Below are 45,448 nucleotides of genomic sequence, written 5' to 3'. Positions count from 1 at the left end.
CAAGCTCAAGAAGGGCCAGCGAGAGCTGAGCCAGGAGCTGGGCCGCACCCCCACCCTGAGCGAACTGGCGGTGGCGGTGGAGCTGCCCGAAGAGGAGGTCAAAGACCTGCTCTGCCGCGCCCGCCAGCCGGTGAGCCTGGAGACGAAGGTGGGCGATGGCGAGGACACCGAGCTGCTGGATCTGTTGTCGGGAGACGACCTGCTGCCGTCTGAGCTGGTGGACGGAGAGTGCCTCAAAGGCGACCTGCGGGCCCTGCTCGATCAACTGCCGGACCTGCAGGGTCGCGTGCTGAAGATGCGCTTCGGCATCGATGGCGAGGAGCCGATGAGCCTCACCGGCATCGGCCGCATCCTCGGCATCAGCCGCGACCGGGTGCGCAACCTGGAGCGCGACGGCCTGGCCGGTCTGCGCCGCCTCAGCGACGCCGTCGAGGCCTACGTGGCTATCTGATCCCGCCGTTTGCGAGGCTTGAGTTCAGCTCGCACACTCACCGCTTCCATGGCCGGCACACCCCCGGAAGAGCCCACGATGGAGGTGGTCAGTCTCTTCCCCCGCTATCTGCTGCAGGGCCAGTTGCCCCCGGCCCAGTTGGTCGATCTGCAGGCCATGGCCCGCGCGGTTCTCGCCCAGCCCGAACGCAGTCCGGATGCGTCGGTGAAGCTGGCGGGGCAGCTGTCCCAGCAGCGGGAGCTGGGGCCCGACCATCCCGCCGCCGCCGAGCTCTGCCGCTCGGTGATCCTGCCGGCCTGTGAGCGCTGGATCCGCCACGTGATCGACCAGCAGCCGCCCCAGGGCCGGGGTCCCTGGACGCCGGGCCGGTATGGCCTGCAGATGATCGATCTGTGGCTCAACGCCCAGCGCGCCGGCGACTACAACCCCACCCACACCCACGGCGGCAGTTTCTCGGGTGTGCTGTTCCTGCAGGTGCCTCCCCAGATCAATGCCGACCGCTTCGACGGCCAGCTCTGTTTCCACGGCCCGGAGGAATGGCACATCCAGAGCTTCCGCACCGGCATGGCCCATTACGTGTTGCCGGTGCCCGGTGATTTCTATGTCTTTCCGGCCTGGCAACCTCACTCGGTGCCCCCCTTCCGCGGTGAAGGGGAGCGCTGGTCGATCGCTTTCAACGTGGTCGCCGTGCCCCAGCCGCCGCCACGGCCTGCCCCTTTGCCTGCCGTTTCCCAGGGTGCCGCCCAGGGCAACGTGTCCCTGTCCAGCACCCGGCCCCGGCCGGGGGGGTTCGTGTAGGTCGAGGTGTGATGGATCCGGGCCCGATTGAGCCCCTTCGGTCTTCCCTGCTGGATTGGTGGGAGGACCACGGCCGCCACGACATCCCCTGGAAGCTCCGCCCCGACGGATCACGCCCTGGGCCCGGTGAGCCCCTCGACCCCTTCGGCGTGTGGGTCGCCGAGGTGATGCTGCAGCAGACTCAGCTGGCCGTGGTGCTGCCCTACTGGCACCGCTTGATGGCGGCGTTCCCCGATGTCGGGGCCCTCGCCGCTGCCAGCGAGCATGACGTGCTGATGCTGTGGCAGGGCCTGGGCTACTACGCCCGGGCCCGCCGCCTGCACGGCGGGGCGCAGCGACTGGTCGCGGCGGGTGGCGATCCCTGGCCGCGCACGCTGGAGGGCTGGATGGCCCTGCCGGGCATCGGCCGCAGCACCGCCGCCAGCATCCTTTCGTCCGCCTTTGATCTCCCCCATCCGATCCTTGATGGCAACGTCCAGCGGGTGGTGGCCAGGCTGGTCGCCCACCCGGGGCCACCGAAGCGGGACATGGCCCACTTCTGGCGGCTGAGCGAAACCGTTCTCGACCCCCACCGGCCCCGCGCCTTCAACCAGGCCCTGATGGACCTGGGCGCCGGGGTCTGCACCCCCCGCCAGCCCTGCTGTGGTGCCTGCCCCTGGCGCGGGCGCTGCGCTGCCTACGCTGCCGGCGATCCCGGCCGTTTACCCGTGAAGGACACTTCCCCGCCCGTGCCGTTCCAGGTGATCGGGGTGGGCGTGGTGCGGGACAAGGACGGGCGGGTGCTGATCGACCAGCGGCTCCAGGAGGGCCTGCTGGGCGGCCTGTGGGAGTTTCCTGGGGGCAAGCAGGAGCCTGGCGAAGCGATCGAAGCGACGATCCAGCGGGAGCTGCGGGAGGAGCTGGCCATCGAGGTGGCGGTGGGGGAGGAGCTGATCACCCTGGAGCACGCCTACAGCCACAAGCGGCTGCGCTTCGTGGTGCATCTCTGCCGCTGGCGCTCGGGAGAGCCGCAGCCGCTGGCCTCCCAGCAGGTGCGCTGGGTGGCGCCCGAGGAGCTCTCCAGCTACCCCTTTCCGGCCGCCAACGCCCGCATCATCAGTGCCCTGCTCCTGCGGTTGCGGGCTTCACAGCGGCCTGCCGAGTGACGGTGACCCCTGGCTACCACGACCGGATCAACCCCGATCTCCTGGGCCGGATTCCGCTGCAGGCCCGAGCCGTGCTGGAGATCGGCTGCGGCGCCGGCGCCCTTGGGGCGGCGTTCAAGGCCCGCAATCCCGAGGCGATCTATGTGGGGGTGGAGCAGCTGGCCGGACCTGCCGAGCTGGCCGCCGAGCGCCTCGACCATGTCATTCGAGGCGATGCAGAAGACCCGGGGCTGCTTTTGCCACCTCTGCCGCCCATCGACTGCCTGATCTACGGCGATGTGATCGAGCATTTCCGCGATCCCTGGGCCACGATCGCCCGCCATCTGGCCTGGCTGGATCGGGATGGGGTGCTGCTGGCCTGCATCCCCAATGTGCAGCACTGGTCGGTGTTGGCGGAGCTGCTCCATGGTCGCTGGCCCGTGGCGGAGGAAGGACTGTTTGATCGCACCCACCTGCGCTGGTTCACCCGTCAGGGCATTCAGGCCCTGGTGGAGGGCAGCGGTCTTCACCTGCATGAATTGACGCCCAGGATCTTCCGTCCGGAAGCGGCCGAAGCCTTCGTGCGCCAGCTCGAGCCGGCCCTGAAGGGCCTGGGAATCGATCGCGGCGAACTGTTGGCCGGCGTGGCTCCCCTGCAGTACCTCGTGCGGGCCAGCCGCCGGCCGCGGATACCCCTGCACCTCGATGCCCTCACCCTGCCCCCCCAGGCCGGCATGGTCGACGTGCGCATGGCGCAGCCGCTGCGGGCCCTGTTCAGCCAGCCGGCCATCAGCTTCCGCTGCGGCTCGGGCTCTCTCAACCTGCTGCCGGCCGCAGCCACGCTGCCAAGGCTGCTGCTCTGGCAGCGACCGATGCTCACCCTTGAGGACTCCCTCGAGAAGTTGCGGCTGTTGCTGCGTAACGGTTATGTGGTCGTGAGCGACTACGACGATGATCCCGACCGCTGGCCGGCGATCGCTGCGAATCGGCATCTCTGCTTCACCGGCGTTCACGCGGTGCAGGTGTCGACCCAGCCCCTGGCCGAGCGGATCGGTCCGCTCAATCCGGAGGTGGCCGTGTTCGCCAATGCCATCGAGGCGCTTCCGGAGTCGCGGCCTGCGGAATCGGAGTCGGAGCTGCAGCGGCGCCCCCTGCGACTGTTTTTCGGCGCCCTCAACCGCCAGGCCGACTGGAGCCCCTGGATGGGGTCGCTCAACGAGGTTCTCACCGCCGACCCCGATCGCTGGGAGGTGGAGGTGGTGCATGACCGGGACTTCTTCGAGGCGCTGGCGATCCCAGGCCGGACCTTCACCCCCACCTGCGACTACCCCACCTATCGCCGGTTGATGGGCCGCTGCGACATCGCCTGGCTGCCCCTCGCCGACACGCCCTTCAACTGCTGCAAATCAGACCTCAAAGCCCTGGAGGCCGCGGCCCACGGCCTGGCGATCCTGGCCAGCCCCACCGTTTACGCCGCCACCTTTGAGGCTGGGCTGGGCGGCTGCCTGTTCGACTCCGCGGCTGAACTCAAGGCAGCCCTGGCGGGTTGGCGGGCTGACCCCCTGGCGATGCAGGAGCTGGGCCAGAGGGCCAGAGGCTGGGTGGCAGCGAACCGGATGCATCGCCACCAGGTGGCCGACCGGGAGGCCTGGTACCGAAGCCTCTGGGATCGGCGCCATGACCTCACCAGCCGCCTCCTGGATCGGGTGCCGGAACTTCATCCCTGAAGCCGCTGTCCGGTTCTCCCTCTGGGGCTACCCCTTTGCGGCCGCCAACGCCCGCATCATCGCGGCGCTCCAGACGCGGATGGCGGCGTGATCCGGGCCAGCCTGCCCTCGCCATCTTCCGTGTGGCTCAAGTCCACCTCCCAGGCCCCCTCCGGCCGGAAGCTGAGCCGCTCGGGCCACTCCACCGCCATCACGGCACCGATGCGGCGGGCCTCCTCCTCCTCCTGGGCAAACAGTTCATCGGCCGCGGCGCCCTGCTCCAGCCGGTAGAGATCGAGGTGCACGAGGGCAGAGGCGCCCGCGTCGGGCCCGGCGTCGGTGTCGTAGTGCTGAGCCAGGGCGAAGGTGGGGCTGCTGATCGGTTCGGCGATGCCCAGGGCGGCGGCCAGTCCCTGCACCAGCGACGTCTTGCCCGTGCCCAGCTCCCCCCGCAGCAGCAGCAGGGCACCGTCACCAGCACCAGCGGCGATCAGCTGCGACGCCAGCCGCCGCCCCAGGGCGTCGGTGGCGGAGGGGTCCGCCAGATGGCACACGTCGATCGCGTCATTTGGTTCCACCCTTGTAGATTGCCTCTCAGCGAGCCCGAAGCCTCGGCGTCTCTGCAGATATTTCCATTGTTTCGTCCTCCCGTCCGGGAGCTTTTCTTTCATGGTGGCAACACCTTCCAGCCCTGAGGCTGCGTTTGCTGGCGTTCAGGCCACAAGTTCCTATGTGATCGCCGACCTCGGCCTGGCCGACTGGGGCCGCAAGGAACTGGCGATCGCCGAAACCGAAATGCCCGGCCTGATGGCCCTGCGCGAGACCTATGGCGCAGAGCAGCCCCTCAAGGGGGCCCGGATCGCCGGCAGTCTCCACATGACGATCCAGACCGCCGTTCTGATCGAGACCCTGGTGGACCTCGGCGCCGAGGTGCGCTGGGCGTCCTGCAACATCTTCTCCACCCAGGATCACGCCGCTGCTGCCATCGCCGCCGCCGGCATCCCGGTGTTTGCCTACAAGGGCGAGACCCTCGATGAGTACTGGGCCTTCACCCACCGCATCCTCGAGTGGGGCGATGGTGGCACCCCCAACATGATCCTCGATGACGGCGGCGATGCCACCGGCCTCGTGGTGCTCGGCACCAAGGCCGAGAAGGATCTGTCGGTGCTCGACAACCCCTCCAGCGAGGAGGAAGTGGCGCTGTTCAACTCCATCCGCCAGCGACTGGCGGTCCAGCCCGGCTTCTACTCCCGCATCTACGCCAACATCCAGGGCGTCACCGAGGAGACCACCACCGGCGTGGCCCGTCTGTACCAGATGCAGAAGAGTGGCGAACTGCCGTTCCCGGCCATCAACGTCAACGATTCGGTCACCAAGAGCAAGTTCGACAACCTCTACGGCTGCCGCGAATCGCTTGTTGACAGCATCAAGCGCGCCACCGACGTGATGGTGGCCGGCAAGGTGGCCCTGGTGTTGGGCTACGGCGATGTGGGCAAGGGTTCGGCCCAGTCCCTGCGGGGCCTCGGCGCCACGGTGATGATCGCCGAGATCGATCCGATCTGCGCCCTGCAGGCCGCCATGGAGGGCTACCGGGTCGTGCGTCTCGAGGACGTGGTGGCGGATGTGGACATCTTCGTGACCGCCACGGGGAACTACCAGGTGATCCGCCACGAGCACCTGCTCGCCATGAAGAATCAGGCGATCGTCTGCAACATCGGCCACTTCGACAATGAGATCGATGTGGCGTCCCTCAAGCAGTACGCCTGGGACAACATCAAGCCCCAGGTGGATCATGTGATCCTGCCCAGCGGCAACCGGATCATCCTGTTGGCTGAGGGCCGGCTGGTGAACCTGGGCTGTGGCACCGGCCACCCCAGCTTCGTGATGAGCAACTCCTTCACCAACCAGGTGCTGGCCCAGATCGAGCTGTTCACCAAGGGCGACGCCTACGGCAAGGAGGTCTACGTGCTGCCCAAGCACCTCGATGAGATGGTGGCCCGTCTGCACCTCGAGCGGATCGGCGCCCGGCTCACCGAGCTCACCGCCGAGCAGGCGGCTTACATCGCCGTCCCCGTCGAAGGCCCCTACAAGCTCGACCACTACCGCTACTGAGCGGCTGCGGCCCGGCGCTGCTGGCAGCGCTCGGGCCGTCGTGGAAGACTGGCGCCTCTGATTCGGCTGGCCCGATGGCGATGGAACTGGTCCAGAAGCTGCCCGAGATGATCGGGGCGGCCGTGGAGGCCAACCCGGCAGCGGGGTATGGCGCCATCTTCGCGGCCATGTTTCTGGAGAACCTGTTCCCTCCCATCCCCTCGGAGCTGATCATGCCCCTCGGGGGCTTTTATGTGCAGCAGGGCAAGCTCTCCCTGATTCCGGTGGTGCTGGCCGGTCTGCTGGGCACCGTTCTAGGTGCCCTCCCCTGGTATGGCATCGGCAGGTTGGTGAACGAGGAGCGCATCGAGCACTGGCTCGAGCGCCATGGACGCTGGATCGGCATCAGTCCCCAGGAGCTTCACCGCAGTCGCCGCTGGTTCAGCCGCCACGGCACGGCTCTGGTGTTCTGGGGCCGGCTGGTGCCTGGCATCCGCACCCTCATCTCGGTGCCCGCCGGCATCGAAATGATGCCGATGACGCCCTTTCTGCTCTGGACCACCGCCGGCAGCCTGATCTGGACCCTGCTGCTGACGCTGGCGGGCCTGGCCCTGGGCGAGAGCTACACCAATGTCGAGCTCTGGATCGCGCCCGCCGCCAGGGTGGTGAAGGTGCTGCTGGTGCTGGCGGTGCTGGCGGGGGCCGTGTGGCTGGGGCTGCGCATCTGGAAGCAGAGCCGCCACCGTCCTTGACCCGGATAGTAAAAAAGGCGCCCCGGGGGGCGCCTTCTCTGGCTTCGGACGCTTGATAACCCGGCTGGGTCACTGGCACAAGCCCCGGAGTGATTGTTAGGTGGAAATCCTCAGAACGGCACTTCCTCCTCGCTGGGTTCGCCGCCACCAAAGCCGCCACCACCGCTGAAGCCGCCACCGCCTTCGGTGTCCCGCTTGCTGCCGAGCAGCTCCAGGCGGTCGACCCGGATCACGGGCTTGCTGCGCTCCTCACCACTGGCCCTGTCCGTCCAGCGGTCGAGCTTGAAGGAACCGATGATGCCGATCAGGGCCCCCTTGCGGACGTAGTCGGCGGCCACCTGGGCCTGCTTGCCCCAGATCTCCAGGTTGAACCAGTCCGGTTCGTCGTCCCGGCTGCGGCGGTTGACCGCCAGGGTGAGGTTGGCAACCATGCTGCCGGATTCGAAGTAACGGACCTCCGGGTCGCGGCCGGCCCTGCCGACGAGAGTGATGGAATTGACGCCCATGGCGTGCTCCTGAAACGAGTGGATCAATGATGGGGCACCCCGATCGGGGGCCTCTCCCTTTCCGTTCCACCCTTCGTCCCGGTTGTCACACCCATGGGGGGTTGGCGGGTCGACAGGGATCGCCCCACCTATGATTGACCGCTGCCAGAGGCCTTGCCCGTGTTTTTCCGCCGTTTCCAGTTCTCCCGCGATATCGGCATCGATCTGGGGACGGCCAACACACTGATGTATGTCTCGGGCAAGGGGATCGTGCTTCAGGAGCCGTCCGTGGTGGCGATCGATCTGGAGCGCGGCACGCCTTTGGCGGTGGGTGAGGAGGCCAAGCTGATGCTGGGTCGCACCCCCGGCAACATCCGGGCGATCCGGCCCCTGCGCGACGGGGTCATCGCCGACTTCGATGCCGCCGAGCAGATGATCAAGAGCTTCATTCAGAAAGGCAACGAGGGCCGGGGGGTGATCGCCCCTCGACTGGTGATCGGCATCCCCAGCGGTGTCACCGGCGTCGAGCGCCGCGCCGTGCACCAGGCCGGTCTGGCCGGGGCCCGGCAGGTGCACCTGATCGATGAGCCGGTGGCAGCTGCCATCGGTGCCGGCCTGCCCGTGACCGATCCGGTGGGCACGATGATCGTCGACATCGGCGGCGGCACCACGGAGGTGGCCGTGCTCAGCCTGGGCGGCACCGTGCTGAGCGAGTCGGTGCGGGTGGCGGGCGATGAGCTCAGCGACGCCATCAGCGTCTATCTCAAGAAGGTGCACAACCTGGTGGTGGGTGAGCGCACCGCCGAAGACATCAAGATCCGCATCGGCTCGGCGTTTCCCGACGACGGCCACGACGAGACCTCCATGGATGTGCGGGGTCTGCACCTGCTCTCCGGTCTGCCGCGCACGATCAACATCCGCGCCGGAGACATCCGCGAAGCCATGGCCGAGCCGCTCAACGTGATCGTGGAGGCGGTCAAGCGCACCCTGGAGCGCACCCCCCCCGAGCTGGCGGCCGACATCGTCGACCGGGGGATCATGCTGGCCGGCGGCGGTGCCCTGGTGCGGGGCATCTGTGACCTGATCAGCCACGAGACCGGCATCCTCACCCACGTGGCCGAAGACCCCCTGCTCTGTGTGGTCAACGGCTGCGGCATGGTCCTGGAGGACTACAGCCGGCTGGAGCGGGTGCTCGACACCCCTGAATTCCTCCGTCAGACGGCCTGATCCCCATGCCGGCATGGCGCTGGCTTCGCTTCGTCCAAGGCTCGTCCCTGCGACGGATCACCCCCTGGCTGCTGGTGCTGCTGGCCCTTTTGGCCGTACGCCTCAGCAAGGGGGCGCTGGTCGCGGATGCCTACGCCTTGCTGAGCCGACCCTTCTGGCCCGGGACGGCCCAGGCCGAATGGCTGCAGTCAGCCCGACGGGTGGAGGATGGGGCTCGGCTGGCCCAGCTGGAGCAGGACAACCAGCGGCTGCGGACCCTGCTGGAGCTGCAGAAGCAGAATCCCAACCGGGTGACGGCCCCGGTGATCTCCCGGGATGGCTCCGGCTGGTGGCGGCAACTGCTGCTCGGCCAGGGGGCCCTCAGCGGCATCCGGGCCGGCCAGGCGGTGCTCGGTCCGGGCGGACTGGTCGGCCTGGTGGGCAGCGTCACGCCCAGCACCGCCAGCGTCACCCTGCTCACCGATCCCCGCAGCCGGGTCGGGGTGTGGGTGGGGCGCACCCAGCACCACGGCCTGCTCACCGGCATCGGCTCCGGCCGGCCCCTGCTGCGCTTCCTGGAGAAGGATCCCCAGGCCCGTCCCGGTGATGTGGTGGTGACATCGCCCGCCAGCACCCTGGTGCCGCCGAACCTGCCGGTGGGGGTGATCCAGACCATGGACGCCAATGCCGACCCGGCCCCGGAGGCGGTGGTCCAGCTGATCGCGCCGGTGTCGGCCCTCGACTGGGTGCAGGTGCAGGTGCGCTGATGGACCTGCTCACCCGGCAGCCCCTGCTCGCCGCCTCCGCCCTGCTGGTGCCGTTGCTCGTCCTGGCCTCCCCGGGCTGGCTCAGCCTCGACGGTGTCGGCCCCTGCTGGGCGGTGCTGTGGCTGCTGCCCTGGGCGCTGAGCGACGGCCCGTTCTCCGGGGCCTGCGCCGGCCTCGCCCTGGGGCTGCTGCTGGATGCGGTGTACCCCGGCGGCGTCACCCAGGCGCCCGCCCTGCTGCTGCTGGGCTGGTGGTGGGGGCGGATGGGACGGCGGGCACTGCCGATCCAGCGCAGTTTCAGCCTCGGTCTGCTGGCTTTGCTGGGCACGGCCCTGCTTGGCCTCACCCTGATGCTGCAGTGGGGCGTCCAGGACTGGGTGGGCACCCGGGAGGCGATCCAGCTGGCGGGACCGGAGCTGGGCCGCCGTCTGGCTGATCAGGGGGTGAATCCCGCCCTGCTGGCCCTGCCGGGGTGGCGCTGGGATGATCTGGCAGGTCCCGGCCTGCGGGTCCTGCTCTCCCAGACCCTGATCACGGCCCTGCTCGCCCCGATGCTCTGTTCCCTTCAGCTGCTGCTCTGGCGCCAGCTGGGCTCCGGTTGGCGGCGCTGAGTGATGCCCGGATCCCTGCCACGACGCCAGGCCCTGCGGCTGTTGGCCGCCCCCGTCGCCCTCGCCCTGGGCGCCGGAGCCTGCGGGCGGGGGCCCAGGCCCGAAGCGGGCAATGTGCTGAACGTCTGGACCCTGGATCTGGCGCCCCGCTTCAACACCTACATGCGGCGGGTGATCGCGGCCTGGGAGCAGGGCCATCCCGGCGTGACGGTGCGCTGGACCGACGTGCCCTGGGGCTCGGTGGAACGCAAGCTGCTGGCGGCGGTGTTCGCCCGCACCGCCCCCGATCTGGTCAATCTCAACCCCAACTTCGCCGCCAACCTGGCCAGCAAGGGGGGGCTGCGGGATCTCACCCCCCTGCTCCCCCCCGATGCCGCGGATCGCTACCTCGCCGGGATCTGGACCTCGGGCCAGCAGCAGGGGGAGCAGTTCGGCATTCCCTGGTACCTGACCGCCCGGGTGACGATCGCCAACCGCCGCTTGCTGCAGCGGGCCGGCCTCTCTGCCCCGCCCAAGCGTTGGGAGGAGGTACCTGCTTACGCGGAGGCGGTCAGGCGCCGCACCGGCCGCTACGCCCTGTTCGTGACCGTGGTCCCCGATGACTCCGGCGAACTGATGGAGGCACTGGTGCAGATGGGGGTGCAGCTGCTCGACGACCGCCAGCGGGCGGCCTTCAACACTCCGGCCGGTCGGCGAGCCTTCGCCTTCTGGAGCGACCTCTACCGCCGCGAGCTGCTGCCGCGGGAGGTGGTGAGCCAGGGCTACCGGCGGGCCATCGAGCTGTTCCAGGCCGGGGATCTGGCCCAGGTGGCCAGTGGCCCCGATTTCCTGCGCAACCTGCAGACCAACGCCCCCGGAATCGCCGCCACCTCCGCCCCCTTCCCGCCCCTGACGGGGGCGAACGGCGAAGCCAATGTGGCGGTGATGAACCTGGTGGTGCCCCGCCAGAGCACCATGGCCCAGGAGGCGGTGAGCTTCGCCCTGTTCCTGAGCGATGCGGCCAACCAGCTGGCCTTCGCCGAGGAGGCCCGGGTGTTGCCCTCCTCCAGAGGAGCCCTGGCGAGCCTGGAGCGCAAGCTGAGGGGGGCGGTCCCCAGCGATGGCCAGGAGAGCCTGGTGCACAACGCCCGGCTGCTCTCGATCGAAACCCTGGCCCAGGCCCGGGTGCTGGTGCCGGCGACTCCGGGGGTGAAGCGGCTGCAGGCGATCCTCTACACCCAGTTGCAGCGCGCCATGTTGGGGCAGCTCAGCAGCGAGGCGGCCCTGGCCGAAGCCGAGCTGCAGTGGAACCGCTACGCCGAGTCCCGCTGGCCCTGAAAGGGCCGCTGGTGGGGCAGGGAGGGATTGCGAAGAAATGTTGCCTGTCGCTCAGACGCCCGCTGCTGGAACTGATTCCGTGCTCGCAGGGGCAAGCGGCGTCGCGTTATGGTTGCGATTCTTCATCCGATTGGCCCGGAGCGATGCCCATGCCCACGGTTGCATCCTCCTTCACCGACGGTGCTGATCTGGAGGCTTCCGCGGGCGGTGGTTCCCCCTCTCAGCCCATCGCCACCCTGCTCGTCGTCGACGATGAAGCCGCGGTGCGCCGGGTGCTGCTGATGCGTCTGCAGCTGGCCGGCTACCGGGTGCTCTGCGCCGAGGACGGCGAAGAGGCCCTGGCCCTCTTCCACAAGGAGCAGCCCGATCTGGTTGTGCTCGACGTGATGCTGCCCAAGCTCGACGGCTTTGCCGTCTGCAGACGGCTGCGGGCCGAATCCTGTGTGCCGATCATCTTTCTTTCTGCCCTCGATGCCATCGCCGAGCGGGTGGCGGGCCTCGACCTGGGGGCCGACGACTACCTGCCCAAGCCCTTCAGCCCCAAGGAACTCGAGGCCCGTATCTCCACGATCCTGCGCCGCATGGGCCGGGGGGCGGCCACCAGCGAGCCACGGGAACTCCCCGTCGGCTCCGGGGTGCTGAGGGTGGGGGATCTGGTGGTTGACACCAATCGCCGTCAGGTGACCCGCGAGGGCCAGCGCATCCCCCTCACTTACACCGAGTTCAGCCTGCTGGAGCTGCTGTTCCGGGAGCCGGGCCGGGTGGTGCCCCGGGCTGAGATCCTCGAGCAACTCTGGGGCTACCCGCCCCGTCGTGCCGCTGATCTGCGCGTGGTGGACGTGTACGTGGCCCGGCTGCGGGGCAAGCTCGAGCCCGATCCGCGCAACCCGGAGCTGATCCTTACGGTGAGGGGCACCGGCTACGCCTCCCAGCGGATGGGTGAGGCTTCCCTGGCCGCCGCCGCAGGCTGATCCTGCAGGATGGGCCTTCACCCTTCTCCACCCCGCACCAGCCTTGTCGGATCTGCGTGAGACCCGTCTGGAGAAAGCCCGCACCCTGGAGTCCCTCGGCCGGCCTCCCTACGCCCTCGGCTTCGCTCCCAGCCATCGCACCGCCGCGTTGCAGCAGGCCCATGCCGACCTGGCCAACGGAGAGGAGCGGGCGGTTGTGGTGGCGGTCGCCGGCCGGGTGATGACCCGGCGGGTGATGGGCAAGCTGGCCTTCTTCACCATCGCTGACGAATCCGGCCCGATCCAGCTGTTCATCGAGAAGGCCACCCTGCTGGCGGCCCACCCGGAGGAACCCGACGCCTTCGCCCAGATCACCTCCCTGGTGGATGGCGGCGACTGGATCGGTGTTCACGGCAGCCTGCGCCGCACCGACCGGGGCGAACTCTCGGTCAAGGTGACCGACTGGGTGATGCTCACCAAGGCGCTCCAGCCACTGCCCGACAAGTGGCATGGCCTGGCGGACGTGGAGAAGCGCTACCGCCAGCGTTACCTCGATCTGATCGTCTCGCCCCACATCCGGGAGACCTTCCGGCGCCGGGCGCGGCTGGTGAGCGCCATGCGCCGCTGGCTCGACGACCGCGGTTTCCTCGAGATTGAAACGCCCGTCCTGCAGACCGAAGCCGGCGGCGCCGATGCCCGCCCCTTCGCCACCCATCACAACGCCCTCGACCTGCCCCTCACCCTGCGCATCGCCACCGAGTTGCACCTCAAGCGGCTGGTGGTGGGGGGCTTCGAGCGGGTCTATGAGCTGGGACGCATCTTCCGCAACGAGGGGATCAGCACCCGGCACAACCCCGAGTTCACCTCGGTGGAGATCTACCAGGCCTTCGCCGATTACCACACGATGATGGACCTCACCGAGCAGCTGCTGGCCGCGGCCTGCCTGGAGGTCTGTGGTGATACCCGCCTCACCTACCAGGGCACCGCCATCGACCTCACCCCGCCCTGGCGGCGGGTCACCATGCATGAGCTGGTGGAGCAGGCGACCGGCCTGGATTTCAACACCTTCGCCGATCGCTCCCAGGCGGCCGCGGCCATGGAGGCCGCCGGCCTGGCGGTCCCCGAGGCGGCTGACAGCGTCGGCAGGCTGTTGGTGGAAGCCTTTGAGCAGGCGGTGGAGACCAGCCTGGAGCAGCCCACCTTCGTGATGGATTACCCGGTGGAGAACTCGCCCCTGGCCCGGGCCCACCGCAGCAAGCCGGGGCTGGTGGAGCGTTTCGAGCTGTTCATCGTCGGGCGGGAGACGGCCAACGCCTTCAGCGAGTTGATCGACCCCTTGGACCAGCGGGCCAGGCTTGAACTCCAGCAGCTGCGCCGCCAGGCGGGGGACCCCGAAGCCCAGACGGTGGATGAGGACTTCCTGCACGCCCTGGAGGTGGGCATGCCCCCCACCGGCGGCCTCGGCATCGGCATCGACCGCCTGGCCATGCTGCTCACCGACAGCCCCTCGATCCGTGATGTGATCGCCTTCCCCCTGCTGCGCCCTGAGGCCCGGGAAAGGGTGGGAACCGACGCAGTGGGATAATGGTCTCCAGTAGGCATTCTCCCCCTCGGGGCCCTGGTATGAGTGGTGAGCGCGTCGGTTTTCGCTTTCAACACGCCGATGCGGTGGTGAAGCGCAATCCCCAGGGGCGATCTCGCCGTGGCTGGGTCATGGAACCGGTGGAACAGACCACCAGCCGGGGAACCAAGATGCCCGCCTACCGCATCCGTTGGCGGGACAGTGAACGTCCGGAGATCGTGCTGCAGCACATGCTGATCGCCGATCCCGACCCCACCCCGCCCCCCGAGGGCGTGAGCCTGGTACCCCCGGTGCCCAAGAAGTAGACCTCCAGCGGGCCTCAGCGACGGCGACTCAGATCCAGCCCCTCCAGCGGTAGGCCAGCAGGCCCAGATGCTCCCGCATGGCCGTCGTGGTCAGCACCAGGGCTTCGGCGCTGGGCAGCAGCCCCATGACGCTGCCGGCCAGGGTGGGTGTGCCGAAGGATCTGCGCTCGGGGAGCTGGAAATCGCAGGCCACCGGGATGATCCGGAACTCGGGCGCCGCCCGGCGCAGGGTGGCCAGCGAGCGGGGCAAGTGGGTGGCGCTGGTGACCAGCAGCAGCGAGCTCCATCCCCGCTGCCGGGCCACCTGCACCAGGGCGGCGGTCTCCTCCCCCGTGTTGCGCCCTTCTTCGCTGGTCACGATCCGATCGGCCGCCACCCCCAGGCTGGTGGCCAGGGCCTTGGCCAGCCGGGCCTCGCCGGCCGCCGGATCGTTGGCCATGAAGGTGACCTTGCCCCCGGTCACCAGCAGCCAGGGTGCCTTGCCCTCCCGCATCAGCGCCACGGCGCGCAGCAACCGGTCGCCGGCCTCGTTGACTTCCACCCCCTGGCGCGGCGGCAGGGCTGGCCGCAGCCCACCCCCCAGCACCAGCACCGCATCGGCCCGGGGGATCGGGGAGGGCGTCAGCCGGGCGGCCCGTTCCTCCAGCCCCCACACCAGCTGGCGGCTCAGCAGGGGCGTGGCCGCCAGCCAGAGCAGCACGATCCCCACGCTGGAGAGGACCGGACCGAAGCGGCGCTGGCGGTTGGCCAGCCCCGCGATCTGGAGAAGCAGGGCCAGACCGAGGGGGTAGAGGCCCAGCGGCAGCAATTTCGAGAGCAGAAAACCCATGGAGTGGCGCGGCTCAGGGCTGGCTGCGCCGCTTCAGCTCCTGCAGTTCCTGCTGGGCCTCGAACCGGGCCCAGTCGGCCTCCAGATCGGGAGTGGCGGCGGGGCCGGAGCTGCGCTGGCTGGTCAGGTCGGCCAGCTCCTGCTCAACGCCGGCGAAACGCTGCCCCAGGTCGGTGAGGGCCTGCCAGCGTTGGCGCCCCTGGTCCATCAGGCCCGCCACATGGCCTTCAGCGCGGCCCGCCAGCTCCCCGGCCCCGGCGGTCCGGGCCCGGCCGATCCGCCCCTGCCACTGGCGAATCTCCTCGGCCAACTTCAGCAGTTGCTTTCGCTGCTCCTCGGCCTGCTGCCGCAGGCGCACCCGTTCGGCCAGCAATTGTCGCTGCCGGTCGCGGGCGGCCTGTCCCCGCAGCAGCTCCTCCTGTTGGGGATTGGTGCGCAGGAAGCCCGCCAGCTGCTGTTCCAGCCGCGCCTCCAGTTCCTCCAGCCAGGTGCTCATGGCACGGGTTCGCCGGGGGCGCGGGTGATCAGGGGCGCTTCGATCTCTTCCTGCAGCGGGGTGATGGCGGCCTCGCGGGAGCGCAGCAGCAGCTGGGTGAGCCGGGCGATGGCCCCTTCCCCCAGGTCCTGCTCGCCGATGCGGTCGAAGGCCTGGCGGTACAGGTCCTCCAGTTCCTCGATCAGCCCTTCACGCACCCCGCGCATGGACTGACGTTGCTCCTCCCTGCTCATGGATCGCTCCGGTGCTGTTCCGAGTCTGCCTGCACCAGCAGATGCAGAGCGAAATCGCCGGCCGGGTCGCTCCACTGGGCTGCCCCCTGCCAGCCGGCCGTGGCCGCCAGGGCAAGAAAGGCTTCGGGGGCGTACTTGTAGCTGTACTCAGTGATCAGCGGCTCACCGGCCGCGAATGGCCAGTACCGGCCCGCCAGCTGCACCTCCAGCTCCCGCTGGCTCACCAAGGCCATGGCGATGCGGCCCCGCTCGGCGTCCCACCAGGCCCGGTACCCAAAGTCAGCCGACTGGAAGTCGCCGCCCAGATCCCGGTTGAGCCGGGTGAGCAGGTTGCGGGCGAAGGCCTCCGACCAGCCCGCCGCATCGTTGTAGGCCGCCTCCAGCCGCTCCTTCGCCTTGGGCTGGTCGATGCCGATCAGTAGACGGCTGCCGGTCCCCAGCAGCCGGTGGAACTGCCGCAGCAGCGCCTGGGCGCCGGCGGGGTCGAAGTTGCCGATCGAACTGCCCGGGTAGAAGCCCAGCCGCCCGTGGCCCTCCAGGGCGGGGTGGCCCGGCAGCTGCTCCAGGAGGCTGTAGTCGCAGCAGATGCCCAGCACCGGCAGGTCGGGGTGGCGGCGCTGCAGGGCCTGGCAGGCGGGGGCCAGATGGTCGGCGCTGATGTCGAGGGCCACGTAGGCGGCTGGCCTCAGGGCACTGATCAGGGGGCTGACCTTGCGGGCGTTGCCGGCCCCGAATTCCACCACGACTCCGGGGCCGAGGGCGGCGGCCAGCTCGGGCGCCCGCGCCTCCAGCAGGGCTGTTTCGGTGCGGGTGAGGCCGTACTCCGGTTGCTCGCAGATCGCCTCGAACAGGCGGGAGCCCTCGGCGTCGTACAGCAACCAGGCCGGTAGCTGCTTCGGGCTGCGGCCCATGCCCTCGATCACCAGCCGGGTCATGTCGGCCGGCTGGGGATGGAGGTCGATCAGCATGGCTCCATGGCACCGCCCCCGGCGCCCTCGTCAGCACCGTCACGGGCCAGGCGCAGGCCGGCGGCCATCCAGCGGCAGTGGGGCGCAAAGAAGTTGCGGTAGGTGGGGCGGGCGTGGCCCGCCGGGGTGAGGAAGCTGCTGCCCCGGAGCACGAATTGGGAGGTCATGAACTTGCCGTTGTATTCCCCCACCGCACCAGTGGCGGGTTGGAAGCCGGGGTAGGGACGGTAGGGGGTGGCGGTCCACTGCCACAGGGCGCCGAAGGCCTGGGGCAGGGGGCGGCCGCCCGGTTGCACCGCCTCTGTCACCACCAGCTCCCATTCGGCCTCGCTGGGCAGGCGGGCGCCGCTCCAGCGGGCGAAGGCATCGGCCTCGAACCAGCTCAGGTGCCGCACCGGCGCCTGGGGGTGGCGCGGCCTCCGGCCCGCCAGGCTGAATTCCCAGTCGCCGCGCCAGTAGCGCGGCGCGCACCAGCCGCGCTCCTGCACCACCGCCCAGCCCTCGCTCATCCAGAGCTCGGCCCGCCGGTAGCCCCCATCGGCGATGAAGGCGGCGTAGTCGCCGTTGCTGACCAGTGTTTCGGCCAGCAGGAACGGCTCCAGCCACTGCCGGTGGCGGGGGGCCTCGTTGTCGAAGTGGAAGCCGCCGCCGGCATGGCCGATCGCCACCAGGCCGCCGGGGTGGGAGCGCCAGCCGGCGGGGGCTTCCGTCGCCGCCGCTCCGGGGGGCTCCTGGCCGTAGGAGGGCTCCAGCGGGTTGCGGCTGAAGCCGTCGAGCAGATCCATCAGCAGCAGCTCCTGGTGCTGCTGTTCGTGCTGCAGGCCCAGCTCCACCAGCTCGAGCAGGGGGGCGGCCGCCTCTGCGGGCCGGCGATCCAGATCCAGCAGCAGCGTTTCCAGCCCGGCGTCGACGCGCCGGCGCCAGGCCAGCACCTCGCCGATGGCCGGGCGGGTGAGCAGACCCCGCTGGGGGCGGGGGTGACGGCTGCCGATCGCCTCGTAATAGGAGTTGAACAGATGGCCCCAGCGGCGATCGGGCGGTTCATGGCCGCTCAGGTGGGGGTCGAGCAGGAAGGTTTCGAAGAACCAGGTGGTGTGGCCCAGGTGCCACTTGGCGGGGCTGGCGTCGGCCATGCCCTGCAGGCAGAGGTCCTCCGGCTCGAGGCCGTCGATCAGGTGCTCGCTGTGCTGCCGTACCGCCTGGAGCCGTTGCAGGAGCCTGGTGCTGTCCGCCGGGGAGTGTGCCCTGGAGCCCATGGACCTGACCTTCTCTGGGGCCGACCTTAGGGATGTTCCCTACGATCCGGCCACGCAGCCATGGAGAAGGCCAGCCGCATGGGAGCCCACAGCGATGGCATGACCACAGGGATCACCGAAGGCTTCAGCGGCGCGGTGGGCCGGACGCCGCTGATCCGGCTCCATGCCCTCAGCGCCCTCACCGGGTGCGAGATCCTCGGCAAGGCGGAGTTCATGAACCCCGGTGGGTCGGTGAAGGACCGGGCCGCCCTCGGCATCCTCCAGGAGGCAGAGGCGAGCGGCCAGCTGCAGCCGGGGGGCACGGTGGTGGAAGGGACCGCCGGAAACACCGGCATCGGCCTGACCCACCTCTGCAACGCCCGCGGCTACCGCTGCCTGATCGTCATCCCCGAAACCCAGTCGGCGGAGAAGATCGGCCTGCTGCGCAGCCTCGGCGCCGAGGTGCGCACGGTGCCGGCGGTGCCCTACAGCGACCCGGCCAACTACGTGCGCCTCTCCGGCCGCATCGCCGAGGAGATCCCCGGGGCCCTGTGGGCCAACCAGTTCGACAATCTCGCCAATCGGCGCGCCCACTACGGCAGCACCGGCCCGGAGATCTGGCAGCAGACCGGCGGCCGGCTGGATGCCTGGGTGGCCGCCACCGGCACCGGCGGCACCTACGCGGGGGTGGCCCTGTATCTCAAGGAGCAGGATCCGTCGATCCGGTGCGTCCTGGCCGATCCCTGCGGCAGCGCCCTCTACAGCTGGGCCACCGACGGCACACTCACAAGCGAGGGCAACTCGGTCACCGAAGGCATCGGCAACAGTCGCGTCACCGCCAATCTCGAGGGGGCCCCGATCGACGATGCCGTCCGCATCGACGACCCCATGGCCCTGCGCACGATCTACGGCCTGCTGTGGCAGGAGGGCCTGTTCATGGGGGGCTCGGTGGGCATCAACGTGGCGGCGGCGGTGGAGACGGCCCGGCGGCTCGGGCCGGGCCATCGCATCGTCACCGTGCTGTGCGACAGCGGTGATCGCTACCGCTCCCGCCTCTACGACCACGATTGGCTCGCGGGCCGCGGCCTGGAGCAACCCGAGCGCAGCGGCGCGGCCCTGATCCCATGACGGCAGCCCAGGGTCAGGTGATCGGCGGCCGTTATCGGCTGGAGCGCTGCCTCGGCACGGAGAACGCCGGCCCCCAGGGCGCGTTGTGGCTGGCCAGCGACCAGCTGGCTGCCGACGCGCCCGTGGCCCTGCGCCGCATCGGACCCGACCAGGACCAGGCCCGGGCCCGGGACCTCTGGTCGCGGCTCCAGGGGGTGCTCCATCCCCAGGTGCCCCGCATCGGCGCCGTGATCGAGGCCGACGACCAGCTGTGGCTGGTGCGGGAGTGGCAGGCGGGCCGCACCTACCAGCAGCTGCTGGAGCTGCGGGCCGAACGCCAGCTGGTCTTCGGGGCCGGGGAGGTGCTGTTGTTGCTGCGCCAGCTGCTGCCGGTGCTCGCCGCCCTGCACAGCCAGGATCTGCTGCATGGGGATCTGAGTCCCGCCAACCTGCTGCGCCGCGACAGTGACGGGCTGCCGGTGCCCCTCGATTTCGGCCTGGTGCGGGGCAGCGCCAGCGGCCCCGCCGGGGAGCGGCTGCTGGGTGCCACGCCGGGCTACGCCCCGCCGGAACTGGCCAGGGGCGAGCCCGCCCAACCCTGGATGGATCTGCACGCCCTCGGGGTGGTGGCCCTGGTGCTGCTGAGCGGTGATGCCCCGGGCGGCTTGCTCGATCCCACCACCATGCAGTGGCGCTGGCCGGCGGCCCTCGAGGTCCAGCCGGACCTGCGGCTTCAGCTGCAGCGCTTGCTGAGCCGCCATCCCGACGAGCGATTCGCTTCGGCCGGCCAGGCCCTGGTGGCCTTCCAGTCCCTGGCGATGCCCGACAGCACCGGCCCCGTGCCCCGGGCCGATCGCACCGTGATCCTGGTGCCCTCTGCGGTGCCGGTCCCGCCGCAGGTCCCGCCGCAGGTCGTCGCCAGCGAGGTGGCTGCCGCCGAGGCCCCCCGCCCGTCCGAATCACCCCGGGTGGAGCCCCAGCTGCCACTTCGCACCGCGGCGCCACCGCCGCCGGCCGTGGCTGCCCCCGACAGCCTGCGTCGCCGCCACGAGGAACGGGAAGAGGCGGCCGAGGGGGGCTTCTGGCCGGTGCTGATCGCCCTGGTGCTGTCGGCCGTGGTCGGCACGGCGGTGGGCTGGTGGTGGCTGAGCCGCGGCAAGGTGGCCACACCGCCCCCCGGCGGGGTGCCCGAGCTGCCCAGCAGCCTGCCCCCCTCGGAGGTGGATCAGCGCCAGCAACTGCTCAACCGCCTGCGGGCGATGCAGGTGGACCGGGCCTGGTTCCTCAGCCTGGTGGATGCGGCCCTGCTGGCCCAGTACCCCGAACGCAACGGCCGGCTCCCCTCCGACACCCTTGAGGACGCTCCCTTGCGGCGTGTCTGGAACGAACTGGCCGAGGAATGGCTGGCCCGGGTGGAGCAGCTGCCCCTTCCCCTGCGCCGGCGGCTGGGCAACTTCAGCGCCACCGACTGGGAGTCGCGCCAGGCCGGGTTCGTGCGCCAGGGCCTGAGTCCAGCGGTGCTGCGGGAGCTGGTGTCGGCCAGCGTGCAGAACCTGCTGCCGAGCCGCGCCTCCCAGGCGATGCCTCCGGAGCCGTTCCGCCAGATCTGGTACGCCGCCGCCGATCTGACCCTGGAGAACCTCAGGATCGAGCCGATCGAGGCCCCCTCCGGTGCGACCCAGGTCCTGACCGCCGAAGTGCCCGCCAGCGGCGCGCGGCTGTTCCCGATCCGGCTCCCCGCCGGCCATGGCCTGGCCCTCGGGGTCAATGGCTCCCCCTTGCTGCAGATGAGCGTCTTCTCTGCGGAGGGCACGCCCCTGGAGGCCAGGGGGCCGTTGCGGGTGGTGACCCTGGGCTCCCAGAAGAGCTCGCCGGTCCAGTTGCTGCTCACCAACGACGGTGTCGCCCCGGCCCTGATCCGGTTGTCGCTGCGGGCCGACCCACCGGCCCCCACCCCCCCACCGGCCCCGGACGCCCCACCGGCTCCGGAGGAGACGCCGGAAACGCCGTCCGAGCCGGCACCGGCCAGCCCCGGCGCCGTCCAGACGCCCACCACACCAACCCCGCCAGCGCCACCCCCGCCACCGGCGCCTCCCACCAACCCCTGAGGGCGGTCCTCAGAGCCGGGCGACGGCGGCCCGGGTTTCCTTGGCGATCTGCTTGGTCTTTTCGTCCTGGCGCTTGTCGTGCAGCTTGCGGCCCTTGCCCAGGCCGATGGTGATCTTGATCCAGGACCCTTTGAGGTGCAGGTTGAGCGGGATCAGGGTGAGGCCCTTCTGATCCAGGGAGACGCGCAGCTTGTCGATCTCGCGCCGATGGGCCAGCAGCTTGCGGACCCGCAACGGCTCGTGGTTGAAGAACTTGCCGGCGTGGCTGTGGGGGGAGATGTGGACGTTGTGAAGCTGCATCTCGCCGTTGCGGATCAGGCAGAAGCCGTCGCGCAGGTTCACCTGGCCGGCCCGGATTGATTTCACCTCGGTGCCGAGCAGTTCGACCCCGGTCTCGAGGGTTTCGAGAATCTCGTACTGGTGTCTGGCCAGGCGGTTGTCGGCCAGCAGCCGGTTGGCCGGGTCGGCGCTCTTGGCGCCACCGCCCTTCCTGCCGGGCCCCTTCGCCATCGCTTTGTCCTTGATCACCTGGGTGCTCCCCGACCCTAGGCAGCAGCCGGTACCCTCCAGCTATGGCGATCATCTCTTCGGGGGGACCAGCCGGGCCTGTCCCGGGAGTGGGCGGGACCAAGGCCAGCGAGGCCCCTTCGGCGCGCCTCGTCGATCCCGCCGCCCGGCCTGAAGAGGAGCCGGTGGTCCGGGAGGATGGGCTGCGGCCCCGGCGCCTGGCGGACTACATCGGCCAGAGCGAGCTGAAGCAGGTGCTGCGAATCGCCGTGGAGGCCACCCGCAGCCGCCAGGAGGCCCTCGATCACGTGCTGCTCTACGGCCCCCCCGGCCTCGGCAAGACCACCATGGCCCTGGTGCTGGCCGAGGAGCTGGGGGTGCGCTGCCGGATCACCAGCGCCCCCGCCCTGGAGCGTCCCCGCGACATCGTCGGCCTGCTGGTGAATCTCCAGCCCCGCGAGGTCCTGTTCATCGATGAGATCCACCGCCTCAACCGCGTGGCCGAGGAGATCCTCTACCCGGCGATGGAGGACTTCCGTCTCGATCTCACCGTGGGTAAGGGCACCACCGCCCGCACCCGCAGCCTGGACGTGGCCCCCTTCACCCTGGTGGGGGCCACCACCCGCGCCGGTTCGCTGAGTTCGCCGCTGCGGGATCGCTTCGGCCTGATCCAGCGGCTGGAGTTCTACGGCCTCGACGACCTCGAGGCGATCGTGGTGCGGGCCGCGGGCCTGCTGCAACTGCCCCTGCGGGCCTGCGCCGCCCAGGAGGTGGCCCGCCGTTGCCGGGGCACGCCCCGGATCGCCAACCGCTTGCTGCGTCGGGTCCGCGACGTGGCGGCGGTGGGCGGACACGGCCAGATCGATGCGGCGCTGGTCGATGAGGCTCTGTCCCTGCACCGGGTGGATGGCCGCGGCCTGGATGCCAGCGACCGCCGCCTGCTGCAGCTGATGCTGGAGGCCTACGGGGGCGGTCCCGTGGGGCTGGACACCCTGGCAGCGGGCCTGGGGGAGGATCCCGCCACCCTCGAAGCGGTGGTGGAGCCCTACCTCTTGCAACTTGGTTTTTTGCAGCGCACCCCCCGGGGACGGATCGTCACCGCCGCCGGCCGCGCCCACCTCGATGGTCCTGCTGCGGTGGCGGCGTGAGGTCCCGGATGGCGGCGCTTCTTTCTGTGCTGGCCCTGCTGCTGGCTGGGCTGCTGGCCTTGCCGCCGGCGGTGCGGGCCGATGCCGGCGGGGCGGCACCGTCGTTGCCGGTGCTGTTCGATCGGGCCCTGGCCGCCAGCCGCGAGGGGCGGTTCGGCGAGGCCCTGCCCCTGTGGGACCAGGTGCTGGAGCTGGCGCCCCAGGACGCCTCGGCCTGGAGCAACCGGGGCAACGTGCAGCTGGCCCTGGGGGACCCCCGGGCGGCGATCGCCGACCAGGACCGGGCCATCGCCCTGGAGCCCGCCAGCGCCGACCCCCACCTCAACCGCGGCACCGCCGAGGAGGCCCTGGGCCTGTGGCCAGCGGCCGCCGCCGACTACGGCTGGATCCTGGAGCGGGACCCCCTCGATGCCTCCGCCCTCTACAACCTGGGCAATGTGGAGGGTTCGCTCGATGACTGGCCCGCGGCGCGGCAGTGCTTCGAGGCGGCGGCGGCGGCCCGGCCGGGTTTCGCCATGGCCCGCTCCAGTGCCGCCCTGGCCGCCTTCCAGCTGGGGGAGACGACGGCGGCGGAGAAGCAGCTGCGTGATCTGATCCGCCGCTACCCCCTGTTCGCCGATGCCCGGGCCGGACTGACGGCGCTGCTGTGGCGCCGGGGCGCCCGGGGCGAGGCGGAGAGCCACTGGGCCGCGGCCTCCGGCCTCGATCCCCGCTACCGGCAGGAAGAATGGCTGCTGCAGATACGGCGCTGGCCGCCCGTTCCCGTGCAGGCTCTGGCCCAGTTCCTGGCCCTGGCCCCCTGAACCGGCTTAGCCCTATCGGCTTCCCCCTCCGCCCATGACCCCGTTGTCCTTTTCCCCCATCGCCCCGGCTGATGCCACCTGGGAGGCGCTGGGGCTGGAGGCGACCCTGCAGGCGGCGTTGCCGGAGCTGATCCAGCTGCGGCGCCACATCCACCGCCATCCCGAACTGAGCGGCCACGAGCAGCAGACCGCCGCCCTGGTGGCCGGTGAGCTGCGGCGCTGGGGCTGGGAAGTGCGCGAAGCCGTGGGCCGCACCGGGGTGGTGGCCGAACTGGGGCCGCTGGGGGCTCCCCTGGTGGCCCTGCGGGCGGACATGGATGCGTTGCCGATCGAGGAGCGCACCCAGCTCGCCTTTGCCTCCAGCCGCCAGGGCCTGATGCATGCCTGCGGCCACGACATCCACACCACCGTGGGTCTGGGGGTGGCGAGGCTGCTGGCCAGCGTGGCCGACCGGCTCACGGCCCGGGTGCGGCTGCTGTTCCAGCCGGCGGAGGAAACTGCCGAGGGAGCGGCCTGGATGTGCGCCGATGGGGCCATGGACGGCGTCCAGGCCCTGTTCGGGGTGCACGTGTTCCCGAGTCTGGAGGTGGGCACGGTGGGGGTGCGCAGCGGCAGCCTCACGGCCGCGGCGGGTGAACTGGAGGTGGAGGTGCTGGGGGAAGGCGGCCATGGCGCCCGGCCGCACCAGAGCACCGACGCGATCTGGATCGCCGCCCGGGTGGTGAGCGGCCTGCAGGAGGCGATCAGCCGCCGGCTCGATCCATTGCATCCGGTCGTGGTGAGCTTCGGGTTGATCGAAGGCGGCAAGGCCTTCAACGTCATCGCCGACCACGTGCGGCTGCTGGGCACGGTCCGCTGCCTGGATCTGGAGGTGCACGCCCAGCTGCCGGGCTGGATCGAGGACACCGTCCATGCCCTCTGCCGCGGCCATGGCGGCGAAGCGCGGGTGCACTACCGCTGCATCTCGCCGCCGGTGCACAACGATCCGGAGCTCACCCAGCTGGTGGCGGACGCGGCCGTGGCCCTGCTGGGCCGCTCCCGGGTGCAGTGGCTGGAGCAGCCCTCTCTGGGGGCCGAAGATTTCGCCGAACTGCTGGCCAACACCCGCGGCACCATGTTCCGCCTGGGGGTGGCTGGACCCGGAGGCTGTTCGCCCTTGCACAGCAACAGCTTCGATCCGGACGAGGGCTGCCTGGAGGTGGGCATCAAGGTGCTGGCCCTCAGCCTGCTGCGCTGGATGGAGCAGCCGGTTTGAGCGTCCGTCGGCTGCCCAGGTTCCGGGCCGCGCTGCTGGCGCTCTCCGCGCCGCTGCTGATCCTGCTGGCCCTGCTGGTGCTGCTGCTTCGCCAGGGGGCGGATCGGCTGCCGGCTCTTCCCGCCCTGGTGATCGGCTGCGGCCTGCTGACCACCAGCGTGGTCCGCCGCCGCCGCCGCCGGGCCGAACTGCTGCGGGCGCTGCGCCAGGGCCCACAGGCCTGAAGCGCACTGCGCCAAGGTGATGGATCCCCGTCGTGATCCCCGTGAGTGCATCCACCCCCGATCTCGAAGCCGCCCGGCAGGCGATCGCCTCCGGCGACCCCAGCCGGGCCATGCCGGCCCTGGCGGGACTGCGGGCGGTGGAGGCGGAGGCGGCCATCCCGCTGCTGCTGCTGGGGCTGGAGCAGACCACCTTCGTGATCCGTTCGCTGGCCTGCGCCGGGTTGGGGGTGAAGCGCAGCGAGGTGGGTTGGCAGGCCCTGGAGATGGCGGTGCGACAGGACGAGGACGCCAATGTGCGCGCCGAGGCCGCCAATGCCCTGGCCAGCTACGGCGTGGAGCGGGCCTGGCCCCCGTTGCGGGACACCTTCGTGGCCGACGACCAGTGGCTGGTGCGCTGCAGCATCCTCTCGGCGCTGGCGGAGCAGGCGGAGATGCCGGCGGCCTGGTTGCTGGAGCTGGCGTTGCTGGCCATCGCCGATGGCGACGGCACGGTGCGGGCCGGTGGGGCCGAGATCCTGGGGCGCCTGGTACGCCAGGGGGAGGGGCCCGAGGCGGCCGAAGCGCGCGAGGCCCTGGCGGCGCTGCAGGCCGATGGCGACCACCGGGTGGCGGCCGTGGCGCTGGACGGTCTGCAGGCCTGACGCCTCCGCCGACCCGGGTCGTGAGCCCTGGGGAGGTGGTGGTGGGTTGTTTCCCAGTTCTGTACAGCCTGTACAGAACTGGGAAACGTTGCTGTGGAGCCCTTATCCCCGTTCAGCCTTGCTAGGTTTCGGGCGTCACTAGGGGTGCCCGGCGCAGGATCCACCGATCGCTACGCCCAGGGCTGAGATCACACCCTCCGAACCTGATCCGGGTCATGCCGGCGCAGGGAAGTGGAACAGGACCGTGAAACCAGTCTCAGGCAGCGCCCCCGCCCTTTGCCGTAGCCCGTCATGCGCAGCGCCTGGATCCAGAAGCGTCGTGGTCAAGCCAACGTCACCCAGCTGCATTACGCCCGCCAGGGAGTGATCACCGAGGAGATGGCCTTCGTGGCCCAGCGGGAAAACCTGCCCGAATCGCTGGTGATGGAGGAGGTGGCCCGGGGCCGCATGATCATCCCGGCCAACATCGAGCACCCTGGCCTTGAGCCGATGGCGATCGGCATCGCCAGCAAGTGCAAGGTGAACGCCAACATCGGCGCCTCCCCCAATGCCTCCGATCTGCAGGAGGAGGTGGAGAAGCTGAAGCTGGCCGTGAAGTACGGCGCCGACACGGTGATGGACCTCTCCACCGGCGGTGTCAACCTCGATGAGGTGCGCACGGCGATCATCAACGCCTCCACGGTCCCCATCGGCACGGTGCCCGTGTACCAGGCGTTGGAGAGCGTGCACGGCTCGATCGAGAAGCTCGATGCCGACGATTTCCTGCACATCATCGAGAAGCACTGCCAGCAGGGGGTCGACTACCAGACGATCCACGCGGGGTTGCTGATCGAGCACCTGCCGCTGGTGAAGGGACGGCTCACCGGGATCGTCAGCCGCGGCGGCGGCATCCTGGCCCAGTGGATGCTCTACCACCACAAGCAAAACCCACTCTTCACCCGCTTCGACGACATCTGCGAGATCTTCAAGCGCTACGACTGCAGCTTCTCCCTGGGGGATTCGCTGCGGCCGGGCTGCCAGCACGATGCGTCGGATGCGGCCCAGCTGGCGGAACTGAAGACGCTGGGTGAACTCACCCGCCGCGCCTGGAAGCACGACGTGCAGGTGATGGTGGAGGGTCCGGGCCATGTGCCGATGGATCAGATCGAGTTCAACGTCAAGAAGCAGATGGAGGAGTGCAGCGAGGCGCCTTTCTATGTGCTCGGCCCCCTCGTCACCGATATCGCCCCCGGCTACGACCACATCACCAGCGCCATCGGCGCGGCCCTGGCCGGCTGGCACGGCACGGCGATGCTCTGCTACGTGACGCCGAAGGAACACCTGGGCCTGCCCAATGCCAACGATGTGCGCGAGGGCCTGATCGCCTACAAGATCGCCGCCCACGCCGCCGACATCGCCCGCCACCGCCCGGGCGCCCGCGACCGGGATGATGAGCTGAGCCGGGCCCGCTATGCCTTCGACTGGAACAAGCAGTTCGATCTCAGCCTGGATCCGGAGCGGGCCCGGGAGTATCACGACGAAACCCTGCCGGCCGACATCTACAAGCAGGCGGAGTTCTGCTCGATGTGCGGCCCCAAGCACTGCCCGATGCAGACCAAGATCACCGACGCCGACATCGAAGGTCTGGAGCAGGTGCTGAATGCACTCGGGGCGAAGAGCGAACAGGCGGCGGTGTGAGTATCGAGGCGCGGTTGTCGGTTCAGCAGGTGATTGCAGCTGGGCCTCTATTGTCTGTGGCTCAGCCAGGGAAATTCTTATCGCCGCCGCTTCACTTGTTGACTTCAGCTGGATGTTCCATCTGAGCAAAGGTTTTAGATCGGTCAGCTAATGGCGAGGCAAAGTACCATTCTCAAATCACTTAAAAGTGATTATGGCTCTGTTTCTTTTGCTCCGCATCGGGCAAAAGAACTAGCTCATTCTATTCTATCTGAATGCATTCGATTGCATGAAGTAAATCATGCTCTCGGTGATTTTCTGGAGAAGAATCTGGCTATGGAAATCTTCCTGCTCCAAGTGACTGTCCATCGAGCAACTGCCGGAGCTCTCCACTCTTAGAGTTGATCACCCACGACTCCTCGGAATTGTAATCAGCTAGCACTGTCTCGGCGTTGCTTTGTACGGTATGAAGGCCTTTCCTTCTGACTCGCCACCAATCGGTGGCTACCAAGGCCTTGAGGTCTCGCCTGTTAGGAAATGTCCAGTGCAGTGCGGCTTGAAAATCCCAATAGGAAGCAAACCCATAGATACCCTTATGCGAAATCGGTCCATCAAGAACAATGATGGAGTTACGTTTGACGTCTTCTATTGATGTTTGTTTGATATCTCGCAACAGAGATGACTCAGACTCCCAAACATCGTGCCACAGACTCAATTGCGTCGCCATCGAAGCGCTGAGTACAATGCTGTAAAATGTAAAAGCGGTAACTCCAGTAATCTTAAGGGGTTTCATTCTTGATTTGCTCACGATGCCAAATATGAGGGAAATGAATAGTGCGATCCAAAGAGATACTCCAATAGTGGACCGAGAATCCACTCCAGTGCCAGTCAGTCTGAATCCAATGAAGGAAGGGACTAAGCAGGAAGCCGCATATCCCAAACAGCAAAGAAGAATTGCAACTAGGAAGCTCCTGCGAACACCCCTTAGGGCCTGTTCTGTGAATAAAGAGATTAAAGTTAGGCCGATAAGTCCGATAGAAATGGCTAAGCCTAATAGCAAAAGCCAGTTGTTGCTTGGTAAAGATTGACGAATAAAGTCAGATTTCAGATTAACGAAAAACGTTGTAAGCCAGTCAGCGTAATACGCTTTGACCGCTGACTTCCCAAACGACTCCCCGAATTTGCGGATTAGGTAAACGACTCCATATGTGGCCAAGAGCCATCCTAGAGGACGTAATACTGGCTGTGCCGGAATCTTTTGAATACAACGACTACTCTGAGCATAAAAAAAGCACACCAATATGATGAACTGAGGAATAAAAAACTCGTAAGCTAGGCAAGATAGAAGAATACTTAGAGGGAACCACGGCAAAAGTCCGGCTTTGCCTCTCCAGAATCTGATCAAACTAGTACCAGCTAGCGCAAAACCCATGACGCAAAAGAGCGTAGGATTTGTTGTAAGCCATGCCGAGGTGCCCAAGGTCCATGGCATTACTAGCCAAATACAGGCTCCAATGACAGAGCTGACATATCCATTGGATTCCAAAACAAAATGGAGCAGTTGTCGAATGAAAGAGCGAAGAATCAGGGCCGTTCCTAAGACTACTAGACTGGCATAAAAATGTAGTACAGCAAGGTTTCCTCCACTTAGCCACGTTGTAGCTATATGATAAAGTCCTAGAACTGGACGATTCCCAAAAACCTGGATTAGACTTAGCGTGCTCCCAGTTGATGGAGAGTCAAGAAAGATAGCCCAGTCATCATGATAGAGCCCTAGGGAAAATGGCCTGAAACCATAGAATGCCAGCCAAGCTGCAAAAACTACTGCATTGTCTCTAATCAGCTGTTTCCAGCTCATCCAACTACACTCATCAGTGAACTTCATTGCTTTTTGAATACGATCATCAGAGATGTACCTGCAAAGTGATTGGGGAGTATTTCTAGGGAAGCTAGAAATCCAAGAACACGGCCAACGAACGGGCTGGACGGCGAGAAACCCCGTTGAATGACTTTTGAGCGTTCAGAAAAATGAACGATAAAATTGCGCATAATCAAAACGGGAATTAATGCAAGTCCCCAATAACTCCATTTGATGATGCTGAGATTATGCTCTTTGGCTATTCGCTTGACGTCATTGGCGCTGTAACGACGTTTGTGCCCAGCCTCTACATCGTACTTGGAGAAACAACACTGAAGTGCTGGAACATTGATCAATAATTGACCGCCAGGCCTGACATGAAAAAGTAACGACTCAACAAAGTGATGCTCATCGTCAATATGCTCAATGACGTCCATGGCGCTGACGATATCGAAAGTCTGCTCAAGTTGAACTTGTCTAGAATTGATGTCGTAGCAGTAAGTGCTCTTGACGCCGCTTGGATTGAGCTTCAATGCAACGATATTCAGATCCGCACCGATCACATCAAGATGATAGCGGTCCCGACAATAGCTCTGAAGTAATCCGGAACCACAACCTACGTCAAGCCAGCTCGGCGTACCACTAAGCCAAGACCGGATTAAGGTATGCATCACCTTGAAGCGACGAGCAATCCAAAAATGATCAGGTCGAGAAAACTCATACCATTTGTCAGCCATGTCAACGGGAACGGCCTCACTCAGATAAGTGATCATCGACTCGGGGGAACTCATGCTTTGATGATACGTGAAATGAACGAAACGGGCCTCTGCTTGACTTCAACAAGCACCACGGCTAAATATTCTCCGATGATGCCAAGAGCCGCGAGAATCGCGCTTGAAACTAGCAGAAGCATAACTGCTAAAGTCGCAATTCCTTGATTTGCTCCGATATTATAGCCGAACAGAGTGAAGGCTGGAAAGATCCGATTGATCATCAGTAACCCAGCAACTAAGGCGCAAAAGAGGCCCGATCCCAAGCTTAGAAATGAGGCAATTCGAAGCGGTATGGTTGAAAAGCCAACCACTCCTTTCATTGCCAAAAGATATAATCTAGAGTAATTGTATCTTGACTTTCCAAGCAAGCGCTTAGGGCGTGAGTAGGATACTCCTAGCTGCCGAAGGCCTACCCAAGAGCGCAGGCCTCGTAGGAATTTATCTCGCTCTGGAAAAGAAAGAATCATGTTTACGGCGCGCCGGTTCATGGCACAAAAATCTCCGGCGTCAACCTGCCAAGGATGCTCTGAAATTGATCCCATCAGCCTGTAGAAGCCCTTATAGCAAGCTTTGATCAGGGGTCCGGCTTCTCGGTTTGCTCGTACTCCATAGGCAACATCTTGCTCTCCAGAATGGACAATTCTGATTAGATCCAGCAGAATTTCTGGTGGGTCTTGCATGTCAGCATCCATTAAAGCGCATATCTCCCCTCCCGAATTCTGTAGGCCCGTATACAATGCAGGTTGATGGCCGAAGTTGCGCGTGAGGGATATTCCCCAAACATTTGGAAATACTTGATTTATGTTTTCGATACAGCTTTCGGTCATATCGTGGCTCCCATCATTGACAAGAATGATCTCCCATCTGTCGGAGCCGAAAGCGGAGCAGAGCAGAGGCTCAAGTCTGTCAATAAGAACTGGCAAAGACTTTTCTTCGTTGAAGCAAGGGATGATCACAGAAAGAAGAAGCTTTCCCGCCTCAGGTATTGTTCTCATGATCGGGGTTTCAAGCTCGGAGTGAATGGAAATTCTTGTGCATAGGGTTGGGCCCCAACTCTTCGATTATCTCATCACGCAGTCTGTGAAGAACACGCCAATAGGATATGATCTCATTTAGAGGGATTCCATTAGGGTGGGCTTTGAGCAAGCTAGGTGCGTTTTGACTCTACTTGGTCTCTGCTCGATTGCACAGAGGCCAGTGCTTGGTATAGTGTCGATAGCCTTGATCATGATTTAGGCAGGTTCGCCCTTGCATTATCATTTTTCAAAGCCTCAACTCCTTATATGAAAGCCGTCATCCTGGCCGGTGGACTGGGTACCCGACTAGCGGAGGAGACCCACCTGCGGCCCAAGCCGATGGTGGAGATCGGCGGCAAGCCGATCCTGTGGCACATCCTCAAGATCTACAGCCACCACGGCATCAATGACTTCATCATCTGTTGCGGCTACAAGGGTTATGTGATCAAGGAATACTTCGCCAACTATTTCCTGCACACCAGTGATGTCACCTTCCATATGGATCTCAACCACATGGAAGTGCACCGCCAGAAGGCTGAACCCTGGAAGATCACCCTGGTTGACACCGGCGATGCCACCCTTACCGGCGGCCGTCTGGCCCGGGTGCGCAGCTACCTCCCTGAAGACGAGTCCTTCTGCTTCACCTACGGCGACGGCGTCGCCGATGTGGACATCACCGCCCTGATCGCCCATCACCAGCGCCAGGGCCTGCAGGCCACCCTCACCGCCGTCCAGCCCCCCGGCCGCTACGGCGCTCTGCACCTCGACGGGGACGTGGTGACCGATTTCGAGGAGAAGCCCGACGGCGATAATGCCTGGATCAACGGCGGCTTCTTCGTGCTCGAGCCTTCCGTAATCGACCTGGTCGACGGCGACGACTGCGTCTGGGAGCAGGCCCCCCTCAAGGCCCTCGCCACCCAGGGCCAGCTGAACTCCTTCAAGCACCGCGGCTTCTGGCAGCCCATGGACACCCTGCGCGACCGTCAACGGCTCGAAGACCTCTGGCTGCAGGGCCGCGCCCCCTGGAAGATCTGGAGCTGACCATGACCAGCGGCTCCCCTGGGCGGGCCTGGCAGCAGCCCGATCCCTCCTTCTGGCACGGCAAACGCGTGCTGCTCACAGGCCACACCGGCTTCAAGGGCAGCTGGCTGGCCCTCTGGCTCTGCGAGCTGGGGGCCCGGGTGTCTGGGTTTGCCCTGGCGCCGGACACCGACCCATCCCTGTTCGACCAGCTCGGGCTGGCCAGCCGCCTCGATCACCACGTGGGCGATCTGCGCGATCCGGCGGCCCTCACAGAACTCGTGGCGTCCAGCCAGCCCGAGGTGGTGCTGCACCTGGCGGCCCAGCCCCTGGTGCGGCGCAGCTACGCCGAGCCGGTGCTCACCTGGGAAACCAACGTGCTGGGCACCATCCATCTGATCGAGGCGCTGCGCCCGCTCAGCCACCCCTGCGCGGCGGTGCTGATCACCACCGACAAGGTGTACCGCAACAACGAATGGCTCTACGGCTACCGGGAGAACGACCCCCTCGGCGGCCACGACCCCTACAGCAGCAGCAAGGCCGCCGCAGAGCTGGCCATCAGCTCCTGGCGCGCCAGCTATTGCGGCACCCTGCCCCACCAGTCGCCCCATCTGCGCCTGGCCAGCGCCCGGGCAGGCAACGTCATCGGCGGCGGCGACTGGGCCGCCGACCGCATCATTCCCGACACCGTGCGCTCCCTGCGCGCCGGTGAGCCCATCACCCTGCGCAACCCCGCCGCCACCCGGCCCTGGCAGCACGTGCTCGAACCCCTCGGCGGGTACCTGGCCCTGGCCGAGGCCCTCGCCGAGCCGTCCGATGGGCGCGCGATGGCCGAAGCCTTCAACTTCGGGCCCCAGCTGGAGGCCAACCGGCCCGTGCAGGAGCTGGTGGAGCAGGCCCTGGCCCACTGGCCCGGCCGCTGGATCGATGCCTCCGATCCCAACGCCCCCCACGAGGCCGGTCTGTTGAACCTTGTTGTCGACAAGGCCCACCACCGCCTCGGCTGGTCGCCCCGCTGGGATTTCGCCACCACCACCGCCCGCACGCTTCAGTGGTACCGCCGCGTGATCGAAGCGGGCGACGACCCGCTGGCCTGCTGCCTCGACGATCTCACCGCCTATCTCGCCTGCTGCCCGCCGGGCCGATCCACCCCATGACCGCCGACCTCGACCAGCTCAAGCAGGAGATCCTCCGGCTCACCCGCGACTACGCCCGCCGGGCCCACGCCGCCTTCCGCCCGGGCGACGATCCGGATCGCACCCCCCACGCCGACGGCCAGACGATCCCCTACGCGGGCCGCGTCTTCACCGAAGACGAAGTCGAAGCGGCCGTGGGAACCACCCTCGACTTCTGGCTCACCCTCGGCACTGAGGGGGCGGCGATGGAGAGCGAGCTGGGGGCCTTCCTGGGGGTGCGCCACAGCTTGCTGGTGAATTCCGGCTCCTCCGCCAACCTGGTGGCCATCTCGGCCCTCACCTCCCACCGCCTGCCGGCCGAGCGGCGCCTGCGGCCCGGCGACGAGGTGATCACCGTGGCGGCCGGCTTTCCCACCACCGTGGCGCCGATCCTGCAGGTGGGCGCCTTGCCGGTGTTCATCGATGCCGATCCAGTCACCGGCAACGCCCGCTGCGACCAGCTCGAAGCCGCCTTCACCCCTGGCGTCACCAAGGCCGTGATGATGGCCCACGCCCTGGGCAATCCCTTCGATCTGGCGGCCGTGCTGCGCTTCTGCCGCGCCCACGACCTCTACCTGGTGGAGGACAACTGCGACGCCCTCGGCTGCTCCTACTCCATGCCCCGGGAGCTGGCTGAATCCCTCGGTTTCTCAGAGAACAGCCCCGGCCTCGATGAGGGGCCCGATCGCGTCATCCGCTGGACCGGCACCTGGGGAGACATCAGCACCCAGAGCTTCTACCCGCCCCACCACCTCACCATGGGCGAGGGCGGCGCCGTCAACATCGTGCGCGACCAGAAGCTCAAGGTGGTGGCCGAGAGCTTCCGCGACTGGGGCCGCGACTGCTGGTGCCCCTCCGGCAAGGACGACACCTGCGGCAAGCGCTTCGACTGGCAACTGGGCGAACTGCCCGGCGGCTACGACCACAAGTACATCTATAGCCACCTCGGCTTCAACCTCAAACCGCTCGATCCCCAGGCCGCCATCGGCCGGGTGCAGCTGCGCCGCCTGCCGGAGTTCATCGAGGCCCGCAAGCGCAACTGGCAGACCTTGCGCGAAGGCCTGGTGGCCACCGAGTCCGTGCTCGAGTTCTCCCTGCCCACCCACGCCACCGGCTGGGATCCGGTGGCGGGCTTCTCCTGGGACGCCAGCGGCTGCCGCACCGACTGCTCCTGGTTCGGCTTCAAGATCTCGGTGAAGCCCGAGGCCCCCTTCCGCCGCACCGACCTGGCCAAGGAGCTCGATGCCCACCGCATCGGCAACCGCATGCTGTTCGGCGGCAACCTGGTGCGCCAGCCGGCCTTCGTGCAGCTGCGCGCCGATCGCCCCGACGCCCTGCGGGTGGTGGGGGATCTGGCCGGCGCCGACGCGATCATGGTCGACACCCTCTTCCTTGGCACCTACCCGGGCCTCACGGCCCCGATGCTGGCCAAGGAGATCGCGGTGATCCGGGCCTTCTGCCAGGCCTGATGCGGCTGTTCCTCACCGGCGGCACCGGCTTCATCGGCTCCCATGTGCTGGCGGCGGCCCTGGCGGCAGGCCACCAGGTGCTGGCCCTGCGCCGCAGCCCCGCCTCCGCCCCGGCGATCCCCCTGCCGCGCCAGCCCCAGTGGTGCGAGGGCGACCTCGCCAGCCTGGAGGCCGCCCAGCTGGACGGGGTCGAGGCGGTGCTGCACCTGGCTTCGGCGGGCGTGAGCCCCAAGCCTGCCAGCTGGGACAAGCTGGTGCAGGCCAACGTGGCCGGCAGCCTGCGGCTGCTGGAGCGGGCGGCGGAGGCGGGGGTGCGCCGCTGCGTCGTCGCCGGCACCAGCCACGAGTACGGCAACGCCGCCCGCCGCTATGACGCCATCCCGCCGGAGGCCCCCCTGGAGCCCCTGAGCCCCTACGGCGCCAGCAAGGCGGCGGCCTTCCAGCTGCTGCGTGCCTTCGCCATCGCCCAAGAGCTGGAGCTCGTCTATGGCCGCATCTTCTCGGCCTACGGCGAGGGCCAGTTCGCGGGCAACTTCTGGCCCTCCCTGCGGCGGGCCGCCCTGGCTGGCGAGGATTTCCCGATGACCTCCGGCCGGCAGGTCAGCGATTTCATCCCCGTCGCCGCCGTGGCGGCCCACCTGCTGGCGGCCTGCAGCCGCCCCGACGTTGCCGCCGGCGTGCCCCTGGTGGTCAACGTCGGTTCGGGGGCCGCCATCAGCCTGCTGGCCTTCGCCGCGGCGGAATGGGAGCGCCTGGGGGCGACCGGTAGATTGCTGCCCGCCAGCCTTCCGGACCGCCCCGATCAGATCGAACGGTATGTGCCCGACCTGCGCGGGCTGCGGATTCCGGCCTCTCCCATCCCCTGAATCCGATGAAGGTCCTGATCACCGGCGGTTGCGGCTTTCTGGGCTCCAACCTGGCCGCCTCCTACCTGCAGGAAGGAGTCGAGGTGGTGGTGGTCGATGCCCTGTTCCGGCGCGGTTCGGCGGCGAACCTGGCCTGGCTGGAGCAGCAGGCCGCCCCGGGGCGTTTCCACTTCATCCAGGCCGATCTGGCCGAGGCCGAAGCTGTGCTGGCCGTGTTCCGGCGCCACGCCCCCTTCGATTACATCTGCCATGTCGGCGGCCAGGTGGCGATGACCACCTCCCTACAGGAGCCGGCCCGCGACCTGCAGACCAACGTGCTCGGCACCTTCGCTGTGCTCGAGGCGGCCAGGGCCCTCTCTCCCGAGGCGCTGATCGCCTACAGCAGCACCAACAAGGTCTACGGCGATCTGGAGGGGCTGCGCTACGAGGAGACCCCCACCCGCTACCGCCTGCCGGACCACCCGGAAGGCCTCGATGAGTCCCTGGGGCTGGATTTCTCCACCCCCTACGGCTGCTCCAAGGGGGCGGCGGATCAGTATGTGCGCGACTGGGCCAGGGTGTACGGCCTGAAAACGGTGGTGTTCCGCCACTCCTCGATCTTCGGCGGCCGCCAGTTCGCCTCCTTTGACCAGGGCTGGGTGGGCTGGTTCTGCCAGAAGGCGATCGAGCAGAAGCGTGCCCACCAGGCGGGCATGGCCCCCGAGCCCTTCACCATCGCCGGCACCGGCAAGCAGGTGCGCGACGTGCTCCACGCCGACGACCTGATCCGCCTCTACCGGGCCGCCTACGAGCACCGTGAGCGGATGAACGGCGAGATCTTCAACATCGGCGGCGGCGCCGCCAACTCCCTCAGCCTGCTGGAGCTGTTCGCCCTGCTCGCCGAGCTGCTGGCCATCCCGCCGCTCGTTTACACCCCCACCCCCCGGCGGGCCAGTGACCAGGACTGCTTCATCGCCGCTATCGGCAAGGCCGAGCAGTTGCTTGGCTGGTCGCCGGCCATCTCCTGCCGCGACGGCGTCAGCCGCATGCTCGCCTGGACCGAAACCAACCTCATGCCGGCCTGAGCGGAGCCGTTGCGCGCACCCATGGCCACCCTCCTGCAGAAGATCCAGCAGTTCCGCCAGTCAGCCGAGCAGCGCCTGCCTCCCCGGCTCCACGGCGTTCTCGTCTCCGCCGCCCTGATCGGCCTCTGCGCCCTCGGCTACCACCTGCGGCGCCCGTCCATCTCGTTGCAGCCGGGCCTCTATGCGGAGGATGGCTCGATCTTCCTGCAGCACGCCATCGACCACGGCAGCGGATCGCTGCTGCAGCTGTATGCGGGCTACAGCCATCTCCTCCAGCGGATCAGCGCCCTGACGGCCGTGAACCTGCTTTCGCCCCTGGCCTATCCCAGCTTCTTCCTGCTGGTGGCCTGGGTGTCTTACCTGCTGCCGCTGGTCAGCGTGGAGGCCCTGATCGGGGCGGGGGTGTTCAGCCGGGCGATGCGGCTGGCCTACATCCCCTACGTGTATTACCCCTACGCCGGCGAAACCTATCTCAATCTGCCCAATGCCTACATCTTCTTCCCGCTCGGCTTCATCCTGATCGCCTATGGCGTGGTGGCACAGCAGGGCAGCGGGAGGGCGGAGATCTTCCGATCTCCGCTCCTCAAGGGAGTGTTGTTTCTCTATGGGCTGGTGGCGGCGTTCACCGGACCCTTCATGGCCATCTACACGGTTCCCCTGCTGATCTTCCATGGCCTGCGCCGCCGCCGGCTGCCGATCCGGCCCCTGTGGCTGAGCCTGCCGGTGCTGCTGTCGTCCCTGCAGATCTACTTTTCCCAGCTGCAGACCAACTACCCCCTCTCGACGGCCCGGGCGCTGGCCAAGCTGCTGATGCGGCCCGCCGTGCTGCTCGACTGGTTCACGGTGCACCTGATCGCCCCGCTGCTGGGGGGCTACAAGCCCTGGTGGTACCTGCGGGACCTGCCCGATCCCCTGCAGCTGCTGGCCGTGCTCGGGGTGCTGGTCCTGGTGGTGCTGGCCGTGCGGGTGGTGACAGGGCGCATGGGCCAGCCGGCCCTGCTCTACCTGGCCATCTTCTCCACCCTGGTGCTCTCCTTCTCCAGCCTGCTGGTGGCCACCCGTCGCGGGGTGGACCTGAAGATGTTGAGCGTCGAAGATGCGGGCGGGCGCTTCTTCTATTGGAACACCGTCCTGTTTCTGTCGGTGTTGCTGTTGGCGTTCTTGTTTCTGGTTCGTGACCCAGGCACCCGGAACAGCGCCACCGGCCGTGCCCTGGCCATCTGGCTGGTGTTGACGCTGGTCTTCTATCACAACAATGTCGTCGACCGGACCGTCTTCGAGGTGAGTCCGTCGGGGGAGATCAAGACCCTCGTCTACGGGGATCAGCTGCGGGAACAATGCCAGCAGAAGGATTCGCTGCCGATCAAGATCTTCGGCGGCCCCGTCTGGGACTTCAAGCTGGGGCAGCGCCAGATTGACAGGCTGTGCGCCAGCCTCACCTAACGCCCGAACATGCCCACAGCCACGATCGCATAGCCGAGGGTGATCGCCACCAGGCTGGCCGGCTGCAACGCGGCTGAATCCTTGATGGCGAAGAGCACATACAGAAGCGGATACTGCAGGCTCAGCATCAGCACCGCCAGTTTTCTGTCGGCGGCGGGCAGCACTAGGGCCGTGATTCCAAAGGAGGCGCCATAACAAAGCAGCGAGGCCACCAGGTAGAGGATTGTGGTGCGGATGCCCTCAGCCGGAGGCCGGATCCGCAAGATGAATTGGCCCAGGCATGCCGCTAGAACGGCAGCCAAAAGATACACTGCCTGCAGCATGCTTTTCGTCAACATTGAGCCATCATATCGCCATTTGCATTCCATGCTACAACGAGTCCTCCAATATTGAAGCCCTCTATGTGAGGCTGTCGAAGGTTCTCGAGCAGTTTTCTGACGATGTCTTCTCGATCGTGTTTGCTGATAATTGCTCCACCGACCCTACGGTCGATCTGATCGAGGGATTGGCGGCAAGGGATTCACGGGTTGGCCTGATTCTCAATGTCTCGAACTTCGGCTTTGTGCGCTCCTCTGCCAATGCCTTGTTGGTGCCAGATGCCGATGCCAATGTCTTTCTGATGTCAGATTTGCAGGATCCCCCCGAGTTGGTGGCCGATCTGATTACGGCCTGGAAGCAGGGCGATAACCAGGTGATCTTTGCTGTGCGGCGCTCCAGCCATGAGAGTCCGATCCTGTTTCTCTGCAAAAAGATCTACTACGCCACGCTGTCCTGGCTCTCCGACTATCCGATGGTGCGGGATACCACCGGCTTCGGCATCTACGATCGCTCGGTGATTCTGGCCCTGCGGCAGTCGATCGATTCCTATCCCTTCATCAAGGGCCTAGTCTGCGCCATCGGCTTCAAGTGGTCCACGATTCCCTATGTGAGCGCTGATCGCAAGGGAGGCAGCAGTTCCGCTTCTCTCTCGTTCCTGGTGGATTTTGGTGTGCTCGGCATTGTCACCTCCTCCCGCAAACCCATGCGTCTGATCACCACCGCAGGCCTGTCGCTCGGGGCCCTCTCGATCCTGCTCTCGTTCGTGGTGATGGTCAGCAAACTGATCTACTGGAACAGTTTCCAGTTCGGCGTCGCGATGCTGTCGATCTCGGCACTCTTTTTCGCCGGCGCGATGATGTTTGCTCTCGGCATTCTCGGCGAATACATCGGCTTCATCAACCAGCGCACCCTGCGACTGCCCCTGGTGGTGGAGCGCAGCCGCCACAACGTGCCGTCCCGCCAGGGCTGAGCATTCCACGGGCATCAAAAAGCCGGACCCTGACGGTCCGGCTAAGAAGATGTTCAGCTGGTTGGCCACGCCGATGGCTGACCAACCCTTCGCTGGGGACTGATCCGTTCAGCCCAGTGCCTTCGCCGTGGCCACCACGTTGTCGACGGTGAAGCCGAATTTCTCCAGGCAGATCCCGCCGGGGGCGGAGGCACCGAAGCTGTCGATCGAGACGCTGGCGCCATCGAAGCCGGTGTACTTGTGCCAGCCGAAGGAGCTGGAGGCTTCCACCACCACGCGCTTGCGAACGGCGGCGGGCAGCACTGATTCGCGGTAGGCGGCGTCCTGCTCCTCGAACAGCTCGATGCAGGGCATTGACACCACCCGCACGGCCTTGCCTTCGGCGCTCAGCTGGGCGGCGGCTTTGACGCAGAGGTCGAGCTCGGTGCCGGTGCCGATCAGGATCAGATCCGGGGTACCGTCGCAGTCGTTGAGCACGTAGCCACCCATGGCCACCTTGTCGGCGGCTGAGTTGGCCTGGTTGACCATGGCCTGGCGGCTGAGGGCGAGCACCGTGGGGCGCTTGCGGTTGGTGACAGCGACCTTGTAGGCCCCCACCGTCTCGTTGCCATCGCCGGGGCGCATCACCAGCAGGTTGGGGATGGCGCGCAGGTTGGCGAGGGTTTCCACGGGCTGGTGGGTGGGGCCGTCTTCGCCCAGGCCGATCGAATCGTGGGTGAGCACGTAGATCACGCCCAGCTCGGAGAGGGCCGACAGCCGCATGGCTCCGATCATGTAGCCGGCGAACACCAGGAAGGTGCCGCCGTAGGGGATCAGGCCGCTGTTGTGGTAAGCGATGCCGTTGAGGATCGCTGCCATGGCGTGCTCGCGCACACCGAAGTGCAGGTAGCGGTTGGCTTCATGGCCCTTCTGGAAGCTGGCCTCGCCCTTGATGTCGGTGAGGTTGGAGTGGGTGAGGTCGGCGGAGCCGCCGATCAGTTCGGGCAGGCTGGGGCCGAAGGCGTTGAGGGCGTTATAGGAGTGCTGGCGGGTGGCCAGGCCTTTGTCGTCGGGGGTGAAGACGGGCAGTGCCGCATCCCAGCCCTCGGGCAGCTCACCCCGCAGCATCCGCTCGAACTCGGCGGCTTCGGCGGGGTAACGGCTGCGGTAGGTGGCCAGGCTTTCGTTCCAGGAGGCTTCATCGGCGGCCCCGCGCTGGATCGCTGCGCGCCAGTGCTCGTAGGCGGGCTCGGGCACTTCGAAGGCCCCGTAGCTCCACTCCAGCTGTTGGCGGGTGAGCTCGGCCTCCTCGGCACCGAGGGCGGCGCCGTGCACCCCGGCGGTGTTGGCCTTGTTGGGCGAGCCGTAGCCGATGGTGGTGGTGACCTTGATGAGGCTGGGGCGATCGCTGACCGCCTTGGCCGCTTCGATCGCCCGTGTGATGGCGGCCACGTCGGTGTTGCCGTCTTCAACGTGCTGCACATGCCAGCCGTAGGCCTCATAGCGCTTCATCACGTCCTCGGTGAAGGACACGCCGGTGTTGCCGTCGATGGTGATGTGGTTGTCGTCGTAGAGGGCGATCAGCTTGCCCAGGCCTAGGTGGCCAGCCAGGGAGGCGGCCTCGCTGGAGACGCCCTCCTGGTTGCAGCCATCACCCATCAGCACATAGGTGTAGTGGTCAACGATCTTGGCGTCGGGCTTGTTGAACTTCGCCGCCAGGTGGGCTTCGGCGATCGCCAGGCCCACGGCGTTGGAGATGCCCTGGCCGAGGGGGCCGGTGGTGACCTCGACCCCGGGGGTTTCGAAGGTTTCCGGGTGGCCGGGGGTGCGGGAGCCCCACTGGCGGAACTGCTTGAGGTCCTCCAGGGAGACGCTGTCGTAACCGGTGAGGTGCAGCAGCGCGTACAGCAGCATGCAGCCGTGGCCGGCCGAGAGCACGAAGCGGTCGCGGTTGAACCACTGCGGATTCTTGGGGTTGTGGCGCAGCACCTTGTCCCACAGGGAGAAGGCCATCGGAGCGCAGCCCATCGGCAGGCCGGGGTGGCCCGAGTTGGACTTGTTGATCGCATCGACCGCCAGGAAGCGGATGCTGTTGATGCAGAGCGTCTCTACGTGGCTATCGACCTGGGTGGTGGGGGCGGCGACCATGGCTTGACGGGGGATAGAAAACAGGGAGAAGGGAGGTGGTCCTTGGAAGGCGCACCGGGTGATCAGGTCATCCGGCGGAAGGCGAGGCAGACGTTGTGGCCGCCGAACCCGAAGGAGTTGGAAAGCACGACGTTGACGGCGTGTTCCCGGGCCTGGTTGGGCACCACATCCAGATCGCAGGCGGGATCGGGCGTGCTGTAGTTGATCGTAGGCGGTACAAGGTTGTGGGCCACCGCCAGCACCGCGGCGATCGCCTCGATGCCGCCGCTGCCGCCCAGCAGGTGGCCGGTCATCGACTTGGTGGAACTGACTGGGATGGTCATGGCGTGGGCTCCGAGGGCCGACTTGATGGCGGCGGTCTCGTTGCTGTCGTTGGCCTGGGTGCTGGTGCCGTGGGCATTGACGTAATCCACCGCCTCCGGCTCCAGCCGGGCATCGGCCAGGGCCAGCCGGATGGCCTCCGCCGCCCCCACACCGCCCGGGGAGGGAAGGGTGTAGTGATAGGCGTCACAGGTCATGCCGTAGCCGACGATCTCGCCGAGCACCCGCGCGCCCCTGGCGGTGGCGTGCTCCAGGCTCTCCAGCACCAGCACCCCAGCCCCCTCGCCGATCACGAACCCGTTGCGCTCGGCGTCGAAGGGCCGGCTGGCGGTGGCGGGGTCATCGTTGCGGAACGACAGGGCCCGGGCGCTGGCGAAGCCGGCCACCCCCAGGGGAGTGATCGCCGACTCGGCGCCACCGCAGACCATGGCGTCCGCCAGACCCATCTGGATCAGCCGGAAGGCGTCGCCGATGGCATTGGAGCCGGCGGCGCAGGCGGTGGCTACGGCGCTGCTGGGCCCCCTGGCGCCGATGGCGATGGCCGCCAGCCCGGTGGCCATGTTGGGGATCATCATCGGCACGCAGAACGGGCTGACCCGGTCGGGACCGCGCTCGGCCAGCACATGGGCCTGGGTTTCCATCATCAGCAGCCCGCCCACGCCGGAGCCGATGGCCACCCCGATCCGCTGGGCATTGCTGTCGTCGATGGTCAGGCCGGCATCGGCCAGCGCCTGCTTGGCCGCGACCACGCCGAACTGGCAGAAGCGATCCCATCGCTTCGCTTCCTTCGGCTCCAGCCAGCCAGCCGTATCGAAGTCCTTGACTTCGGCGGCGAAGCGGCAGGCATGGCGGGAGGCATCAAACAGGGTGATCGGCGCCACCCCATTGCGGCCGTTGATCAGACCCTGCCAATAGTCCGCGACGTTGTTGCCGATCGGTGTGACCGCGCCCAGGCCGGTGACGACGACGCGGCGGAGACCCTCCACCATGGACGCCTCAGGCCTGCTTCTCTTGGATGTATTTGACGGCGTCGCCCACCGTGAGGATCCCTTCGGCCGACTCATCGGGGATCTCGATGTCGAAGGCTTCCTCCAGGGCCATCACCAGCTCGACGGTGTCGAGGGAATCAGCTCCCAGATCGTTCTGGAAGTTGGATTCCGGCTTGACCTCGTCAGCCTCCACGCTGAGTTGTTCGGCAACGATCGACCGGACTTTCTCGAAGATCGCTTCCTGGGACATGGCTGCTGTGAGGGAGGCAGCATCCTACGGGTCGCCCCGAACGGGCCCTTTCGCCGTATGAACAAGGGTGACGGCCGACGCCCGGTCTGGCCCTGCGCCGGAAGGGTGTGGGTACTTTGGGCACCTCGCCGTTCGTTCCCGGCCCTGGCATGTCCCACGCCGTCAAGATCTACGACACCTGCATCGGTTGCACCCAGTGCGTCCGTGCCTGCCCCCTCGACGTTCTCGAGATGGTGCCCTGGGATGGCTGCAAGGCCGCCCAGATCGCGTCCTCACCCCGCACCGAAGACTGCGTCGGCTGCAAGCGCTGTGAAACCGCCTGCCCCACCGACTTCCTGAGCATCCGCGTTTATCTAGGCGACGAGACCAGCCGCTCCATGGGCCTGGCCTACTGAGCTCGGCAGCATCGCTGCCCTCCCATAAGCTCTTGCCCGGCGCTAGCGCCGGGCTTTTTTTTGCCCCCACCCCCGTTTCCCGCCGGATTGCTTCTCCTATGTGCGGCATCGTTGCCCTGATTGGCTCGCGGGAGGCGGCCCCCCAGCTGCTGGAGGGTCTGCGCCAGCTGGAGTACCGCGGCTACGACTCGGCCGGCATCGCCACCGTCGACGGGGCCGGCCTGCATTGCCTCAAGGCCGAGGGCAAGCTGGTCAACCTCACCGCCCGTTACGAGGAACGGGGGGCCCCGGGCCAGTGCGGCATCGGCCACACCCGCTGGGCCACCCACGGCAAGCCTGAGGAGCGCAACGCCCACCCGCACCTCGATGGCAGCGGCCAGCTGGCCGTCGTTCAGAACGGCATCATCGAGAACCACCGCAGCCTCAGGGAGCAGCTGCAGGCCGAAGGAGTGGAGTTCCGTTCCGACACCGACACCGAGGTGATCCCCCACCTGCTGGCCCGCCGGCTGCGGCAGCGGCAGGACGAGGGGGCAATGGCTTCGCCGGCGCTGCTGCTGGAAGCATTGCAGCAGGTGCTGCCTCTGCTGCAGGGGGCCTACGCCCTGGCGGTGGTGTGGGCGGCGGTGCCCGGGGCCGTCGTGGTCGCCCGGCGCCAGGCCCCCCTGCTGATTGGCCTGGGGGAGGGGGAGTTCCTCTGCGCCAGCGACACGCCGGCCCTGGCGGGCTTCACCCGCACGATTCTGCCCCTGGAGGACGGCGAGGTGGCCCTGCTGACGCCCCTTGGCATCGAGCTCTACGACGCTGCCGGCACGCGGGTGCAGCGCAACCCCACCCTGCTGGTGGGCACCGAGCACGTGGCGGACAAGCGCAGCTTCCGCCACTTCATGCACAAGGAGATCCACGAGCAACCCGAAACCATGGCCCTGTGGGTGGCCCGCCACCTGCCGGAGGGAGCCCTGGTGGCGCTCCCCCTCGACGAGTCCGTCTACGAGGGGGTGGAGCGGATCCAGATCCTGGCCTGCGGCACCAGCCGCCATGCGGCCCAGGTGGGCGCCCATCTGCTGGAGCAGCTGGCGGGGCTGCCGACGTCGGTGTTCTACGCCAGCGAATTCCGCTATGCCCCGCCGCCGCTGGAGCCCCACACGCTCACCATCGGTGTCACCCAGTCAGGCGAGACGGCCGACACCCTCGCCGCCCTGGCGATGGAGCAGGAGCGCCGCTTCCTGGTGGCGGATCCGGCCTACGCGCCGCGCCTGCTGGGCATCACCAACCGCCCCGAGAGTTCCCTCGGCCGCCTGGTGCCCCACCTGCTCGACATCGGCGCCGGCATCGAGGTGGGGGTGGCCGCCACCAAGACCTTCCTCGGCCAGCTGCTCGCCTTCTATGGCCTGGCGCTGGCCTTCGCCGAACGCCGCGGCGGCACGGCCCATCCCTTGGGCGGCGGCCGCACCCCCGCCGAGCTGCGGGCCCTGGCCGAGCAGCTGCGCGCACTCCCGCCGGTGCTGCAGCGGTTGGTCGACGACCATGACCGCTGCTGTGCCGAGCTGGCCCATCTGTTCGCCGACACCCAGGACGTCATCTTCCTGGGACGGGGCATCAACTACCCGATCGCCATGGAGGGGGCCCTCAAGCTCAAGGAGATCAGCTACATCCACGCCGAGGGCTACCCGGCGGGGGAGATGAAGCATGGCCCGATCGCCCTGCTCGATGCCCGGGTGCCGGTGGTGTCGATCGCCGTGCCGGGAAGTGTTTTTGAGAAGGTGCTCTCCAATGCCCAGGAGGCCAAGGCCCGCGATGCCCAGCTGATCGGCGTGGCGCCTGCCTGCCCGGACACCGAACTGTTCGATGTGCTGCTGCCCCTGCCGGACGTGGACGAGCTGCTCAGCCCCCTGCTCACGGTGATTCCAATGCAACTGCTCAGTTATCACATCGCCGCCCACCGTGGCCTTGATGTTGATCAGCCGAGGAATCTGGCCAAGAGCGTCACCGTCGAGTGAGGGTGTCGGGCCTGTGACGCCCTGCGGCGGGCGAGCCCGCGT

45 protein-coding genes and 1 riboswitch are annotated in these 45,448 nt (G+C 67.2%); of the genes, 30 read left to right on the top strand and 15 right to left on the bottom strand.

The window, feature by feature from the left end:
• The 4 genes from KQ305_RS00815 to KQ305_RS00800 form a co-directional block, all read left to right on the top strand.
• On the top strand, positions 1-451 hold a 451-nt coding region (locus tag KQ305_RS00815; RefSeq protein WP_311134299.1), incomplete at its 5' end, for a sigma-70 domain-containing protein.
• Between the two features lie 48 nt (positions 452-499).
• The gene (locus KQ305_RS00810; RefSeq protein WP_259723560.1) at positions 500-1,249 is read left to right on the top strand and encodes a 2OG-Fe(II) oxygenase family protein; all 750 of its coding nucleotides are present in this window, start codon (positions 500-502) and stop codon (positions 1,247-1,249) included.
• Between the two features lie 11 nt (positions 1,250-1,260).
• Positions 1,261-2,394, top strand: a complete 1,134-nt coding sequence (mutT, locus tag KQ305_RS00805; RefSeq protein WP_259723559.1) for an 8-oxo-dGTP diphosphatase MutT — start codon at positions 1,261-1,263, stop codon at positions 2,392-2,394.
• A complete protein-coding gene (locus KQ305_RS00800) occupies positions 2,391-4,100 on the top strand; it encodes a methyltransferase domain-containing protein (RefSeq protein WP_259723558.1) in 1,710 nt (569 codons plus the stop codon). The genes mutT and KQ305_RS00800 overlap by 4 nt, the downstream gene beginning before the upstream one ends.
• A 56-nt stretch (positions 4,101-4,156) precedes the next feature.
• Here the strand turns inward: KQ305_RS00800 and tsaE are convergent, their stop codons facing one another.
• On the bottom strand, positions 4,157-4,657 hold the full coding sequence (gene tsaE, locus KQ305_RS00795; protein ID WP_259723557.1) for a tRNA (adenosine(37)-N6)-threonylcarbamoyltransferase complex ATPase subunit type 1 TsaE: 501 nt from the start codon (positions 4,655-4,657) through the stop codon (positions 4,157-4,159).
• 91 nt (positions 4,658-4,748) lie between these two features.
• Here tsaE and ahcY point away from each other — a divergent pair, with 91 nt between their 5' ends.
• Both ahcY and KQ305_RS00785 read left to right on the top strand, forming a co-directional pair.
• Positions 4,749-6,191 carry an adenosylhomocysteinase gene (ahcY, locus tag KQ305_RS00790; RefSeq protein ID WP_259723556.1) on the top strand — a complete coding sequence of 481 codons (1,443 nt, stop codon included), beginning with the start codon at positions 4,749-4,751 and terminating at the stop codon, positions 6,189-6,191.
• A 74-nt stretch (positions 6,192-6,265) separates the two neighbouring features.
• Positions 6,266-6,922 carry a DedA family protein gene (locus KQ305_RS00785; protein WP_259723555.1) on the top strand — a complete coding sequence of 219 codons (657 nt, stop codon included), beginning with the start codon at positions 6,266-6,268 and terminating at the stop codon, positions 6,920-6,922.
• 110 nt (positions 6,923-7,032) lie between these two features.
• On the opposite strand, the gene KQ305_RS00780 is transcribed toward KQ305_RS00785, so the two are convergent.
• The gene (locus KQ305_RS00780) at positions 7,033-7,428 is read right to left on the bottom strand and encodes a single-stranded DNA-binding protein (RefSeq protein WP_259723554.1); all 396 of its coding nucleotides are present in this window, start codon (positions 7,426-7,428) and stop codon (positions 7,033-7,035) included.
• A gap of 159 nt (positions 7,429-7,587) precedes the next feature.
• Here KQ305_RS00780 and KQ305_RS00775 point away from each other — a divergent pair, with 159 nt between their 5' ends.
• From KQ305_RS00775 to KQ305_RS00745, 7 genes are all read left to right on the top strand, one after another.
• Positions 7,588-8,634, top strand: coding sequence for a rod shape-determining protein (locus KQ305_RS00775; protein ID WP_254958251.1), 1,047 nt, complete (start codon positions 7,588-7,590; stop codon positions 8,632-8,634).
• A 5-nt stretch (positions 8,635-8,639) separates the two neighbouring features.
• Positions 8,640-9,380: a rod shape-determining protein MreC gene (gene mreC, locus KQ305_RS00770; RefSeq protein ID WP_259723553.1), complete on the top strand. Its 741-nt coding sequence runs from the start codon at positions 8,640-8,642 to the stop codon at positions 9,378-9,380.
• Complete coding sequence (locus KQ305_RS00765; protein WP_259723552.1) at positions 9,380-9,991, top strand: rod shape-determining protein MreD; 612 nt, start codon at positions 9,380-9,382, stop codon at positions 9,989-9,991. The genes mreC and KQ305_RS00765 overlap by 1 nt, the downstream gene beginning before the upstream one ends.
• A 3-nt stretch (positions 9,992-9,994) precedes the next feature.
• Positions 9,995-11,308 carry a sugar ABC transporter substrate-binding protein gene (locus tag KQ305_RS00760; RefSeq protein ID WP_259723551.1) on the top strand — a complete coding sequence of 438 codons (1,314 nt, stop codon included), beginning with the start codon at positions 9,995-9,997 and terminating at the stop codon, positions 11,306-11,308.
• A gap of 143 nt (positions 11,309-11,451) precedes the next feature.
• Complete coding sequence (rpaB, locus tag KQ305_RS00755; RefSeq protein WP_259723550.1) at positions 11,452-12,279, top strand: response regulator transcription factor RpaB; 828 nt, start codon at positions 11,452-11,454, stop codon at positions 12,277-12,279.
• Positions 12,280-12,322: 43 nt separating this feature from the next.
• A complete protein-coding gene (gene lysS / locus KQ305_RS00750) occupies positions 12,323-13,843 on the top strand; it encodes a lysine--tRNA ligase (protein ID WP_259723549.1) in 1,521 nt (506 codons plus the stop codon).
• 38 nt (positions 13,844-13,881) lie between these two features.
• Positions 13,882-14,145, top strand: a complete 264-nt coding sequence (locus KQ305_RS00745) for a hypothetical protein (protein WP_015109772.1) — start codon at positions 13,882-13,884, stop codon at positions 14,143-14,145.
• Between the two features lie 28 nt (positions 14,146-14,173).
• On the opposite strand, the gene KQ305_RS00740 is transcribed toward KQ305_RS00745, so the two are convergent.
• Genes KQ305_RS00740 through egtB form a run of 5 tightly spaced genes read right to left on the bottom strand, consistent with a single transcriptional unit; the run spans position 14,174 to position 17,927 of the window.
• The gene (locus KQ305_RS00740; protein ID WP_259723548.1) at positions 14,174-14,974 is read right to left on the bottom strand and encodes a YdcF family protein; all 801 of its coding nucleotides are present in this window, start codon (positions 14,972-14,974) and stop codon (positions 14,174-14,176) included.
• Positions 14,975-14,987: 13 nt separating this feature from the next.
• Entirely contained in the window at positions 14,988-15,470 is a 483-nt protein-coding gene (locus KQ305_RS00735; protein WP_259723547.1) for a hercynine metabolism protein, read from the bottom strand.
• Positions 15,467-15,703, bottom strand: a complete 237-nt coding sequence (locus KQ305_RS00730) for a hercynine metabolism small protein (protein WP_254964575.1) — start codon at positions 15,701-15,703, stop codon at positions 15,467-15,469. The genes KQ305_RS00735 and KQ305_RS00730 overlap by 4 nt, the downstream gene beginning before the upstream one ends.
• Positions 15,700-16,671: an L-histidine N(alpha)-methyltransferase gene (egtD, locus tag KQ305_RS00725; protein WP_259723546.1), complete on the bottom strand. Its 972-nt coding sequence runs from the start codon at positions 16,669-16,671 to the stop codon at positions 15,700-15,702. The genes KQ305_RS00730 and egtD overlap by 4 nt, the downstream gene beginning before the upstream one ends.
• The gene (egtB, locus tag KQ305_RS00720) at positions 16,665-17,927 is read right to left on the bottom strand and encodes an ergothioneine biosynthesis protein EgtB (RefSeq protein ID WP_259723545.1); all 1,263 of its coding nucleotides are present in this window, start codon (positions 17,925-17,927) and stop codon (positions 16,665-16,667) included. Before egtB ends, egtD begins: the two co-directional genes overlap by 7 nt.
• Positions 17,928-17,987: 60 nt before the next feature.
• Here egtB and KQ305_RS00715 point away from each other — a divergent pair, with 60 nt between their 5' ends.
• Together KQ305_RS00715 and KQ305_RS00710 are read left to right on the top strand one after the other, a co-directional pair.
• Complete coding sequence (locus tag KQ305_RS00715) at positions 17,988-19,034, top strand: cysteine synthase A (protein WP_399230141.1); 1,047 nt, start codon at positions 17,988-17,990, stop codon at positions 19,032-19,034.
• A complete protein-coding gene (locus KQ305_RS00710; protein ID WP_259723544.1) occupies positions 19,031-21,121 on the top strand; it encodes a protein kinase domain-containing protein in 2,091 nt (696 codons plus the stop codon). The genes KQ305_RS00715 and KQ305_RS00710 overlap by 4 nt, the downstream gene beginning before the upstream one ends.
• 9 nt (positions 21,122-21,130) lie before the next feature.
• Here the strand turns inward: KQ305_RS00710 and smpB are convergent, their stop codons facing one another.
• Positions 21,131-21,631 (bottom strand): SsrA-binding protein SmpB, encoded by a 501-nt coding sequence (gene smpB / locus KQ305_RS00705; RefSeq protein ID WP_259723543.1) that lies wholly within the window; start codon positions 21,629-21,631, stop codon positions 21,131-21,133.
• 62 nt (positions 21,632-21,693) lie between these two features.
• Here smpB and ruvB point away from each other — a divergent pair, with 62 nt between their 5' ends.
• The 6 genes from ruvB to thiC all read left to right on the top strand — a co-directional run bounded on the left by ruvB (position 21,694) and on the right by thiC (position 27,376).
• Positions 21,694-22,776, top strand: coding sequence for a Holliday junction branch migration DNA helicase RuvB (ruvB, locus tag KQ305_RS00700; protein WP_259723542.1), 1,083 nt, complete (start codon positions 21,694-21,696; stop codon positions 22,774-22,776).
• Positions 22,777-22,784: 8 nt separating this feature from the next.
• Positions 22,785-23,579: a tetratricopeptide repeat protein gene (locus KQ305_RS00695; protein WP_259723541.1), complete on the top strand. Its 795-nt coding sequence runs from the start codon at positions 22,785-22,787 to the stop codon at positions 23,577-23,579.
• Between the two features lie 34 nt (positions 23,580-23,613).
• Complete coding sequence (locus KQ305_RS00690) at positions 23,614-24,834, top strand: amidohydrolase (protein WP_259723540.1); 1,221 nt, start codon at positions 23,614-23,616, stop codon at positions 24,832-24,834.
• Complete coding sequence (locus KQ305_RS00685; RefSeq protein ID WP_259723539.1) at positions 24,831-25,058, top strand: DUF3188 domain-containing protein; 228 nt, start codon at positions 24,831-24,833, stop codon at positions 25,056-25,058. The genes KQ305_RS00690 and KQ305_RS00685 overlap by 4 nt, the downstream gene beginning before the upstream one ends.
• Positions 25,059-25,099: 41 nt before the next feature.
• Entirely contained in the window at positions 25,100-25,699 is a 600-nt protein-coding gene (locus tag KQ305_RS00680) for a HEAT repeat domain-containing protein (protein WP_399230134.1), read from the top strand.
• A gap of 130 nt (positions 25,700-25,829) precedes the next feature.
• Positions 25,830-25,946: riboswitch (TPP riboswitch) on the top strand.
• 44 nt (positions 25,947-25,990) lie between these two features.
• Positions 25,991-27,376: a phosphomethylpyrimidine synthase ThiC gene (gene thiC, locus KQ305_RS00675; RefSeq protein ID WP_259723538.1), complete on the top strand. Its 1,386-nt coding sequence runs from the start codon at positions 25,991-25,993 to the stop codon at positions 27,374-27,376.
• 313 nt (positions 27,377-27,689) lie between these two features.
• Here the strand turns inward: thiC and KQ305_RS00670 are convergent, their stop codons facing one another.
• From KQ305_RS00670 to KQ305_RS00660, 3 genes are read right to left on the bottom strand one after another with little or no spacing between them, the layout of a single operon-like run.
• The gene (locus KQ305_RS00670; protein WP_259723537.1) at positions 27,690-29,213 is read right to left on the bottom strand and encodes a hypothetical protein; all 1,524 of its coding nucleotides are present in this window, start codon (positions 29,211-29,213) and stop codon (positions 27,690-27,692) included.
• A gap of 23 nt (positions 29,214-29,236) precedes the next feature.
• A complete protein-coding gene (locus KQ305_RS00665) occupies positions 29,237-29,986 on the bottom strand; it encodes a bifunctional 2-polyprenyl-6-hydroxyphenol methylase/3-demethylubiquinol 3-O-methyltransferase UbiG (RefSeq protein WP_259723536.1) in 750 nt (249 codons plus the stop codon).
• Between the two features lie 14 nt (positions 29,987-30,000).
• Positions 30,001-30,981: a glycosyltransferase family 2 protein gene (locus tag KQ305_RS00660; protein WP_259723535.1), complete on the bottom strand. Its 981-nt coding sequence runs from the start codon at positions 30,979-30,981 to the stop codon at positions 30,001-30,003.
• A 288-nt stretch (positions 30,982-31,269) separates the two neighbouring features.
• Between KQ305_RS00660 and rfbF the strand changes: the two genes are divergently transcribed.
• Genes rfbF through KQ305_RS00630 form a run of 6 tightly spaced genes read left to right on the top strand, consistent with a single transcriptional unit; the run spans position 31,270 to position 38,039 of the window.
• Positions 31,270-32,043: a glucose-1-phosphate cytidylyltransferase gene (gene rfbF / locus KQ305_RS00655; protein ID WP_259723534.1), complete on the top strand. Its 774-nt coding sequence runs from the start codon at positions 31,270-31,272 to the stop codon at positions 32,041-32,043.
• 2 nt (positions 32,044-32,045) lie between these two features.
• Positions 32,046-33,179 (top strand): CDP-glucose 4,6-dehydratase, encoded by a 1,134-nt coding sequence (gene rfbG / locus KQ305_RS00650; protein WP_259723533.1) that lies wholly within the window; start codon positions 32,046-32,048, stop codon positions 33,177-33,179.
• The gene (gene rfbH, locus KQ305_RS00645; protein WP_259723532.1) at positions 33,176-34,666 is read left to right on the top strand and encodes a lipopolysaccharide biosynthesis protein RfbH; all 1,491 of its coding nucleotides are present in this window, start codon (positions 33,176-33,178) and stop codon (positions 34,664-34,666) included. The genes rfbG and rfbH overlap by 4 nt, the downstream gene beginning before the upstream one ends.
• Positions 34,666-35,532 carry an NAD(P)-dependent oxidoreductase gene (locus KQ305_RS00640; RefSeq protein ID WP_259723531.1) on the top strand — a complete coding sequence of 289 codons (867 nt, stop codon included), beginning with the start codon at positions 34,666-34,668 and terminating at the stop codon, positions 35,530-35,532. Before rfbH ends, KQ305_RS00640 begins: the two co-directional genes overlap by 1 nt.
• 5 nt (positions 35,533-35,537) lie before the next feature.
• Positions 35,538-36,596 (top strand): SDR family NAD(P)-dependent oxidoreductase, encoded by a 1,059-nt coding sequence (locus KQ305_RS00635; protein ID WP_259723530.1) that lies wholly within the window; start codon positions 35,538-35,540, stop codon positions 36,594-36,596.
• A 21-nt stretch (positions 36,597-36,617) separates the two neighbouring features.
• Entirely contained in the window at positions 36,618-38,039 is a 1,422-nt protein-coding gene (locus KQ305_RS00630; protein ID WP_259723529.1) for a hypothetical protein, read from the top strand.
• Here KQ305_RS00630 and KQ305_RS00625 read toward each other — a convergent pair.
• Positions 38,036-38,302: a hypothetical protein gene (locus KQ305_RS00625; protein ID WP_259723528.1), complete on the bottom strand. Its 267-nt coding sequence runs from the start codon at positions 38,300-38,302 to the stop codon at positions 38,036-38,038. The two genes, KQ305_RS00630 and KQ305_RS00625, sit on opposite strands and share 4 nt — an antisense overlap.
• Positions 38,303-38,319: 17 nt before the next feature.
• On the opposite strand from KQ305_RS00625, the gene KQ305_RS00620 reads away from it, so the two are divergent.
• The gene (locus KQ305_RS00620; protein ID WP_259723527.1) at positions 38,320-39,327 is read left to right on the top strand and encodes a glycosyltransferase family 2 protein; all 1,008 of its coding nucleotides are present in this window, start codon (positions 38,320-38,322) and stop codon (positions 39,325-39,327) included.
• A gap of 108 nt (positions 39,328-39,435) precedes the next feature.
• On the opposite strand, the gene tkt is transcribed toward KQ305_RS00620, so the two are convergent.
• The 3 genes from tkt to acpP form a co-directional block, all read right to left on the bottom strand.
• Complete coding sequence (tkt, locus tag KQ305_RS00615) at positions 39,436-41,454, bottom strand: transketolase (RefSeq protein WP_259723526.1); 2,019 nt, start codon at positions 41,452-41,454, stop codon at positions 39,436-39,438.
• 62 nt (positions 41,455-41,516) lie between these two features.
• Positions 41,517-42,764, bottom strand: coding sequence for a beta-ketoacyl-ACP synthase II (gene fabF / locus KQ305_RS00610; protein ID WP_259723525.1), 1,248 nt, complete (start codon positions 42,762-42,764; stop codon positions 41,517-41,519).
• 7 nt (positions 42,765-42,771) lie between these two features.
• Entirely contained in the window at positions 42,772-43,014 is a 243-nt protein-coding gene (acpP, locus tag KQ305_RS00605; protein WP_254953716.1) for an acyl carrier protein, read from the bottom strand.
• A gap of 149 nt (positions 43,015-43,163) precedes the next feature.
• Here acpP and psaC point away from each other — a divergent pair, with 149 nt between their 5' ends.
• Together psaC and glmS are read left to right on the top strand one after the other, a co-directional pair.
• Complete coding sequence (psaC, locus tag KQ305_RS00600; RefSeq protein ID WP_011377242.1) at positions 43,164-43,409, top strand: photosystem I iron-sulfur center protein PsaC; 246 nt, start codon at positions 43,164-43,166, stop codon at positions 43,407-43,409.
• 98 nt (positions 43,410-43,507) lie between these two features.
• Positions 43,508-45,406 (top strand): glutamine--fructose-6-phosphate transaminase (isomerizing), encoded by a 1,899-nt coding sequence (glmS, locus tag KQ305_RS00595; RefSeq protein WP_259723524.1) that lies wholly within the window; start codon positions 43,508-43,510, stop codon positions 45,404-45,406.
• Positions 45,407-45,448: the final 42 nt, after the last annotated feature.

Origin of the sequence: Synechococcus sp. CS-1332 (assembly GCF_025127995.1) — a bacterium.
GTDB lineage: Bacteria > Cyanobacteriota > Cyanobacteriia > PCC-6307 > Cyanobiaceae > Cyanobium.
The sequence above is the reverse complement of the archived record's forward strand: the minus strand, read 5'-3'. Positions and strand labels throughout refer to the sequence as shown.

Excerpts from the sequence above, each read along its gene's own strand:
- KQ305_RS00810 (WP_259723560.1), top strand. The coding sequence starts at position 500 with ATGGCCGGCACACCCCCGGAAGAGCCCACGATGGAGGTGGTCAGTCTC.
- mutT (WP_259723559.1), top strand. The coding sequence starts at position 1,261 with ATGGATCCGGGCCCGATTGAGCCCCTTCGGTCTTCCCTGCTGGATTGG.
- ahcY (WP_259723556.1), top strand. The coding sequence starts at position 4,749 with ATGGTGGCAACACCTTCCAGCCCTGAGGCTGCGTTTGCTGGCGTTCAG.
- KQ305_RS00785 (WP_259723555.1), top strand. The coding sequence starts at position 6,266 with ATGGCGATGGAACTGGTCCAGAAGCTGCCCGAGATGATCGGGGCGGCC.
- KQ305_RS00780 (WP_259723554.1), bottom strand. The coding sequence starts at position 7,428 with ATGGGCGTCAATTCCATCACTCTCGTCGGCAGGGCCGGCCGCGACCCG.
- mreC (WP_259723553.1), top strand. The coding sequence starts at position 8,640 with ATGCCGGCATGGCGCTGGCTTCGCTTCGTCCAAGGCTCGTCCCTGCGA.
- KQ305_RS00765 (WP_259723552.1), top strand. The coding sequence starts at position 9,380 with ATGGACCTGCTCACCCGGCAGCCCCTGCTCGCCGCCTCCGCCCTGCTG.
- KQ305_RS00760 (WP_259723551.1), top strand. The coding sequence starts at position 9,995 with ATGCCCGGATCCCTGCCACGACGCCAGGCCCTGCGGCTGTTGGCCGCC.
- rpaB (WP_259723550.1), top strand. The coding sequence starts at position 11,452 with ATGCCCATGCCCACGGTTGCATCCTCCTTCACCGACGGTGCTGATCTG.
- KQ305_RS00745 (WP_015109772.1), top strand. The coding sequence starts at position 13,882 with ATGAGTGGTGAGCGCGTCGGTTTTCGCTTTCAACACGCCGATGCGGTG.
- KQ305_RS00740 (WP_259723548.1), bottom strand. The coding sequence starts at position 14,974 with ATGGGTTTTCTGCTCTCGAAATTGCTGCCGCTGGGCCTCTACCCCCTC.
- KQ305_RS00735 (WP_259723547.1), bottom strand. The coding sequence starts at position 15,470 with ATGAGCACCTGGCTGGAGGAACTGGAGGCGCGGCTGGAACAGCAGCTG.
- KQ305_RS00730 (WP_254964575.1), bottom strand. The coding sequence starts at position 15,703 with ATGAGCAGGGAGGAGCAACGTCAGTCCATGCGCGGGGTGCGTGAAGGG.
- egtD (WP_259723546.1), bottom strand. The coding sequence starts at position 16,671 with ATGCTGATCGACCTCCATCCCCAGCCGGCCGACATGACCCGGCTGGTG.
- egtB (WP_259723545.1), bottom strand. The coding sequence starts at position 17,927 with ATGGGCTCCAGGGCACACTCCCCGGCGGACAGCACCAGGCTCCTGCAA.
- KQ305_RS00715 (WP_399230141.1), top strand. The coding sequence starts at position 17,988 with ATGGAGAAGGCCAGCCGCATGGGAGCCCACAGCGATGGCATGACCACA.
- KQ305_RS00710 (WP_259723544.1), top strand. The coding sequence starts at position 19,031 with ATGACGGCAGCCCAGGGTCAGGTGATCGGCGGCCGTTATCGGCTGGAG.
- smpB (WP_259723543.1), bottom strand. The coding sequence starts at position 21,631 with ATGGCGAAGGGGCCCGGCAGGAAGGGCGGTGGCGCCAAGAGCGCCGAC.
- ruvB (WP_259723542.1), top strand. The coding sequence starts at position 21,694 with ATGGCGATCATCTCTTCGGGGGGACCAGCCGGGCCTGTCCCGGGAGTG.
- KQ305_RS00695 (WP_259723541.1), top strand. The coding sequence starts at position 22,785 with ATGGCGGCGCTTCTTTCTGTGCTGGCCCTGCTGCTGGCTGGGCTGCTG.
- KQ305_RS00690 (WP_259723540.1), top strand. The coding sequence starts at position 23,614 with ATGACCCCGTTGTCCTTTTCCCCCATCGCCCCGGCTGATGCCACCTGG.
- thiC (WP_259723538.1), top strand. The coding sequence starts at position 25,991 with ATGCGCAGCGCCTGGATCCAGAAGCGTCGTGGTCAAGCCAACGTCACC.
- KQ305_RS00670 (WP_259723537.1), bottom strand. The coding sequence starts at position 29,213 with ATGAGCTGGAAACAGCTGATTAGAGACAATGCAGTAGTTTTTGCAGCT.
- KQ305_RS00665 (WP_259723536.1), bottom strand. The coding sequence starts at position 29,986 with ATGATCACTTATCTGAGTGAGGCCGTTCCCGTTGACATGGCTGACAAA.
- KQ305_RS00660 (WP_259723535.1), bottom strand. The coding sequence starts at position 30,981 with ATGAGAACAATACCTGAGGCGGGAAAGCTTCTTCTTTCTGTGATCATC.
- rfbF (WP_259723534.1), top strand. The coding sequence starts at position 31,270 with ATGAAAGCCGTCATCCTGGCCGGTGGACTGGGTACCCGACTAGCGGAG.
- rfbG (WP_259723533.1), top strand. The coding sequence starts at position 32,046 with ATGACCAGCGGCTCCCCTGGGCGGGCCTGGCAGCAGCCCGATCCCTCC.
- rfbH (WP_259723532.1), top strand. The coding sequence starts at position 33,176 with ATGACCGCCGACCTCGACCAGCTCAAGCAGGAGATCCTCCGGCTCACC.
- KQ305_RS00640 (WP_259723531.1), top strand. The coding sequence starts at position 34,666 with ATGCGGCTGTTCCTCACCGGCGGCACCGGCTTCATCGGCTCCCATGTG.
- KQ305_RS00635 (WP_259723530.1), top strand. The coding sequence starts at position 35,538 with ATGAAGGTCCTGATCACCGGCGGTTGCGGCTTTCTGGGCTCCAACCTG.
- KQ305_RS00630 (WP_259723529.1), top strand. The coding sequence starts at position 36,618 with ATGGCCACCCTCCTGCAGAAGATCCAGCAGTTCCGCCAGTCAGCCGAG.
- KQ305_RS00620 (WP_259723527.1), top strand. The coding sequence starts at position 38,320 with ATGCCGCTAGAACGGCAGCCAAAAGATACACTGCCTGCAGCATGCTTT.
- tkt (WP_259723526.1), bottom strand. The coding sequence starts at position 41,454 with ATGGTCGCCGCCCCCACCACCCAGGTCGATAGCCACGTAGAGACGCTC.
- fabF (WP_259723525.1), bottom strand. The coding sequence starts at position 42,764 with ATGGTGGAGGGTCTCCGCCGCGTCGTCGTCACCGGCCTGGGCGCGGTC.
- acpP (WP_254953716.1), bottom strand. The coding sequence starts at position 43,014 with ATGTCCCAGGAAGCGATCTTCGAGAAAGTCCGGTCGATCGTTGCCGAA.
- psaC (WP_011377242.1), top strand. The coding sequence starts at position 43,164 with ATGTCCCACGCCGTCAAGATCTACGACACCTGCATCGGTTGCACCCAG.
- glmS (WP_259723524.1), top strand. The coding sequence starts at position 43,508 with ATGTGCGGCATCGTTGCCCTGATTGGCTCGCGGGAGGCGGCCCCCCAG.